The sequence below is a fragment of the Nitrospira sp. genome (genome assembly GCA_030692565.1).
Lineage (GTDB): Bacteria > Nitrospirota > Nitrospiria > Nitrospirales > Nitrospiraceae > Nitrospira_D.
Map to the genome: position 1 here is coordinate 1 of JAUYAO010000057.1, position 57,671 is coordinate 57,671.

Below are 57,671 nucleotides of genomic sequence, written 5' to 3' on the forward strand. Positions count from 1 at the left end.
CCCCCAAACCGATCACAATTCCACTCATTGGCACACGTATCGGCCACACCCTTCGGCGGCGGACCGAATCGCTGCTGGTCCTGCCGTGAATCTACGTCTTGTCACGCATGGTCAGCCATTACTCGGACAGGCTCCTAGCCGATGAATTTTTCATGGTTCCGCAAAAAGCCTGATCCGCTCCTTGAAAGGGCTGAAAATTTAATCAATGCAGCAAACATACTCGGAATTGGCTCCTACACAGATTTGAGCGCCAAGCTCCCGATCGTCAACAACATCGACACGGAACAATGGGATTGGGTCTTCACCATCGCGGGAGTCTTTGTTGCTGTTAATCGCCTTAACTCTAATGCTAACAGGATTGAAGCCTCTACGAAGGAAGAGATTCATGATGTCGTCACGCAAAAGCTAGCTGCTTGGAAGCCTGACGGACTCGGAGGTCTCCAAGATTGTCAGGCATTTTTCAAAAAGACCTATGAACAACTCTCCACACTGGATTCTTATAAGTCTGACCCAAGCCTCCTTATTTCGGACTCCCTTGGAATGTGGATGACATGGAATCTCATAAAACATGCTCCTGAATCTGAAGATGAACGGAAACTAGCCCGCATGACTGGAGCCTTCGCGTTTCACGCATTCGTTAACTGGTGGAAGATAAGTTAGGCGCTGCACTCCTCAGTCCGTTTTATCATCCGAACCTGCTACACTCTGCTACCGGAACAGGCAAGCCCATCCCCTGCCATCAGGAGAATGGGTCTACCGAATCGTGAGCTTTTCGTGGCGTTAGCTCTTCGTGGGTCTGGTCAGATTCGGCTGGCTTGGATCGAGCCTGTAATCTGCGGGTAATGCCTCACAAGACTAAATCGGTCCATAGGCTTCTAAATCTTTTCCAATCCCCTACTCCCTTGGGTGCAGTCTGCTCCATCTTCCCTGCGCGCATTGACCGAGCACAGCCACTAATTTCACATACCAATAGATCCCCTGTGCGCGGGCAGCGAGCAAGAAGACGGCGTCGACCGCTCCCTAATCCTACGCATTTTCCGACATCCCTCTCCTCCCCCAAGGGTGTGCCCCGGTTGGTTTTCCCTGCGCGCATTGAGCGACCGCCGGTTCATCGCGGGGGCTCAGCGAGCAAGAAAACCGACCGGGGCGCACCCACAAGCCTCTTTACTTGCAGCGGTTCCACGAATCGGGTAGGCTTCTTCGCATGGTGCTAGACCGAATCCATATCGATCCGCAGGTCTGTGGGGGCAAGGCAACGATCCGCGGTCTCCGCATGACGGTAGACTTTGTTCTACGGTTGTTGGGAGAGGGCTATACCGCAGCTGAGATCGTGACGGAATATCCTGAATTGGTCCTTGAGGATGTCTATCAGGCAGCGAAATATGGCGCATGGCTGGCTGGAGAACAGACATCCGCGGCCTCATGAGGCTGCTGGCCGATCTCCACATCGCCCCTCGTACCGTTCAATTCCTTCGCTCCCTCGGTCATGATGCCCTTCGCGTGACCGATCTTCTCCCCGCAACCGCCTCCGATGAATCTATTGTCGAACGGGCCGCGCAGGATCAACGAATCATCCTGACCCAGGACCTCGACATGACGGCGATCATCGCCCTGTCGCGACGCCAATATCCGTCACTCGTCACCCTTCGTCTGAGCTCCGCACGAGTCGAGTTCGTCAACTCCATCCTCCAACGGACCCTCCCGGTGCTGGAGCACGATCTGCTGCAGGGCGCACTCGTCACAATCGAAGACTCCCGCGTTCGTCTCCGGCGCCTCCCACTGGCCGTCCAAGACAATTCCATCTGACGCAAAGAATCAGCACGCAACTGATGCGCGGGCAGCGAGCAAGAAGACTGCGCCGACAACTCCCCTCCCAATCATTCTCCGATGCTACCCTCCCCCAAGGGTGTGCCCAGGCTGGCTTTCACTGCGCGCATTGAGCGACCGCCGTTTTATCGTGGGGGCTCAGCGAGCAAGAAAGCCACCTGGGCCACGCAGACGCAATCATCTCCCCCTCCTCTCTCAAGGGTATGCGTCGGCTGCCTTTCCCTGCGCGCATTGACCGAGCACCGCCAATAATTTCACATACAGGTTGCTCCCCGGTGCGCGGGCAGCGAGCAAGAAAGGCAGCCGACGCATACCCGCCCTCCTTGACTCTTTGAAATCCGATCCTCGACAATGCCCGCATGTCAGCACACATCATCCTTGAGCGGTTGGAATTCCGTGGCCGCTGCGGCGTCACAGCAGAAGAACGGGCGAAGCCTCAGCCGCTGGCCGTGGATGTGGAATTGGATGCGCCCCTCGATCCGGCCGGCCACTCAGACAATCTCGTCGACACCATTGACTATGCAAAGATTGCGCAACGCCTCGTGGAGATCGGCACAACGCAGGAGGCCTGCTTACTGGAAACCATGGCGGAGCGATTTCTCGCTATGCTGTTTGCAGACTTTCCCATTACGAAAGCAAATCTCTGGATCCGAAAACTCCATGCTCCCATCAGCCAGGTGACCCGCTCCGTCGGCATCAGGGTCGAACGCACCAGGCTCGCGCAACAACTGAGTTGCCTTGAACCGAAGCCAGCCCCGTTTCTGGTCGAACAGCTGCACCGTCTTCCCAAAGGCCGAGTCCTGGATGTGGCAGCAGGCGGAGGGCGACACTCGCTCTTTCTCGCTGCTCGCGGGTATCACGTCGATGCGATCGACCGCGACGAAGCCACCCTTACCCAGCTTGCTGCATCCGCTGCGGTAAAAGCACTCCCCCCGATCAAGACCAGGACGATCGACTTGGAGCAACCGGCGCCGTTCGACCCTGGATTCGGCCATGAGACGTATGATGTGGTCATCGTCTTTTTCTATCTCCATCGATCGCTCTTTCCGTTTCTCATCGATACGCTCAAACCCGGCGGCGTGTTGATCTATGAGACCTTTACGATCGATAACTATACGCATCACAAACATCCGCGCCGGTGGGAGTTCTGCCTGTCCCACAATGAACTGTTGCGCATGACGTCGACGCTTCAAACCCTGCATTACGACGAAGGGCCGCACGACGGTGTCGAAGGCCCTCGCTCGACCTATACCGCTCAGATGGTGGCCCAGAAGCCGCTGCGATCGGCTCACTCGACATGAGCCGCATCGATCTCCATCTGCACACCACTCATTCAGACGGCAGCCAGACACCCGCTGAAGTCGTCCGGCTTGCCCATGAGGCAGGCGTCTCCGCCCTGGCCATTACCGACCACGACATCACCACCGGCATTCCTGAGGCCATGGCGGCAGGACAGGCACTCGGCATTGAGATCATCCCCGGAATTGAAATCAGCTCGCGCCACGGTGCATCGGAACTGCATGTGCTGGGCTATTTCCTCAGATGGGAAGATGCCCAACTCAACGAGCGCCTGCTGACCCTTCGAGAGAGCCGTCACCGCCGCAATCCCAAGATCATCGAACTGCTGCAAGCCACGGGTATCGACATCACCTACGATGAAGTGCGGGCCGTCGCCGGGAGTGATTCGGTGGGCCGTCCGCATATCGCCCGCGTCCTCATGGACAAGAAGGTCGTGACGACCGCCAAAGAAGCGTTTGACCGGTTCCTGGCTGAAGGTAAGGCCGCCTATGTGCCGCGCGATCTCCCCGCCCCTGCCGATGCGATCCGCTGGATCAAGGATGCAGGCGGGCTGGCGGTCCTCGCACACCCCACCTGGGTCAAGACGACCGAAGGTACGCTGACCGACTTAGCCCGTCAGCTGAAAGAGCATGGGCTGGACGGAGTCGAAGTCCACTACAGCACTCACACACCTCGACAGACCCGCACGTATTTGAGTCTCGCCAAACAACTGGGCTTGTTGGTCACAGGCGGCAGCGACTTTCACGGGATGACCAAACCCGATATCGAGGTCGGAACCGGGAAGGGCTCGCTGCATGTTCCGGATCATCTGCTCCCGAAACTCAAGGACGCCGTCGCCCAGCTCTAACAGGGTGCTGAAAAAGTCCGCCAGCGGCGTTCTCGCTTCACGAAGAAGCTCAACGTACCAACCTGGTACGCCTCGCCTCTTCGCTCACTGCGGCCTTGCTGGACGGCCCTTTTGAGCATCCTGTGGTTGTTGAAGCCGCGATACCGAAGAAGCATCATTGCCACGTTTACTTATTCACCGAGTTTCTCTGCAACCTGCTAACCCGCTCTTCCTGTGCGATTCCCGCTATTCGTTGACTCTCCCGGCCTATCCGCTAGACTTTGGGCAGCTTCTCACTGAACCTATCCATGACACACGCATCTGGCTGGCTCATTCAGTTCGCGATCGTCTCATTCGTGGCCCTGTTTGCAGGACCGCTCCTGAGCAAGCTGCCGTTTGCCGAACACTTTCCGCTGACCCTCCTCGGTTTGACGGGTCCGCAAACAATTCGTCTCATCGCTGAGGGCACCGGCCTCCTCACACTCTGGCTCCTGGCCTTTCATGCCTTCCGCAATATGCCGGACAACGGGCGAGGATTCACCTTTGTCAGTCGCATCGTCCTTCCTCTGACCACGATCGTGGTCCTCATTGTCGGGGACAAGACCATGCAAGTGGTCGGACAATCGCTGATTGAAGACTTCGGCATCCAGCGATACAGCCTCGGCTATGCCGCCACTCTGGTCGTTGCCGGACTCTGGCTGACTGTGGCGTGGCTACTCAACATCGACGCCCTCCATCACTACTTCACCGCCCCTGCGCCGACACGCAGTCGGAAGAAGACGCCTCAGACCGTCGACGAGAGTCATGACGTGCAGGAACGCTCCGGTCCTTCCGAATCTTCTGACTCAGTATCCGCAGATTCGCCCAACAATGGATCTCCCCCCGCAATGCTTGGACGGTACAAAGTCCTGAAGGAACTCGGACGCGGAGCCATGGGGGTCGTGTATCTGGGCAAAGATCCCACGATTCAACGATTCGTGGCCATCAAGACCATGCGGTTGGACGAGATCGACGATGCGGAGAAGCTCCAGGAAGTGAAGACCCGGTTTTTCCGTGAAGCGGAATCGACCGGCCGGCTCACACACCCCAATATCGTCACGATTTACGATGCGGGCGAAGAACAGGATCTCGGCTACATCGCCATGGAGGTCTTGGAGGGCACGACGCTCAAACACTGGTCGCGCAAACCCAACCTGCTGCCCCTCGACAAACTGATTCCGATCATTGCCACCGTCGCCGACGCCCTGGACTACGCCCACCAGCAAGGCGTCGTGCACCGCGACATCAAGCCGGCCAATATCATGATCACCAAAGGCGCGACGGTGAAAGTCATGGATTTTGGCATCGCAAAGATGGCCTCGTCGTCGAAGACGCAAACCAACATTGTGCTCGGCACCCCTACCTACATGTCGCCGGAACAAATTGCCGGGAAAAAAGTCGACGGGCGATCCGACATCTTCTCGCTGGGAGTCGTCCTCTATGAAATGCTGAGCGGCCGTCCCCCATTCACTGCGGATAACTTATCCGCCTTGCTCTTTGCGATTGCCCATAATCCCCACCCCTCTATCAAGGTCATCCGTCCGGACATTCCTCCGGCTCTCCAACACGTGCTCAACCAAGCACTCGAAAAGGATCCGGCTATGCGATTCCGACGGGCGGCCGAGTTTGCCCAGGAACTGCGCGCTTGCCTGCAAGGCCAGACCGTCTAACTTGAGGAGCCCATGCCGCTGGCCGTCACCCATAGCGCCCTCTCCGATATCGGTCGCAGACGATCGCATAATGAAGATCGTTACTGCACCGACACCACCTTAGGGCTCTTCATCGTCTGCGACGGCATGGGCGGCAGCAAGGCCGGCGAGATTGCCAGCGGCCTCGCGGTCGAAACTATCCATCGCCATATCAATGAAGCGTCACAGAACCCTGCGTTCCCGTTGATCGGCCAATCCGACCCCACCATGTCGCTCTCGGGGAATCGCCTCCTCAGCGCGACTCGCGATGCCAATCGCGTCATTCATCGTGAGGGGCGCAGAAATCCGGACTGGGCCGGGATGGGAACGACCGTCGTCGCGGTGCTGCTTGCAGACCGGCTGATGTCGTTCGCCCATGTCGGTGACAGTCGCCTCTACCTGGTCCGCGCCCACGCCATCCAACCCCTGACAGCCGATCACTCATGGGTGGCCGAACAGGTGCGCTCCGGCCTGATGACTGAAGCCGAAGCCGAGCGATCGCCACAGCGCAACATCGTCACCCGCGCCGTGGGAGTGGCACCGGATGTCGACATTACCATCGGCGAGGCGGAGCTGCAGGTAGGTGACCGTCTCTTGCTCTGTTCGGATGGGCTGACAAAATACGTCGGGACAACGAGGCTCCTCAATGTCCTCACGCAAACCGATGACCTGAACGACGCAGCCCGGCAACTGGTCGCCCTCGCCAATGATGCCGGCGGAGACGATAATACGACGGTCATCACCGTGGCGGTCCATGAGGCCATGGAGCAGCCGATGTGGAATCGGCTCCGTCAACGACTGGCCATGTAGCGACACCTCACCAGCCGAGATGTCGCGTGACCCCGGTTCGAGTAGTCTGGGATCTGGAATAGATATCGTCGAGTGATCGAGACTGGCTAGTTCCTGAGGGTGAGTGCGCCTTTAGGTAACGTTGCGTAACATCCGTCCGACACGTCCTGAGCGTGATCCTGCAAGCACTGCAACATCTGCCCCTCTCCTGACGGCACCTCGCGACAGAAGCGTTTGACATCATCCGCACAGGCCACCGCATGGCCGGACCGTTCCTTCCACCGCACGAGCTGCTGGCGAATCATCGACTGACAAGGGGACGGAAGCTGCTTGGCCCGCTGCTCCATGCAACGTCGGCGATCCTCGCCTTGCAGGCTATCGGGACAGGCCTGCTGCAGTTCGGCCTCACATTTCATCTCCGCGATTTGCCTTGCGCGGGGATCTAATGCAACGACTGCCCCCCCCAGGCCCTGCTCGGGTTGAGGTATCTCCGCCCCATTGACGACGACTCGATGCGAGCCCGGTGCATCCGGCGCCGGCACCCCTGGAATGCTCAGGTCCAGCGCGGGCGTCGGAGGAGTGGCGTTCATCGATCGAGACGAAACGCCGGATGCATGGAGCTGATCTTTGGTGGGCATATTGGCCCAGACCAGTCCCCACACCAATCCCAACCCGACAATGGTCACAAGGATGGCCGTCAGACGGCTTGATGATGATGGCTTCGGCATGATGTAGGCCTAGGATAGGACAACATCTGAAGAAAAGCACCGAAAGGCGAGATTCTGAACAGTGCGCAAGAGAGAACTCTCTGGGAGAGACTAGTTCTCCGACGTCTCGACGATATGATTTTCGAACCTCGTACAGCCCTCTGCCAGCAATCGATTGGTCAGCATTTCGCCGGGCCATTCGATCGGCAAGTCGGCAGTGAACACCCAGACATCCGGAGACGTCCAGACCGGTCCATGCTCCTCCGGCAGTTCCGGATCGAACAGATCGGTCCACACGGGCATATAGACGCCGTTGCCGCATTGCGTATGCAGGTGTACGACCGTCCGCGACCGGACCAAGGGATCGAGATCCCGCCACACTGCCGCCGTTTCATCGGCCAGATGATGGATACGCACCGCATTCTGCGCATCGAACATCGCATAGGCCGCATAGACCGGGACCTCGATGGTATCCGGCGCCAGCGCCAATTCAGGGCACTGCTCGACCAGACCTTCAAGAATCGCCCGCCGATGCCGATCCTCCCAGGAATCAGGCAGCCCGGGATCGGACGCGCCGATAATTTCAAACAGCAAGAACGCGGTATTTTCCACCGGCGGGTACAGTCGTGCGGCGATCGCTTGCGTCCGCTCCGAGTCTGCCACCGAGGTCAAATGGTCGTGCAGCATCTGGAGATTGAGCGGCTCCAGCGTCGCGTCGGTCAGCAGTCTCGATTCCACCCGCACCACCGTGCCGGCCGACAAGCACAGATGCCGGTGGAGCAACTCCGCGGTGGCTATAGGATCAATTTTGAGCTTGAGCGGGGCCGTGAGGTTGGCTTGCAGGGGAAGCTCCAAGGCCGCCATCGTGGCGTAGACCGGTTTTTCTTCCGTCGATTCATCCAGCGCCAACGTACAACTGGCTTCCGCCAGCAGATCGAACAACCATTCGGCCATTTCTTCATCGAGCGCAGCCAGAACGGTCAGCAGGTCGGACTCGCGCCCCTGCTCTAGAAAGGCTTGCAACGTATCGATCGCCGCGTCGGTGTCGCCGTGATCATGGCGACGCGCATTGATCAAGTGGATGAGGTCGCGGGTGAGCGGATCGGGACGAGACCAAGCCAACATCAGACGCTCCTCAAATTGCCGGAAAAGGACTCTTGCTCACCGACATGGCACGATCTCCATGTTGCCAAAGAATCTACGCAGGAGCAAGGGCGAAGACAGTTCCTGCGACCGGACTTCCGGCACCAACGGCGGGATACAGCACTCATCATTCACCAATCACTTTCACCAGCACACGCTTTCTTCGCCGCCCGTCAAATTCACCGTAGAAGATCTGTTCCCAGGGGCCGAAATCAAGCCGCCCATCCGTCACCGCCACCACGACTTCACGCCCCATTAGCTGGCGCTTCACATGGGCATCGCCGTTGTCTTCGCCGGTCTCGTTATGCCGGTACACCGCGTCGTGCGGCGCCAGTCGTTCGAGCACGTCGTCGTAGTCTCGGAGCAGTCCCGGTTCGTCGTCGTTAATATAGACGCTGGCGGTGATGTGCATCGCGTTGACCAGCACCAGCCCTTCCTTCACTCCGCTCGCGTTGAGAACGGCTTCGACCTGAGGCGTGATGTTGAGATAGGCGCGGCGCGTCTTGGTCTCGAACCAGAGTTCCTCTCGATACGACTTCATCGGCCCAACCTATTCGTGCGTGTCTCGACGGGCATTCTGCCGAACGGTCCGCCCGAGATTCAAGTGGCAGGCGAGAATCAGCGACTCGATTCGCCCCGCACCCGAAACGGACTATAATGAAGATCATGACCGAGAGGCCACCACGCGCATTACCGCAGCCACTCTCCGCCAACGCCACCACCGTCTTGGCACAGCGGTACCTCGCAAGAAACCTGACGGGCACCGTGGCCGAAACACCGGCGCAGCTCTTTTGGCGCGTCGCGCACGATATCGCCCAAGCCGAACGCACCTACCCGCCTCCGACCAGACAGCCGCATCTCGCGCGGCGGTTCTTTGACCTGATGGCTCGCCTCGACTTCCTGCCGAATTCGCCGACCCTGATGAACGCGGGGCGTCCGCTGCAGCAACTGTCGGCCTGCTTCGTCCTTCCGGTTGAGGATACGCTCGCGTCGATTTTCGATGCCGTGAAGTATCAGGCCTTGATTCACCAATCGGGAGGGGGCACGGGGTTTTCCTTCAGCCGGCTTCGCCCGCGGGCTGACCGCGTCGCCACAACCAACGGAGTCGCCTCCGGTCCGGTCTCGTTCATGCAGGTTTTCAACCTCTCGACCGACGTCATTAAACAGGGCGGCACCCGGCGCGGTGCAAATATGGGCATTCTACGGGTCGATCACCCGGATATTCTTGAATTCATCGCCCTCAAGCAGAACCAGTCTGAGATGACCAATTTCAACCTGTCTGTCGGCATCACCGATCGATTCATGCAAGCCCTGACACGTCAGCAGGCGATTCCGCTCATCAATCCTCACACAGGCCAAACCATTCGCCGCGTGGCGGCGCAAGCCATTTTCGATCAACTGGTCCAGGCAGCCTGGCAATCCGGAGAGCCCGGCATCGTATTCTTGGATACGATCAATCGAGCGAATCCCACCCCTCACCTGGGTGCAATCGAAGCCACCAATCCCTGCGGAGAGCAGCCCCTCCTTCCTTACGAGTCCTGCACGCTCGGCTCCATCAACGTCGCCAACTTTGTGGTGACCCGCTCAGGAAAACCGGCGATCGACTACGATCGATTGCATCGCACCATTCCAACTACGGTGCGATTTCTTGACAACGTGCTCGATCGCTCCCATTTCCCCTTGCAGGCCATCAAGGACCAAACCGCGCTCACCAGAAAGATCGGCCTCGGCATCATGGGCTTTGCCGATCTGCTGATCCATCTCGGCATTCCGTATAACTCGGACGAAGCCTTGACGGTCGCAGAAGAACTGATGAGTGTCATCCAAACCCAGGCTCACGAAGCGTCGACTCAGCTGGCACGCGAGCGCGGGGTGTTCCCCGCCTATCGCGGCAGCCGCCTGCAAACACACCGACAACGTTGGCGCAATGCCACGGTCACAACCATCGCTCCCACCGGCACGATCAGCATCATTGCGGACTGCTCTGCCGGAATCGAGCCGCTCTATGGCATCCACCTCGTACGCACGGTGATGGACGGCATGGCACTCGCCAGCCTTCATCCTGCATTCGTACGACACGCCGAAACGCACGGCCTGGCGCTCCCGTCGCTCCAACGTGAGTTGGAACAGAGCGCCTCAATCCAACACCTCACCCAGCTGCCGGCGTCCCTGCGACAGCTCTTCATCACCGCCCACGACGTGTCGCCGTCGCATCACGTACGAATGCAAGCAGCCTTCCAACGCCATAGTGACAGCGGCGTCTCGAAAACGATCAACCTGCCCCCCTCGGCGACGCCTCAAGACGTCGCCGGGGCTTTCCAGCTCGCCCATCGCCTCGGCTGCAAAGGGCTCACCGTATTTCGTTCCGGGAGTCGACGCGATCAGGTCCTGTCCTGCTCACAGCAACAATCCTGCTGACGTCGCGACTCGATCCAGAAGCTCCGTCGCCTGGTAGAATTTCCCCACAAAATTGACTCCATCGGACCTTGGTGATAAGTACTTTCACAGAATATGATCGTTTGCCGATGATCGCTACAGGGAGGTGCCCGATGTTCGCAGTCGCTGGGGGTCCGTCGTTCGCAGGCAGTGCGCTCTCCAATCTGTTTTTTGCCCGCCAACCGGAGCCGGATTTGGAATTCACTGAAGAAGAATTGGAACAAACCACGAACACCCGTTCGTCCTCTCCCATGAAATCACCGAAGAAATCAGGTGGACGTCCCGTTCTCTGGGTTCTGCTCGTAGCCCTCATCGGTGGTGGCGCCTATGTGGCGATGGAACCGGAAATGGTGATGGACTGGGTCAATCAACTACTGGGCGAGACCCCGGCACCGCAGCCGCCGCAGATGGCGACGAGGCCGGCGCCGATCGCACAACCAGCGCCGGCATCGCCTGATGCGCCAGCGCCGATTCCGGCTGCTCCACAGGCCAACACGCCGATGACTGCGACTCCGCCGCCGGCATCGCCAATGACCTCGGCCCCTGCACCCGTCGGAGCACCGGTCGCACCCAGTGCAACACCGGCTCCGCCTGTGATGCCGACGAGCCCGGCAATGGCGACTCCCCCCGCACCCGCGTCACTGTCTCCGATGTTCGGAGAAGGTCAACGCGTCACGGTGGCGGTCGACCCTGCCCTCGCCGGCGGGATGATCGCGTTATCCCAAGATCCTGCCGGGACGAAGCCGGGCCCGGCCGTTCGTCCCGGGACCGGACTCACCATTCTTGACGGTGATCTCCAACAGAACGGATGGGTCTATTCCGTCCGTAGCGACGATGGCGTCAAGGGATGGATCGCGGAGAAGCGCCTCCGCTTGAAACCGTAATCTTCTGACTCGCATACTTCGGGTTCATCATCGGGTTCATCAGAGGGCGGCGATACAATCCTGTATCGCCGCCCTCTGTGCTATAATGCGCCCCGCTGTTTCTCCGACACATTCAACCGGGATTCAAACTCGACATGCAGACGCTGCGCGCCATCCTGTTCGATTTCGACGGTGTCATCGCGAATACAGAGCCGCTTCACTTTGCCGGACTCCGCCGCACGCTGGCCGACATCGACATTACCCTCACCGAATCGGATTACTACGCCAACTATTTGGGCTTCGACGATCGCGGCTGCTTCCTTGCGGCCCTGCAGGCCAATGAACGACCGATCACCCCCGCGATCCTCCACGACCTGATGACGAAAAAAGCTATCGCCTATCTCGCTTCGGTTCGTGATCATCTCGTCATTTTCCCCGGTGTGCGGGAGTTCGTCGAACAGGCCGCCGCCCGGTATCCCTTGGCGATCGCCTCCGGCGCCCTCCGTCCGGAAATCGAACTCATTCTCGAACAAGCCGGCCTCAGGAAGGCGTTCCTCCATATCACCAGCGCGGAAGATGTCAGCCACGGCAAGCCGGACCCCCAACCCTTTCAATATGCATTGGCCGGCTTGACTCACGTACGCCCGAATCTCGGATTGGATGCGGCGTCGTGCCTGGTCATCGAAGATTCGCTGCCCGGCATTCGATCGGCCAAATCCGCCGGGATGAAAGTGCTCGCTGTCGCCAATACCCACACCACGCAAGATCTGCATGAAGCCCATGCCATCACCCACAGCCTGGCCGAGACCAGCCTGGACGACCTGCAAACCCGCCTATGGCCAATCGCACAATGAGGATCAGACCGTAATGCGTATCTGCTCGTTGGTCCCCGGCGCCACAGAAGTCGTTGCTGCGCTCGATCTCACGGACCAGTTGGTGGCCGTGAGCCACGAGTGCGACTATCCGGAATCCATCCGCCACGTCCCGTCAGTCGTTGAGTCGGTGATCGATCAGCACAGCCTCTCCAGTGACGCCATTGATCGAGCCGTCAAACAACTTGTGAGTGCCGGTCAACGACTCTATCGTCTCAACGAGCAACGTCTTCGTGAGACTCGACCGGACGTGATCTTGACTCAGGATCTGTGTCATGTGTGTGCCGTCACACCCGATCAATTGACACAGGCCATAACCTCACTCCCCTCCGAGCCACGGCTCGTGACGCTGAATCCGACGTCAATGGAAGATATGCTGCTCGACGTTGTCCGCATCGCACAGGCGGTAGGAGCGGCTGACCGCGGGCAGGCACTGCTCCAATCTCTACGTGCGAGACTTGATCACGTGTCCACCACCAAACGGGCCATCCGCCCTCGCGTGGTCTGCCTGGAATGGCTCGACCCGCTCTATATCGCCGGCCACTGGGTGCCTGAAATGGTGGCGCTCGCAGGAGGAGCGGATATTTTGGGTCGCAAAGATCAGCCGTCCCGTGAAACCACGTGGAAGGAAGTCACGGACGCCAACCCGGACATCCTGCTCATCATGCCCTGCGGATACTCCGTTCAACGAACCGTGGATGAACTCGGCCGTCTTGAGAGCAGTCGGACGCCATGGTCCGCGCAGCTTGCCCGCTGGCCCGAAACCTATGTCCTCGATGCCAATGCCTATTTCAGCCGTCCCGGGCCGCGGCTCGTTGACGGCGTCGAGCTGCTCGCCTCGCTCTTTCACCCGATGCCATCCCATGATCTGAACCCGTTACAGGCCGTCCGCCTGACGACATCTTTGCTCACCGTGGAGTCCCGCGTATGACCGTCGATGAAGCCCAGGCCTATTGCACCGCCCTCACCAAAGCAAGCGGCAGCAATTTCTACTACTCATTTCTCTTTCTCCCCAAAGCACGCCGCAGCGCGATGTATACGGTCTATGCGTTCTGCAAAGCGGTCGATAGTGCGGTGGATGAACCGCCCGCCGGCAGTCAGCCGCAGGAAGAACTCGTCAAGTGGCGCGCGGAGCTGGACGCCGCCTATCACGGCACACCGACATGGCCGATCACCATCAGTTTGGCGCATCACGTGAAAGCACTCTCGATCCCCAAGGTCTATTTTGAGGAATTGATCAAGGGCGTGGAGATGGATTTGCACAACAACCGCTACGTCACCTTCAACGAGCTGTCGTCCTATTGCTACCGCGTCGCGTCCGTCGTGGGCCTCATCTGCCTGCACATCTTCGGTGCGACCTCGGCCCGGGCACAGGACTACGCCGTGGATCTCGGCATGGCCTTCCAGCTGACCAACATTCTGCGGGACGTGGGCACCGACGCGGCGCACAACCGCATCTACCTCCCGCTTGAAGACCTGAAAGCCTGCAAATATTCGGAAAAAGCGCTGCGGCAGCAAACCTACTCACCGGAGTTCCAGAAGTTGATGCAGCATGAAGCCGCCCGGGCCAGGCAGTACTATGACAAAGCCCGGGCGGCCCTGATGGCTCTCCCTCCCCACGAGCGCCGCGCCCTGACGGTGGCGGAGATCATGCGCGGGATCTACTCCAGAATTCTAAAGAAGATCGAAGACTCCGAGTACCAGGTATTCGGCCCGCGCATCCGTCTGACCACCAGTCATCGCCTGGCGATTGCCGCAGGAATCTGGCTTCGCTCCCGATTCTCGTGACCACTCCATCCGCAGAATCTGTTGTCATCCTCGGTACCTCGCTCGCAAGCCTGGTCGCGGCCTGCGAACTGGCCCGTCTGGGCTATCACCTGACGCTCATCGAACACCCCAGTTGGGCCGACGATCTCTCGGCGTCTGAGCATATGCTTGGCTGCCATCGAGAACTACAAACCTTGCTCAGGGCTCTCCCAGAATCGGAGCCCCCGGCACGAACCCCGGCCACCCCGCTTGAATTTTTCTTGCCTGACGGACGCATCGCCTCCTACAGGCCGACGACACTTCCCGGATCACTCCATTGGATCGCCGGACTCGTTCGGTTTCGCGGCCTGTCCTGGAGCGATCGCTGGCAGCTCCTCTCCTACCTCGAACGAATCTGGGAACAGGAGCTCGCTGCCCCGACCACCCTGGACCAGCGCACCGCCGACGCCTGGCTGGCATCGATCGGACAGAGCCCATCCGCACGTGACCACATCTGGTCGCCTCTCATTCGATTCCTCACGGGCAACGCACTGACCGATCTCTCGGCCGCCTCCTGTGCACGAGCCTTGACGCCCCCCTTTCTCACCGACGCGCGCGCATCCTCCTGCACCAAACTCAGCAGCGCGCAACGCCAAGGCCTGCATCGCCAATTAAAAACCGTCTTATCAACACTGGGCATACAAGTCCTGGCGCAAACGGACCTCCCCCACATTCAATTTGGACAGCATCGTATCGAGCATGTCCGCCTGGGCGATGGGCACAGCCTCCTAGCGACCTGGTACCTGTCCGGCATACCGCATCACGCGCTCCTGAAGCTGCTCCCGGATCGGCTGCTCACCCGGTATGGCTATTTCTCGCAACTGAGCGACTTGACGGACCTCTCCGCCATCTCCGTCCATCTGACAGGGTCAGCCCCGGCGGCCGGACCGCGCCTCGTGCTCTTGCCCGGACAGGGATTCCAATCTGTGTCAGTCTCCACGGGGGATCCCTCAACTGCCCTCTATGAATTGTCGGTGGTCGGCGATGTCCCGTTTATTGAACGGACAGAGGCCGATCTCATCGGCCTGGCCAAACAAGAACTCCAGCGCCTATTTCCTGCCCTCCAGGCAGTTCCGCTGCACTCGACCGCGCTCCATCGACACCCACGGGCTGCGCTGTCGCTCACATCCGGATCACCGATCCTCCGTCCGATCCAGCAAAGCCCCGTGCAGAACCTGCTGGTCGCCGGCTCCTGGACCGATACCGGCTGGCCCACCTCGAGCGAGAGCGCCATCGTCAGCGCACGTCGATGCGTCGCCGCCATCACCGGCTCCCGTCTTGACCCCATCTCCTTCACCTGATACGTATAAATTCATGCTCGCTCACACCACGGCCATGCTGGCCTTAGGAGTCACGCTGATCGGCCTCTCCGGCTGCGCCTCACATCCCTATGATCGTGGCGGCCATCCCTCCGGATATAACCGAGCCGACGTGGATCGGGATTATATGGAGTGTGAATACAAAGCCCGGCTGGCCAACGAACAACATTTCTACAGCCAGAGCTCTCCATTTCCCTTCGGCTCAGGCCCGCAGAGCCCCGCTGACCATGCGCGTGCGCTGCACGGTCTCTCGACGATCAACGCGATGCGCGATACCTGTCTGGCAGCCAAGGGTTATCGAGTGGAGTAGCGTGAGACCTGCGACTTATTTCGAGCCATGCTCCATAGGCTCTGCGCCCGTCCTGGCGCATTGACATCCCGCAGCGGCCTTCCTAAGATATCGCCTCCAACTGGTTCCGAGGCCATCATGACCGCCACCCCGCTCCAGGATCTCGCCAAGTCTCTCCACAACTGCCAGCGCTGCAAACTGGCCAAGCTGGGGCGCAGCCAGGTCGTCTTCGGCGTGGGAAACCCGCATGCCAGCATCATGTTCGTGGGGGAAGCCCCGGGGGCCAATGAGGATTTGAAGGGCGAGCCGTTTGTCGGCGCGGCGGGGAGAATTCTCAACGACCTCCTGCAGTCGGCCAATCTCTCACGCGATGATATTTACATTGCCAATGTCATCAAGTGCCGGCCGCCTGAAAACCGTGATCCCGAACTCGATGAAGTGGAAATCTGCAAGCCGTTCCTCCTGCAGCAAATTCAGCTGATTCGTCCGAAATTGGTCTGCACGTTGGGGAACTGGGCGACGCAAACGCTGCTGGAGCGGAAAGTCGGCATCACGAAGGTCAAGGCGCAGGCCTTCTACATGAAAGACTTTGTGCTGTTCCCGTTGCTCCACCCGGCGGCGGCACTGCATCAGGGTGGACTGCTCGACACGTTGAAAGCGGATTTCAAAAAGCTGAAGGAATTTCTCGACCGGAACACGAAACCGGCCGAGCCCACATCGCCCGCGTCACCGACAGCGCTGACTCTACAGATCGATCCGCCGCACCCGACACAAATGGATCTCTTCTAGAGCGTTCCCCATCAGCTCACAGGTTGGCACGGCGGATACACCGACTACGCTTTAGAGGATTGCCCCTCTGTCGTGGCGGCAGACTCGGCATGCTCCGCCTCATCTGCTTCTTCTTCGGCAGGTTGCTCTTCTTCCGGCACATCGAACCATTGCACCAGCATCTCATCCCACCAGCCCTCGGTCACCTCGTCGCCGGGATCGGTGCCCAGGAACGCGACGTCCTCTTTCTTCACATCGTGACCGACGAGCTGAGGCTGGAACTTCGCGCGATCGATCACTTCTTTCGTCGCATATCCGCCGATGATCCAGGCATCCGGATCAGCACGGCGCGACTTGTACGCCTTGAGTCCGATTTTTAAATACATGAACAGCTGTTGTTGGATCGGATCGGCGACACCGGACTGAGGCAAGCTCAAGGTCTTCTCGATCTTCTTCCGCCAATGCCGATCGTCATAGCGTGACGTGATCAGCTGCAACATTTGCTTTCCCAATTCAGCATCAAGCGCCATCTGTTGTCCCTTCACACAAACCGTCGTGATCTTGTCTGCGCTGTCTTCTGACTTACCGACCGTACATGGCCGTGAATGAGGCTTTTGCCAGAGCATTTTGCTTCAGATAATAGCCGACCATCGCCCCCGAAGCCTCCTGCTTCAGCGGAAGCTGATCCACTTTCAACGCGTAGAGCGTGAAGATATAGCGATGCGGCTTATCGCCCTGTGGCGGGCAGGGACCGCCATACCCGGGCTGGCCGAAATCCGTCATGCTTTGAATGCTCCCCTGCGGGGCGGATGGACTGTCAGCCTTGCCGGCTCCAGCAGGCAGCGAAGCCACGGTGGGGGCGATGTTGAAAATGACCCAATGCCACCAGCCGCTGCCGGTCGGGGCGTCAGGATCATAGACCGTCAAGGCAAAGCTCTTGGTGTCCTTCGGGGCATGCTCCCACTGCAGAAGCGGGGAGACATTCTGCCCCGTGCAGCCAAACCCGTTGAACACATGGTCATTGCCGATCGTACTGTGATCCTTGATCGTCGGACTCGTCAGCGAAAATTCTGCGGCCACGCCCGCGTTAGGAAATGCCAGTGCGGCCAGAATCATCATGCCCCATACCAGAAATTGCATGGTCAGCTCCCTCTTCATCATCCTAATTCCCCGCCACCATCAACTCGCCCAACTTCAGGCTCGGACTTGCAATCCGGCTACGAAACACCAGGTCGCTTCCCACCGTTTCAATGTCGGTGAACATCTGTTTCAAATTGCCGGCGATCGTAATCTCTTCGACGGGATACGCGAGCTCTCCGTTCTCGATCCAAAATCCGCAGGCCCCGCGGGAATAGTCCCCGGTCACCATGTTGATCCCAAATCCGATCAGCTCAGTCACGTACAGCCCCTCCTTAACCGACCCGATCATCTCCTGCAGTGTCTTCGTACCGGGAACCAGATAGAAATTCGTCGGTCCGACCGATGGACTCTCCCCCACACTCCGCGAGGCATTCCCGGTCGACGGCAGGCCCAACTTTTTGCCGGAATAGGAATCAAGCAGATAACTCTTCAGGACCCCCCGTTCGACGATCGTGTTCTTGCGTGTGGCCAACCCTTCGCCGTCAAATGGACGGGAGCCCAGCCCGCCTGCCATACGGCCATCATCGTAGATCGTGAGATGCTCCGACGCGATCCGATTGCCGAGTTGATCGAGGAGGAATGAGGCTCGTTTGTAGAGCGAATAGCCTGAAATTGCACTACAAAGATTACCGAGGAGACTTCCGGCGGCATCCTGATCGAAAATCACCGGCACCCGCTTCGTGGACACCTTGCGACCGCCAAGGCGGCGTAACGTCCGTCGCGCGGCTTCCTGGCCGATCGACTCGGGGGATGCCATCAGGCTGAACTTGCGCTGCACTTCATACCATGCATCCCGTTGCATCCCGCCGGTTGCGGCATCCGTGGCGATGGGAGAGACCGAAATAGAAAAGCTCGAGCTGCGGTACTCACCGACAAATCCATGGCTGTTGGCCAATACGACTCGGCCGGACGACGAGTCAAACTCGCCCCCCTCCGAATTCGTCATGCGCGGGTCCGCCGACAGGGCCGCAGACTCCGCCCGCTTCGCCAGATCGATCTGCCGATCGGTCCCAAGCTTGGTGCTGTCATAGAGGTCGAGATCCGGCCAGTCGGTCGCCATCTGCGACGCCTCGGGCAACCCCGACACCTCATCCGGCACCACCGCCTTTGCCAGCGTGCAGGTCTCATCGACCAGGCGATGCAATGAGTCGACAGAAAAGTCAGAGGTCGAGGTCGTTGCGGACCGCTTCCCGACAAACACCCGCAATCCCAACCGCTTCTCGCGAGCCTTGCTCAAGCGATCCACCACGCCGACACGCACCTGGACGGAAAAGGTTTCTCCGTCGGCAACCACGATGTCGGCCTCCATCGCGCCGCACTGTTTGGCCCGGGCGAGCACGTCCGCGGCCAATTGCGCATACCCGTTGGGCTGTTGCGGTAAGTTATTCATATTATCGCTGCGTCCCGCCGACGGTGATTTCATCAATCTTCAAGGTCGGCAATCCCACTCCGACCGGCACAGACTGGCCGTCCTTCCCGCAAGTCCCAATCCCATTATCCAACTTCAAGTCATGCCCGACCATCGAGACCTTCGTCAGGATTTCCGGACCGTTGCCGATCAGCGTCGCTCCTTTGACCGGCTTGGTAATTTTCCCGTCCTCAATCAAATAGGCTTCGCTCGCCGAGAACACAAACTTCCCGCTAGTGATGTCCACCTGCCCGCCGCCAAAGGATACGGCGTACAGCCCGCGCTTGACCGATTTCACAATATCGTCAGGATCCGATTCGCCGGCCAGCATGAATGTATTCGTCATCCGGGGGAGCACAATGCTTTGATAGCTTTCCCGCCGTCCATTACCGGTCAACGGAATGCCCATCAGCCGCGCGTTCAGTTTATCCGTGATGTAGCCGCGAAGAATCCCCTTCTCGATCAACACCGTGCGTCCGGTCGGCGTCCCTTCATCATCCATATTGAGCGAGCCGCGACGAAACGGGAGCGTGCCATCATCCACAATGGTGCAGACGTCGGAGGCCACACGCTTGCCGATCAAGTTGGAAAAAGCCGAGGTCTTCTTCCGATTGAAGTCTGATTCGAGTCCATGGCCGATCGCCTCATGCAGCAAAATGCCCGGCCATCCTCCTCCAAGCACCACCGGCATGACCCCTGCCGGCGCATCCACCGCAGAAAGATTCAGAATCGCCTCGCGAGCCGCTTCCCGGGCATATCCCAAATACCGACCCTCTTCCTGATAGAACTCAAATCCAACCCGCCCGCCCCCGCCGAAGGATCCCACCTGCCGATTGCCGTTTTCTTCGGCAATACAGGTGACTTGAAGTCGGGACAACGGCTGCACATCTCCGATCAACGTGCCATCCGATGTCGCCACGGCCACCACTTTATATTCCGTATTAAAGGAGGCCAGTACATTTTTGATACGCGGGTCGTAGCGCCGCGCCTCAGCGTCGATCGCATTGAGCAGCGCCACTCGATCCGCAGTCGCCACCTCGGCCTTCGCCCGTTCGACGGGATAGAGATCCCGCGTCGGCCGCCGCTGCGTCGGCACAGGCAGGCTGCGATCACCTTTGGGAGAATTTGCAATATAGCGAGCGGTATCGGCAGCGACTTCCAAATCTTTCTTCGTCAACTCGTCTGAGTAGGCAAATCCGGTTTTTTCTCCGGCTGTCGCCCGCACCCCGACGCCCTGGGAAATACTTTTCGACGCCCGTTTGACGATGCCCTCTTCCATGGAGACGGATTCCGACACCCGCGACTCGAAATAGAGATCGGCATAGTCCACGTCCCGGACATTGAGCCGGTCAAGGGCCTGGAATACTTCCAAGTCCGTCATGCCGAATTTTGCGAGCTGCCCGGAATCAGCCATCAATCACGCCCCTTTGTTTCTGTATGGGAACAAGCGCGGAGTATAGCCCATTCATTTCCGCAGCCGCAATGCAACGCATCTTAACTATTGACAGACCAAGGGCTTTTACTAAATAGCGTTTGACATTACCTACCCTCGTCAGTAAACTTTGGACACCTGCCATTGAGTCTTCACAGAAAGGACATCGATTCGTTTCCCATGTCACAAACACCGTCTTCATCCAACCTCGAAAGCCTTTCCGAGCAGGAATTGACGAGCAAATTAGAGCTGGAGCTCTTGCCCAAACACGTCGCCGTCATTATGGATGGCAACGGACGCTGGGCCGAGTTTCGCAGTCTGCCCCGCATTGCCGGTCATCGGGAGGGGATCAATTCCGTCCGCGAAATGATCACGCTGTCTCTCGAACTGGGCATTCAACACCTGACCATTTACGCATTCTCACAGGAGAATTGGAATCGACCGACACAAGAGATTTCCGCTCTAATGGGCCTCCTAGAGCATTACCTGTCCACCGAGCGAGCCAGCCTCATTGAGCAAGGCGTTCGCTTCCGCGCAATCGGACGACTCGATGCGCTTCCAGAGAGCGCCCGGCGGTGGGTCCGGACAACCGAACAGGAAACCGCGCATCTGAGCAAGCTGCATCTGACTGTGGCGCTCAGTTACGGTGGACGAACCGAGATCGTCGACGCCGTTCGCAGCATCGTGAAGGATGCACAGGCTGGATCGCTTCGGCCTGACCAGATTGACGAAACGCTGCTATCCCGCTATCTCTACACCCACCCGCTTCCTGACCCCGACCTGTTGATTCGCACCAGCGGCGAGACCCGCATCAGCAACTTCCTCCTCTGGCAACTGGCTTATACCGAGCTCTACTTCACCTCAACACCCTGGCCTGATTTTCGGCGACGTGAGTTTCTGCTTGCGTTGATCGAATATCAACGACGCGAGCGCCGTTTCGGCCGAGTCTTGAGCACCGTGTCCTCCTAACCGCACGTGGATAATCTCAGCCCAGTAGATGTGCATGGCAACCGGGGAACAGGACCGACTGCGCCAGCCTCCACGCCAGCTCGCCGCTTCGATGCCCGGCGTGTCTACACCGCACTGATCGGCATTCCGATCGTCTATGCCATCATTCGCTATTTGCCGCCATGGGGTTTGACCCTGTTAGTGGTCATAGGCGGAGCTATCGCTCTACTTGAGCTCACGCGCATGGGCTTCGGTGATCGTCGCAATCCGGCGCTGACCGGACTCGCGCTTGGACTCACGGCGCTCTTGATCGTTCGTCTCCACTGGGCGTTTTCGATAGAGGCCATCCTGCTATCGGGTCTCGCCGGCGCGCTGCTGGCGATGCTCTGGTCCTCAAATGTCATCACGTCCCGTTTCCACGATACAGCCGTCGCCCTATTCGGCCCCCTCTATATCGGACTCACACTCAGCACGCTTGTTTCAACACGCACCCTGCCATCCGGCGAATGGCTGATTGTGTTTATTGCCCTGGTGACCTGGGCCAGCGACATCGGCGCCTACTATGCAGGCACTCTTTGGGGACGCCATCCCCTGGCCCCGTCGATCAGCCCCAAGAAATCCATTGAAGGCCTGGCGGGTGGATTAGCCCTGGCCATGGCAGTCGCCCTCCTGACACAAATCTGGCTGGTCCCGCAGTTGACCATGGTTCACGCCGCGATGCTGGGCCTGCTGATGACCGGTACGGGCCTCGTAGGGGACCTCTGCGAATCGGCACTGAAACGCGCGGTGGGAGTGAAGGACTCCGGCGGCATTCTCCCCGGTCACGGCGGCATGCTCGACCGTTTAGATAGTCTCTTGTTCACCGCCCCCACCTTCTACTACTATGTGACATTAGTCTGCGGCCTTTCGCCGCTCCCTTAGCAGGAGACGTTATGAAGACCATCATCATCCTGGGCTCCACCGGTTCGATCGGCACGAATACCCTCGATATTGTTCAACGATTCCCCGATGAGTTTCGCGTTGCCGGACTCACCGCCGGCAACAATATCGATAAGCTGGAAGAACAGATTCGCACGTTCACCCCACGAGTGGTGGCCGTGTCACACGAAACCGCCGCAGCGACGTTACGGCAGCGCTGCGCGGGTCTGCCTGTCGAGATTCTGTCCGGCGAAGCAGGCATCGCTCAGGTCGCCTCCCTGCCGGAGGCCGAACTGGTGATCTCCGCCATTGTCGGAGCCGCCGGACTAGTGCCCACCCTCACCGCGATCCGCTCAGGAAAACATATCGCCTTGGCCAATAAGGAACCGATGGTCATGGCGGGCAAGCTGATGCAGGAGGAAGCCCACACACATGGCGTCAGGATCTTCCCGGTCGACAGCGAACACAGTGCGATCTTTCAGTCACTGGAAGGCCATCGCCTTGAAGACGTCCGTCGATTGATTCTCACGGCGTCCGGCGGAGCGCTCTGGACCGTGGCGAAAGAGGAGTTGCAACAGGTCACACCCGAGCGAGCGCTCAAGCACCCCAATTGGAAAATGGGCTCGAAGATTACCATCGACTCCGCCACACTGATGAATAAGGGCCTCGAAGTCGTCGAAGCCCGCTGGCTGTTCGACATCCCAGAATCCCGTATCGAAGTGATGGTGCATCGGGAAAGCATTATTCATTCGCTGGTCGAGTATGAAGACCGCTCCATGATCGCCCAATTGGGATTGCCGGACATGCGAACGCCGATCTCTTATGCGATGCGATACCCCGAACGGCTGCCGCTCGATCTGCCTTCGCTCGATTTGACGGAGATCGGCACGCTCAGTTTCTGCAAGCCGGACCATGACCGGTTTCCCTGCCTCAACCTGGGCTACGAGTCCCTCCGGACGGGGGGAACCATGCCGGCTACGATGAACGCAGCGAATGAGGTGGCCGTCGATGCCTTTTTGAACGGCGGCATCCGATTTACCGAGATCGCTGAAGTCATCCGCCAGACGATGGACGCCCATACGCCCAAAGCCGTGTCCTCTCTGGAGGACGCCCTGGAGGCCGATCGGTGGGCCAGAGAAAAAGCGGAATCTCTGGTCCATGCCCTCCCCCGTTGAAACATCGTTTTGAAAATCGGGCAATGAGTGTTAAGTTGATTCTGGCGTTACACATTCACCTCTAGATAATGAGTACACCCATGATGTTCGCATTCACCTGGTCTCCCGATACCCTCTGGATCCTGATGCAAAAAGCCTGGTGGTTCCTGGTCGTACTCGGCGTCCTCGTCGCATTCCACGAGCTCGGACACTTCTTGGCGGCCCGCTGGGTGGGCGTGAAAGTCCTCAAATTCTCTCTCGGGTTCGGCCCGAAAATTTTCGGGCGCCAGGTCGGCGAAACCGAATACCTCCTCTCGGCCATTCCCTTGGGTGGATACGTCAGACTGTTCGGCGAAGACGAAACGGAAGCGGCCACCCCGGAAGACCAGCGGCGATCATTCGCCCATCAGGGGTTATGGGGGAAAGTGTTGATCGTGGCAGCCGGCCCCGGTTTCAACTTCATTCTGGCCTATCTCATTTTTGCCGGATGGCTCTCGACGGGAGCGCCCTTGTTCGTTCCGACCTTCCGCGATCTCAGCCCGGACATTGAGGCGCTGGTGCCTGGCTCGCCTGCATCCGCAGCCGGCATGGAGATCGGCGACCATATTACCAAGGTGAACGGGAAAGAAATTTCCACGAGAACGGAGTTATTGGATGCGGTGGCTCACAGCAAAGGGGAAGCCCTTTCGCTGGAAATTAAACGCGGGGCACAAGTAAAACCGCTTTCCGTTATCCCGGTTCCCCTGCAAGGTCAGCCGACTCAGGCTGACGAGCCGATGTATACGATCGGGATTGAGGAGACTCCCCCTCTGGTTACCTCAGTCATGCACGGGTTACCGGCTGCCGTGGCAGGATTCCAGGCAGGAGATCGGGTCATCGGCATCGACGGCCAAACCATCTATACCTGGCTTCAGATGACGACGATTGTACGGGATAGCCCGAACAAATCGCTGCACGTTGATGTGCTACGTAATGGCCAACGCATCCCACTGGTCGTCACCCCAAGCGCTGAGAAAGCAACCGTCAACGGCCAATCCGTGGAGGTAGGCAAGATCGGCATCTCAGGACCTGGCCGGTCACTTATGCATGCGGACAATCCTCTCCAGGCCGTCTACCAAGGGCTCGATGCCACATGGGGATGGACCGAGCTTACCGCCATCGGGCTCTATAAGATGGTTGTCGGAGACATCTCGAGCAAGAACATCGGCGGCCCGTTGACGATCGCGAACATTTCAGGGGAAGCCGCCTCCCAGGGCGCCTCCAGCGTCATTTTCTTGATCGCCATTCTGAGCATCAATCTCGGCGTCCTGAATTTGCTTCCGATTCCGATTCTGGACGGAGGACACTTGCTCTTTTTCCTCATTGAAGGCATTCTGCGCAAACCGCTTGGCGACCGGCAGCGGGAAATTGCACAGCAAGCCGGGCTGGTCTTATTGGTTGGCGTGATGATCTTCGCCTTTTGGAATGACCTCGAACGTATCTTCCTCCGTTAACACCCTATGAAAACATCGCAACTCCTGATCCCCACGTTACGGGAAGCCCCCGGTGAGGCTGAAACAGTCAGTCACCGGCTCATGCTGCGCGCCGGCTTGATTCGAAAGGTCGCGTCCGGCATCTATACCTATCTCCCCCTCGGCCTGCGTGTCATCCGCAAGGTGGAACAGATTATTCGTGATGAAATGAATCGCGCCGGGGCGCAGGAACTTCTGATGCCCATGGCCTCGCCGGCAGAACTCTGGAAAGAAACCGGCCGGTGGGACTTCTACGGGAAAGAGCTGTTGCGTTTCAAAGACCGGCACGAACGGGATTTCTGCCTGGGCCCCACACATGAAGAAATCATCACAGACCTGTTTCGGCGGGAAGTAAAGTCCTACCGGCAGCTCCCGCTGAATTTCTACCAAATCCAGACCAAGTTTCGCGACGAGATCCGCCCGCGCTTCGGCCTGATGCGGGGCCGCGAGTTCTTGATGAAAGACGCCTACAGTTTCGACCGTGATGAGGCCGGAGCACGCGAAAACTATCAAAAGATGTACGACGCCTACCACCGGATCTTTACCCGATGCGGCCTCACATTTAGAGCCGTCGAGGCGGACACCGGGCTCATCGGAGGGAATTCCTCTCATGAGTTCATGGTCCTTGCGGCGACCGGCGAAGAGACGGTGGTCTATAGCGACAGCGGCACCTTCGCTGCCAATGTCGAACGCGCCGACGTCTTGCCTCCAGAGAGCGTGGACAGCACTGCCCCCCTTCCTCTCCGATCTGTCTCCACGCCGAATTGCCGCAGTATCGAAGAAGTGGCTGCATTTCTGAACATTCCGGCACACCGGCTTATCAAAACGCTCTTGTACTCGACCGGGAAAGAGACCGTAGCCGTACTGGTCCGCGGCGACCATGCAGTCAACGAGATCAAGCTCAAGAAAGCGCTGGGAGTCCCTGAAATCGAACCGGCAGGACCGGCAACAGTCGAAAAAGCCACCGGAGCACCGGTCGGATTTGCCGGACCCGTCGGCCTCAAGGGAATCAGAATATTTGCAGATCAGGCCATCCCCGCCCTCAAGAACGTGGTGGTCGGGGGCAATCAGCTCGACACCCACTATGTCGACGCTAATTGGGGCCGCGACTTTACGGCCGATCAGGTCCTCGATCTTCGGAACGCCCAGGCCGGCGATCCCTCACCAAAGAAAGACGGCACCCTCAAATCCACCAAAGGGATTGAGGTCGGCCATGTCTTCATGCTCGGCACTAAGTATAGCCAGACGATGAACGCAACATTTCTGGACGCGCAAGGGAAAGAATGCCTCGCCGTCATGGGTTGCTATGGGATCGGTGTCGGACGGTCCGCGGCAGCCTCTATTGAGCAGAACCACGACGAACGCGGAATTATCTGGCCCTACCCGATTGCTCCGTTCCATATCCACTTGATCCCCGTCAGCCAATCGGACAAGACAAATGAGATGACCATTCGTCTCTATGCCGAACTACAGGCAGCGGGATTCGAGGTCCTCTGGGATGATCGTGACGATCGGGCCGGAGTCAAATTCAATGATGCCGACCTCATTGGCGCCCCATTTCAAGTCGTCGTCGGAGACAAAGGCCTCACGGAAGGCGTCGTCGAGGTAAAAGTCCGGCGCACCGGCATCAAGACGCGCGTCACGCCCGCTGAGCTTGTCCAGCATCTCCATAGCGCTGTCCCTCACATCGATGCTGCCCCAGGCCCTCACTGATTCATACTTCGTCGACAGCGGGCCTGATTCGCACCTAACAAACTTGCCTTTTCCTTGCCTTCTCATTTGATTGGGCTACACTCACTCTCTAGAGAGACCGCCGCGTCATAACCGGCACTCGCAGCCATCAGATCGCTGCCACGCCTCGATTACATCGGATCACGAGCTGAGCGAAGAGGGAATCAGGAATGCAGGCCAAGCCGATGCCCAACAATCTCCAGGAGTTGCAACAAAAAGGCGAGTTCGCGGAACACGTCAAGAAGATCACCGCTCAAATTAACGCGGCCAGCGATCTCGACCAAATTCTTCTCGACCTGCATAAAGACATCCTGGGCCTGTTCGACGCCGAGGACCTCACCCTCTTTGCATTCGACTCAGAGAAGAAAGAAATCTTTTCCAAAGCCCTCCAAGTCGATGGCGTCCAAGAAGTCCGCATTCCCATCTCCGAACAAAGCCTTGCCGGTTTTTGCGCAAAATATCTCCGCCCGGTCAATATCGCCGATGCCTATAATATGGCCGAGCTCCAAGGCATCCACCCGGCCCTCCTTCATGACACATCTTACGACAAGAACACCGGGTTCAAGACCAAACAGGTCTTGACCTACCCGATTGTCGCCGACAACAAATACCTCATGGGCGTCCTCCAGCTGCTGAATAAAAAAAGCGGCAGCCGCTTTACCAGAAAAGATGAAGAGTCGGTCGCCGAGATCGCCAAGGCCCTCGGCATTGCCTTTTTCAACCTACGGAAGTCCACAAAGAAGAATCCCACAAAATTCGACCACCTCATCGGCAGCGGAAAGATTACGCAGAACGACCTGGAAAACGTCCTCGCTGAAGCGCGCAAAGGCACCAGCGATCTCGAAAGCATCCTGATCGAAAAATATAAAGTGCCGAAACTCGACATCGGCAAATCGTTCGCTCAATTCTACAAGTGCCCGTATATCGAGTTCAGCGAACGCACCCTGGTCGACATCGAACTCCTCAAGAATCTGAACGTCGACTACCTGAGAAAAAATCATTGGATGCCGCTGAAACGCGATCGCACGGCCATCGAGATTCTGACTGATGACCCCGGCGATCTCGACCGAGTTCAAGACATTAAGCGAACATTCCCCGGCTTAAACATCCGCTTTGCGGTCAGCTTACGGCGGGACATCGCACAGTTCCTGGCTTCCGCCACCGGCCAAAGCGATGCAGGAGGGAGCGGCGGAGGCCGAAAACTCGACGAAAACGTCTCAGACATTCTCGGCGAGCTCGTCACGGAAGCTCAAGCCGAAGCCATGGAAGATGCGTCGGCCGGGGGTGGCCTTGATGAAAACGACAGCGCCATCGTTCGTCTTGCCAACCAGATCATCGCTGACGCCTTCAGACAGAACGCCTCGGATATTCATATCGAGCCCTACGGGGAAAAACGCGAGACACTCGTCCGGTTCCGTGTCGACGGCGATTGCTTCGAATACATGAAAATCCCCCAGAGCTACCGGCGCGCGATCGTGTCCCGCTTGAAAATCATGGCCAGCTTGGACATCGCCGAACGGCGCAAGCCGCAGGACGGCAAAATTAAGTTCAAGCTCAGCGAGACCAAAGAGATTGAGCTCCGCGTCGCCACCATTCCGACATCCGGATATAACGAAGATGTCGTCATGCGTATCTTGGCCGCCAGTGAACCCTTGCCGCTCGACAAGATGGGGTTCTCGGACCGCAATCTCAAAGGCATTAAAGATATTTCTGAAAAACCCTACGGCATCATTCTCTGCGTCGGACCGACCGGATCAGGAAAAACCACCACGCTCCATTCCGTGCTGGGGAATATCAATACTCCGGACATTAAGATCTGGACCGCCGAAGACCCCGTCGAAATTACCCAATATGGCCTGCGCCAGGTCCAAGTTCAGCCCAAGATCGGCTTTACTTTTGCCACTGCGATGCGGGCCTTCCTCCGCGCCGACCCCGATGTGATCATGGTCGGAGAAATGCGCGATAAAGAGACCGCCGATACCGGCATCGAAGCCTCGCTCACCGGACACTTGGTGCTCAGCACCTTGCACACCAACAGCGCCGTGGAAACCGTGACCCGTCTCCTGGACATGGGCTGCGACCCCTTCAGCTTTGCCGATGCCATGCTCGGTGTGCTCGCCCAGCGGTTGGCTCGGCGCATCTGCAAAGATTGCAAAGAACAGTATGTGGGTTCGCCCGAAGAATACGAAGAGCTTCGGCAGGGCTATGGCGCCGAGCGCTGGGACAAACTGGGCATTAAGCAGGACAACACGTTCCGTCTTTCTCGCGGGAAAGGGTGCGAGGTCTGTAATCGCACGGGCTATAAAGGACGCGTGGCACTCCACGAACTCCTGCTTGGATCGGACAACATTAAGCGGATGGTCCAGCAGAAAGCCCGCACCGAGGACATGCTGCACTGTGCAATGGATGAAGGCATGACGACCCTCGTCCAGGACGGCATCCAAAAAGTATTGCTCGGTCAAACGTCCTACAAAGAAGTCAAAGCCGTCGCTATCAAGTAGGATGACGCCCCTCTCATGCGGAGCCGCTTGCGCACGCAAGCGGCTCCGCAACCCCCTCCCCCACTTTCTGCCTTCGACAAAATCAGGTACACTAGCGCCATGAATCCCCCTGCATCGATATTAAGGCTGCTCGTTTTGCCCATGGCTCTCTCCGCCTCGGGCTGTGAGACCGCCGATCACGTCCTGACAAGTGCCGAAAAGGTGCTCGGTAGCCAAACGGGAAAAACCGTCGTCAGCATTGCCGGAGGCAAAGACCCCAAACAAGTCCTCAAGGAACACACCGACGCATATCAGCGCGACCCTGAATCCGTCTTGCGCGATATACGAACCTTGCAGCGCGACTTCGAGACCATCATGGCCGCTTTGACCGGTCGGGTCCGCCAAACATGGGGGGAGAAAGAAATAAAGGTTCCGGAGCAGAAGAAATACGTCAAGTACACCCAGAACTATATGAGCCGAGCAGTCGTCGACTTTGATAGCGGGACGATCGTGATTGAAACACTGGACGACAAGGCTCCCAAAGACAGCCTGAAAAATGCCCTCGTCACCACACTCCTGACCCCCGATGATCCTCGATCCGTCGATCTCTTTTCCGACAAGGCTGTCACGCTCACCAGCGACAAGCCGCCTTACCTCCTAGGCCTGGTTGTGGACCAAGAGGGGCGAGCGATCAAGACTCCGGCGCAAGCGGAAGCCTTTGCGACGTTTACGGTCGAAAACCACGCAAAGCTGCGATCGATTGATCAGAACGGCGTAGCCAAACAGGCCCTCCTCGCAGAAATTAAGATGGTCGCCAACTTCTCGAACAGGCAGGCTGAAAAATACCGCAGCACGGTCATCCGGTATGCCGAACAGTTCAAGGTCAGTCCCAGCTTGATCTTTGCGGTGATTCGCACAGAAAGCAATTTCAACCCCTTTGCCGTCAGCTCCGCACCGGCCTTTGGGCTCATGCAGCTCGTGCCCAGCAGCGGGGGACGCGATGCCTACAAGAAAGCCAAGGGCAAAGACTCCATTCCCTCTCGAGACTACCTCTTCGACCCCGAGAACAATATCGAGCTGGGCAGTGCCTATCTCAATGTCCTGTCCTATAACCTGCTGGAGCGCATCGAGAACCAGGTGGCCAGAGAATATTGCGTGATTTCAGCCTATAACACCGGTCCGCGCAACGTGTTCAAATCATTTGCTCAGGATCAAACCGCTGCCATCAACCAAATCAATTCACTTCAACCTCCGGCCGTCTATGACCGGCTACGAGCGAATCTGCCCTATCAAGAAACCCGCGACTATCTCGCCAAAGTCGTCGGCTTTCGCAAGCAATTTATTGCCGTATCCGGAGAAGGCGTCAAGTAAGCAGCGCCTGTCCATACCCCTGCAAGCTCGGAGGGGCCCCACTCTCCATACGAATGTTACGGGTGACAATCCAAATCTAGCGAGGCTGCCGTTCAGATGTGCCTGCACCTGGGGACAGTGACGAAGCAGATGCTCCACGGCTAACACACTTGTCCAACCGTGTCGCTGCGACCGGTGAGAGTAAAGAGAACTCGACCCCGAAGACGGAATCCTTCACCCACCGAACCGTCGCCCGATCGATAAAGGTTGATACCCGCTGATGCGGCAATCGTAAACTGATCGCAATCTCATCACCCGGAGCCACCACTGCCTCACTCAACATTCTGGCACCTGCAACTGAGAGATCGCACACCACCCCAAGACCGCCACGATTGACCGTCGCCCATTTCTTCAGTCCGACCAAGGCATAGGAGCAGGGAAATGGAGCTGAAACTCGGAGACGTGGGTTGCGCCGCCGTGAGGAAATCTCATGTGTCGTGATCCGGGAATTCGCCAAGGCCGACCTCGCTTATCTGATCCCTCTTGAGAACACCGTCATATATCGTCGAAGCCGCCCATGGGAGGTACTCGACAACCGCTGAAAGGCCAGTCCGTATATCTGATCTTTCGCCCAGCGAACCGTGGCAATAGCAATCTCCGCAGGAGCCGCTTGCCGCGGCAACCGAACCAGCAACGACACCTGGTCGCCAGGCTTGATGGGGGCTTCCGTACTGACCCGCATTCCCCGCAATGAAAGGTCGTACACAACACCCGGACCATGAACAGACTTTCCAAACCAGCGCTGCTCATCACGCCAGGCAAGTTCGCAGGCAATGGGGGTAGGAATACGCACTCGAGGGTGCCGACGAAACTTGTTCAGCATCGAAGGGCGTGATGTGCTCGTCGGCATAACTGAAACCTCTCAATTGACTGTATCTCACCCTCTTCTCCCCTCAAATACTTTTTTTGAATCTCACCATCCTCCAAGATTCTGTCCTGCCCCTCACGCTGAGAATACCGTGCGACAGCAGACCTGAAGGCCGCATGAACCCGGCAGAAACTTCCGCCTGAGGGAACAATATGCTCTGCCCTTCGCAAGTCCATCGACAATTGCGCCAATCGGCGTGCATCTCCGACACACCGTAGTGGCACGAAAGTTGGACATGATGCCGCCCATGATCATCCAACATGCCATTCAACTGTTGACCCAGGACGTTGCCCCTCTGGGTGCTCTCTCCGCTCCTCTTGTCAGCTGGTATGGCTCTACAGGCCTGACGATATTCTTCCTTTGGCAAGTCGCCCGGCTGTATCAGCTATCGACACAGACCGCGCAACCGTTCGCGCGTGTGACACGCTGCTTAGATAAACTGGCCCAAGAACGCTTGCAACTCGACCAGGACGGATTGACGCTCAACCCTCCAGGAGCCTTGAAAAGCAGAACGCAAGAACCGCCGCCACACTTGGACCGACGGGACGGGAAGGATTTTCAGCTTATCGATACGACATTTCAGCGAGAGCCCTGGCTATCCCCTGCCTGGAAGCAATACCGGAAGACGCTCGTGACGGAACAGGTCGCCTGGTACATCGAACCCCGCATATTTAGCTCTCGTTCCGCCCAGGAACTCTTCTCGCTTGAAACCATCTTTCGAGGAAAGCTGAATCTCGCCTGGTATCAACAAGTGCCGTCCCTCCTGACAGGGATCGGCCTCCTACTCACATTTATTGCGCTCCTCGTAGGCCTTAGCAAGCTACACGCCGACGGTCACGGCATTGCCGGAATTCAAGGCCTCATCAACGGGCTCGCCGGAAAATTCCTGACCTCGATCGTCGGGCTTGTCTGCGCAACCGCCTTTACCCTGATAGAGAAGCCGCTCATGTTTCGCTTGTTCTCGGCCCACCAGCAATGCACTCACTTGATTGATGATCTGTTTCCGCGAAAAACACTGGAACAGATCCTCGAAGGAATGACGGGGACCCTGCGTCGACCCTCTTCGCTGGAACAGGGATCGAAATATGCTCCCCCCCTACCCTATCAGCCAGCAACTGACACACTCACCCAACCCTTGAAGGCAATGACGAAATCGGTGGATGCCCTGACGCAAGAAATTCGCGCGCACCTACAGGCCGGGAGCGCGCCGCCAGCCACCTATCCAATCGACTCCATCGCCAAAGCTTTCGCTCCGCTTATCCAACAGCTCGCGCTCGCATTGGCGCAACTGCCGCAACGATCTGAGCCTCCACCAGCCCAGCGTTTGTCTTTACCCCAAGGGGTCGATGATCTGGTGGATGATTTAACCTCCAGAATCACTCAGACGCCCCATTCCACAACGGGAGCGCCAGCTCGCCAGCCGCAAGGATGGCTGCAGCGACTCCGCACCTCGACACATCGACTCGCGCCTCTTTCAGGAATCACACAAAGTAGAACTATCAAATCCCGTGATCCACGATGAGATGTCCCCGGACTTCCTAAACCACTGAGAAGACATTCCCCATGTACCCGAATAACCCCGGCTCCCATTCGACAATTTCCCACACGACGACCAACGGGCTCATGGACTTGATGACGTCACTCGCCATTATTTTCGTCCTACTCCTTGCAGCCTCACTCGCACCACAAGCAGCCCAGGACGCTCCGACCCACACACCAACGCCTCCCCAAACTACCGTCGCCGACCCCGCGACGCCGCTCACGAGCAACGTTCAAACCTTGCTCTACGAGCACTTCGCGCAATTCGGACTCTCCGTGGACAACGACCCGCATGATCCACTGCTCATGAGGATCGTCATCCCCGAAGATCTGCTCAATTTCGACTCTGGGAAAAGCACCTTGACGCCGCAGGCTGATCGATTTCTCACCGACATGATGCCACGCTATGCCGTCCTCGTATGCGGGCCGCTTGAGTCCCATGTCGACTCAGTCGTGATTGAAGGACATACCGATGATCGCGGCGACGACGCGATGAACTTGCGATTGAGCCAAGAACGCTCCTTCCGCGTGATGACGAAGGGCCTCGAGGTCATCGACCGCACAGAGCCAACCGTCTCACCGTGCTTCCAACGGCTGACATCGGCGAGTGGCCGAGGCCGGCAAGACCTCATCGCTGATCCTGCGACCGGAGTGGATCGAGAGAAAAGCCGCCGCGTTATCTTCAAACTTCGTCTCCGGTCCGCTCCGATACCACACACTCTTCCACATACATCCTAGTCGGTCGAGATGCCGCTTTGACTGAGTCTCCGCATCGTGGTACGGTACATCACGATCTCCGAGAGGCAGCTACATCGCTCTCCTTCACGCCGTACCCTATCAAGATGTCGGTTTGCGTGAGTGAGTTAGGTGGCTCCACACAGAATCGGCTGCGTGTCTGTGCCCCGGCCGATACCAGCCCTATCTCACTGACGAGACGACCAAGGAGGACACTATCGCACGCGCAGGAAAAACAACGATGGCGAAACGCGACCGTGAGAAGTCGCTTCAAACGAAGCGGAAAGAAAAGGAAGAAAAGCGTGCGCAGCGGAAAGGTGAAAAAGACGACCGCACGTCAATTCCTGCAGGAGAAGATCCGGATTTGGAAGGATTGCAGTGGGGGCCGCAGCCGCCCCTGTATTAGCACGGGAGCATGCGCGGGCCGTACAGACGGCCCGCGCCGCGCCTTAGGCAGGACGGACAAACCGATCGTCGCCAAGTGCCCCCCGTAACCGCTGGGTCACAAGTCGACGGAACTCTACTTTCTGTTTCAGAATCAGCGCCAAGCCCTCCGCATCCACTAACACCAGCAGATCATCCTCAACGACCAGCGTTCTCGCTTGATCCCCGAGATTGACGCGATACTGCGTGCGGCCATCGGGATTCCGGCCGGTCCCCGTGACGAGTTCGGTAAGCCCATCAATGACACCCTCCTGATTGTCCGTCCGCAACCGCACCTTGGTTCCATCAGGAATTCTGACCCACGGTGCGCTGGGCTTGACCGGGAGGCTTTGCGTCTCAGGCATGACGTTCCCTTCCAATAGTAGATTGATCAACGAGCGATCCATTCGCACACTCTGGCTCTAATTCCCTGTGGCGCCTTGAATAGGCTGCGCCGGTCTGTGCGTTCCATGGCTCATCGGCCTGCGTTCGCGAAACCCTGCCGGACGCCCTTGAGCCGGCCGCGCTGGCCGCTGCGCAGGACGTCCCTGCCCGCGCGGATCCAACGATGGCCGTGCACTCCCCGCGGCGACCGGCACGGCATGTCCCAACAACTGCTCGATCGCCCGCAACTGCAAACCATCCTCCGACGTGACAAAGCTTGTGGCTCGTCCGGTCGTTTTCATGCGAGCCGTGCGGCCGATACGATGCACATAGTCTTCCGGGCAATTCGGCAAGTCAAAATTGATGACGTGCCCGATATTCGCCACATCAATCCCTCGCGCAGCAATATCCGTTGCCACCAGAATGCGGAACGTGCCGCGCTTAAATCCATCGAGGGCCGCACGGCGCTGGGAGAGACTCCGGTCACCATGGAGAACGGCCACTTTATGCCCCTCTTGCCCCAACACCCGGCCCAACTTGTCCGCTCGATGTTTTGTGCGTGTGAAGACCAAGACCGTTTCCTGCTCCTGTCCGAGGAGCGACACCAACAAGGAAGCCTTGCTGTCGTGGGTGGTGTGATGCAACGCCTGGGTCACGCCATCGGCCGTCGTGGCTGACGGACTTACCATGACACGCACAGCATTATGTACGCTGACCTGGACTAACCTGGTAAGGTCGGCCGGCAATGTGGCAGAGAACAACAACGTCTGCCGTTCGACCGGCAACGCATCGAGGATCTGGTTGATCTGCGGAGCAAATCCCATGTCCAACATGCGATCAGCCTCGTCCAACACCAAAATCTTGATCGGAGCCAGGTTGATCGTGCCGTTCCACATATGATCGAGCAATCGACCGGGAGTCGCCACCAGAATATCCGGCTGTTGCCGGAGCCCGCGAACCTGCGCCTGCATATCAGCGCCGCCCATAATCACCGTGGCGGAAATGCGACGGCCACGCCCGAGCTTATCGATCGTGGCAAGAATCTGTAACGCCAATTCTCTGGTAGGCGCTAAAATCAGCGCTTGCGGCTGCCCCTTCGGCAATGCCGCCAGTCGCTCAATCATCGGAATGGCAAACGCCGCGGTCTTGCCCGTGCCCGTCTGCGCACACCCGATCACATCTCGCCCGGCAAGCGCAGGCGGAATCGCTTGCATCTGAATCGGGGTTGGTGCCGTGTACCCGGCCTTAATAAGATCCTGCAACATCGCCTCAGACAAGCCGAGACCCTGAAAACTCTCGTGAACAAACGTATCCACTACACTATCCTTTCAGTTTGATCGCATTATGACGGGATCAGAGAACCGAGGGGAGAGAGCACCAGAACGATGCAGCTCCAAACTGGACCTGGTCGCGATGCGATCGCGAAGTCCGTTATGGTTTGAGCAGTGATTCGCCGGACTACTACGAGATCAATGTAGGCACACCATACAGCATGCCTCTTCAGGCGTCAACTTCTTGCACCCAACCGGCACCGATGCGCCCGCATGCCGACCCGATACCAGCGTTCGCCATCGCGGCCTATCTATGCTATCGTAAGTGATTATGAATGCGGGTTCTATCGAGAAACAGCCAATGACGACGGACATACAGGCACTGCGTCTGGCTCGCCGTTATCATGTCGGCTGGACCGTCGTCCTCTTCCTCTCCATCGTGGTGGGGGCACTCCTCGCAATCCCAACCTATGCCTACTTCTACGATTACTCCTGGCTAGATTGGACATTGTTCGGCATCCTCTACCTCATCAGCGGCCTTGGAATCACCGTAGGCTATCATCGCCTTATGTCGCACCGCAGCTTTGATTGCCCTAACTGGGTGAAAGGCGCGCTGCTTATCGCGGGCGCGTGGGCGCTGCAAAACAGTGCCATCAAATGGACGGCAGACCACCTTCGCCACCATGCCCAATGCGATCAGGAAGGCGACCCCTATAATGCGAAGCTAGGATTCTGGCATAGCCACTGCGGCTGGCTCTTTGCGGAGCGGAAGTATGATGACGTGCAGTATGCCTCCCGCGTCGCGCAAGATCCGGTAGCCATCTGGCAACATAAATACTACGCACTCATCGTGCTGAGCGGCCTGGCTCTGACATTTGTCATCGGATTCATGGCGAACGGGCTGGTCGGCGGCATCGGATGCTTTCTGCTCGCCGGCGTAGGAAGGACCTTCGCGGTCCTCAACTCCACTTTTTGCATCAATTCCATTTGCCACATCTGGGGCCGTCAACCCCATGGAACGAAGGATTCCAGCCGCGACAGCTGGTTTGTCTCCTTGATTACGTTCGGAGAGGGATACCACAACTACCATCACATGTATCCGAGCGACTACCGCAACGGACACAATTGGTACGACTTTGACCCGTCAAAATGGCTCATTTACGTGTTGTACCTGCTCGGACTTGCCAGCGGGCTCCGAACAGCATCGGCTGCGGAGAACAGCCCGTCACGGCAACCCTAATCTCCCTCGCAGACTCGGCTTCTGTCGTCTTTCCCTCGCCACGCAGTTTGACTCAGACCAGGCCGCGTGCTACAGTGACAATCCGTACGAGCTCCCTTTCCCGTTGCGCGCTTCACTCCCCTCACTCCCGTCTCCGCGCGATCGTTCCTGTAACCTGACCGCTCTTACGCCCCTATCTCCAGAGGGACAGTCTCACTGTCTCCCGAGGGGGGATCACCGACCCCAATCGCGGAACCAGCACCGTCGACGATGTAGGACCCTGAGAACAGTCCCGTAGCCCAGCACAAGGAGTACGCCATGAAAATCTCGACAGTGTGGAAAGGTCGCAAGACCGGCAAGAAGAAAAACCGGGCCGTGTTGAAACCGAAAATCCGGTGGCAACTCCTGGGACTCACCGATCCGAAGCTGACCGAGCAGTCCTCTTCCATCGAAACCATACGCCGGGAAGTGTCCTCACTGGCCAGCTCAGGATTCGGACCGGCCACACGTTCGCGGGTGACGGCGCAAGAAAGCAAATCACAGGGAAGAAACAACCGGCCGGCAGAGAGCCGACCCAGACGTCGCGGCGCGACCGAATAACCAGCGCATCGACAGGTCGAGAGGCAGAGAATCATGATTCCGATGCAGCATCTCATGCACTGGCTGACACAGAATCCCCTTGGAGCGGCCACACTGCTGTATATGGCAAGCGTGGCAGGAGTGCTCATCTATGCCTACTTTGAGCCGCGCGACCAGCATTAGCCTACTGAGCGTACCGTCTCAGTACTTCAAAAGAACTGCGCAGGGGGATCGTGGGAAAGCGTGTCGTATACGTCGGGGGACTGACCGAGTCTGTGTCGGATAACGGACTACGCGACCTGTTTAACAAATACGGTACGGTCGCCCGTGCCTATATTGTGCGTCACAAAAATACCGACATCTCAGCCGGCTACGGCTTTGTGGAAATGGCATCTGCCGAACAGGCGTTGAAGGTTGTCGTCGCCCTTGAGGGCGCACTCCTCGACGGTCAATGCCTCCGGCTCTACGTCACACCCCACGCGTCCCACGCCGCCTGACACTGAGCCGCACCACTAATCGGAGGACATATGGGCCGAACGAATCTTGACCTCCTTATGACGTTTCCAGACGGATCACACCTGGTCATCAGCACCCAATGCTCGCGGGATGGAGAATTTTCCTGCGCGCTCTATACCGCCAAGATCGGAGAAGATGATCACGCGGACTTTCAAGTCATCTCCAACCATCTGTCAGCGCCGACCTGTCAAAGCGCACAAGCGCACGCGTACGACTACGCTATCCGGCATTTTCCTCGCGCAGACGCGCTGAAGAAACCCCCCTATCTCATATGGGCCGGCCCCCCCTCAGCGGTTGTTCAATAATTTTTGAGTGTAGTGAATTGGAATGTAGCGGACATTAACCTAGGAGATTTGTCATGACACCAGCAGAACAGATTACGAAGATGACCGCCGCGATTAAACAAGCGATCAAGGTGATGGGAGATCGGTTCGGGTCGACTGAAACCGACGTGGCGAAGGCGATTGAAGATCTTAAGGCCTCAATGCAGTCCGACAGCACCAAGGCGACACCACTCTCCTGATCTCCGTCTCATTGCCCGTGATCTGAGCGGCACGTCACGCCGCCGTTCAGATCATGACGAAGCACTCTCACCACTCAAGGCCGATAGACTGGAATCTCACTCGCAGGGGCTACGCGGGCGCGCAGTTGGGATACTGCTATTTCAACAGGCGGTTCTTCTGACCCCCGGCCACCGTGTCATTGCCAGCGACGGGCTTGGATCCGCATGGCCCGTTGATTCCTAGCGAGCTCCTGCAACACTCCATTAACGCGAACGGTTCAGAAAATCGGATCGGCCTGGACCTGGCGTCGCTGCTTGCATCTGATTCATGTGCTGCTGCAACTCTCTCAGTGCCTGACCGATCTGCTTCACTGAACAATGACGCAGCGCATGGATATTCTTCCCCGTCCAGATCCGCATCCCCTTCCGGGATGGAGAATTCATTGTCAGGACAAACGTCTGCGATGTGTTTTTCATTTTGTCTCCCGTCACGCGTGCGGCCCGCCATCTTGCTTTCGAACCGGCCATCGATTGCGATATCATCCCAACAACCCTTTCAGACTGCTTGAAATACCATAAGTAGATCTTTCAACACCCAGGTTGTTTGCTCCACAATTCAAACGCCACGTCCCCACCCTCAACCTCCTCCTCTTCCAGTCCTCGCGGTCGATGACCCGGGAACTCGCGCCCGGGTCCGAACAGACGGAGGAGGAACCGCCCTATTGGCTTCGATTCCCGGGTCCGTCGCCTCACCGCAAAGGAGGCAGCGCCACCCCACCACCGCGTCGGCACAAAATGGTTCGTTCATCGACGTAATGATCATCAGGCCCTGACAACGTGGACATTTCATAGTACCCCCCATCAGATGACGGCATGGCAGAAAAGCGTGTACCGCATGCACAGCCACTTGCTCTCCAAAAATCGGACCGTCACCGAGCCGATCCGCAGCCCCTTCAGGGGCTGCAGAAGGACTTCCGATCCCAGTGGCCATGCGCTCAATACTGGGAAGCGCCTTGGCTCGTACTCCTTGTCCGCTCTGCGCCCTGGCAGCTCTGCTCAGCCAAGAGTCGCTGTCCGGCACTCGCGTCCTTTGGAATTCTCGCCAGACACGATTTCAGTGTGTCCTCCACTGAGCCCGATGCCAGGACATTCATCTCGCCCGTAGCGATCGGAGCGGCCGACTGCATCTCACGAGGATCTGCCGCTTGGCCCTCGCCGGTCGGCCCTATCGCACTCACCACCAGACATCCCGTCAAAACAAGTTGCTTCATGAACAACTGGATTTTCATGGTTTCTTCCTCCTCGGTCGGATTGTGTAGGGCCCTTGGTGGCGCTTCATGCCGGGCCCGCTCACTGAAGCGCAGATGACGATTGCCCCGGTCTCGTTTCCCTATCGTGAGCCTGGGTGCTCTGCCGCCGGACAGATGTCGACCGCACAACAACCGCGGAATTCGACGCACCCACGCCTACCCAATATGAAGGAATGAAACCAGACCGTCTTTCTAGAAGCGGTGGAGACCGGGGAATCAGACGCGCAGAAAAGAAAAATAGACGGGATGCGCGAGGGATGGGACAGTCGGCGTCACTCACACCGCCATACATTCACCCTACGAGCCGCATCGGCGAGAGTCAATGCACGGATAATGCGAAGGCCTCGCAACAAGGCGATTCCGTGAGCAGAATAATTATTCTTCCTGAGATTCCAATCCACGTCCAAGCTGAGATATCTTGGCGTTTTCGACAATGCCCCTCGTCACAGCTAGCGCCCTCGGGCACCGATAGCGCACGTGCACGGAACGTGGAAGAAGAAGCGCGTAGCCTGGAAAGGCAGAGTCGTTCGCTATGTCGGCAGAAGCGTGCTAAACTTATTTTGTACAGACTTCTGATAGCTTCCTATCTGTTTCGTCAGCGATCCTGCTCACTCCGTCCTTCGCAATCGATCCGGCAGTTGTCATTGTGCTTCCGTCCGGAACTCTGAGCATCACCCATTCATCGGCCGACTCGTGGACGCCACTAGTCCGCGTCCGCAAAGGAGACTCCTGTATGACACAGAAACCCACCTCGCAGGCTCAACCCCTCGCATCAGATTGGGTCCGCATCCCTGATGGCACCAGGGTTAAACACCGCCTCGAAGGGCACGAAGGAGTGATTGACGGGTTAACCGAAATGGTTTCCGGCGCGATGCGGAATCCGGACGGGAGAACCCAGTACCGGATGAATATTGGAACCTCGACCCGGCAACTCGTCACCCAAGACGACCTGAATATTCTCCTCGATCGTGAGAATCTGGTCATCATGGTCCGCCAAAAAGAGCCGTATCGACGCTCTGTCACTGAGCGATTACACAGCATCCTTAGCGCGGACCGATTCATCAAATCCGCGTAACACAGGGTTCGAAGGCAACGCATTATTGCCGAGCACTTACACAGAGGAGGCGTGATGGCTGAGACCTGCTACTCGCAAGGCAAGAAAATCCTCCTCATGCCCGAACAACAGCCCAATGGCACGTGGCGATGTCGCTTCGTGATTCCCGGACTCCTCGAGTCCACCATGGGCACCTCCGTCGACGCACCGCTGGGGAGATACAAGTCCGAATGGGATGCCAAGACCGCAGCCTTTTCGTTAGCCAAGAAAGCCATTGATAACTCGTGTGCAGCGCGTGAAAGCAGTCCGCCAGGGAGAAAAGCATGAGCACGACCATCAAAAAGCGCCATCGTGAACAGACCAGACAAGAGCGGCAACAGAACAAAGATGCACGCAGGGCTCAGCGCAAGACCGAGAAACCCGTATCGGCCCATTCGGACAGTCAGGAAGACCCCGACTTGGCCGGCATGGTCGCCGGCCCTCAAGACCCCGTCGTTGCGTTCACCGGCTAAGTACTTCTAGACCCCTTCGCAAGACAAGTGGCTATTTCAATAGAGGTGTGTTAGTCTCTCAATGTTCGACGCGGCGGGCCTCGCGTGGAATATAATGATCGAACGGCCCATCACCGATGTTGTTCTCACCGAGATTCTGATCGGAAGCCTGACCTAAGCCGCCTCACTGATAGCGTCTTCGGCCCTCTCCTTCCCCTCGGGAAGTTGTTCTCGCGTCCCAGACAATGTCACTTTCCGGAAGGAGGAACCCCCATGGGTTCAAAACTTTATGTCGGCGGGTTGCCTTATGCGGCAACTGAATCACAGCTCACCACCTTGTTCGCCGCGCACGGCACAGTCGAATCTGCGCGCGTGATCGCGGACAAGTTCACGGGACAATCACGGGGCTTCGGCTTCGTCGAGATGTCGACACCAGAAGAAGCCAAGGCAGCTATTACTGCATTGAACGGCTCACAGATGGATGGACGCCCGTTGACGGTCAACGAAGCTAAGCCCCAAGAACCGCGCACGGGCGGCGGTGGTGGCGGCGGCGGTCGTTTCGGCGGCGGCGGCGGCGGCGAGAAGCGCGGCCGGTTCTAGTTCAGTCGATGCAAGGAGGAGCGCGTCATTGCGCTCCTCCTTCTCCCTCGCTCCCACAAGGAGACTTCCTCATGCCCACTCCCCCAACATCAGCCACACACCCAGCCGTTCCGAACTATTTGACGACGGCGCTCTTTGGTATTGTCACGGCTGTCGCCATGGTCGGCGTGCCGGCGTTCGGCTATTTCTACGGATATAGCTGGGTCGACTGGACGTTGTTCGGAGTGCTCTATGTGGTCACAGGGTTGGGGATCACGGTGGGGTACCATCGACTGCTCTCGCACCGCAGCTTTGAATGCCCGAATTGGGTGAAAGCCGTACTCTTAGTGGCCGGAGGATGGGCGCTAGAAAACTCTGCCCTGAAGTGGGCGGCCGACCATATTCGCCATCATGCGGCCTGCGATCAGGACGCTGATCCCTACAATGCGACTAGAGGATTTTGGTACAGCCACTGCGGATGGTTGTTTTATAAAGACGCGAACGCGAACGACAAATACGCATCCCGATTACGCCAGGACTCGGTTGTCATGTGGCAACATCGCCACTATTGGATGATCGTGCTCTCCGGCCTCGGACTCACGTTTGCCGTGGGCTTTCTCTACAACGGCTGGATGGGCGGGCTGGGATGCTTTCTGCTCGCGGGCGTCGGTCGCGCCTTTGCTGTGCTCAACTCAACCTTTTGCATTAATTCAGTCTGTCACCTCTGGGGACGTCAGCCGCATAGCCAGGCAGATTCCAGCCGCGACAGCTGGTGGGTATCCTTGCTGACATTCGGCGAGGGATACCACAATTACCACCACACGCATCAAAACGATTACCGCAACGGCCCCCGGTGGTACAACTTCGACCCGTCGAAGTGGCTGATCTTCACACTGTCAAAACTGGGCCTGGCCTCATCGCTCAGGACCGCGGCCTCTTCCGCACGCTAGCCGTCACAACTGACGACGACTCTCCGCCCGTTCACGTTCCGGAAGCCGGCTTCCAACCGGCGAGCACGCATCGTTGCGCGATCAACGGGCGCACGCCGTGGAGATCTTCCGATACCCGCGTCATAACACGTTCGGCTAGTAGTTGATCATCAAAACATTCAAATACGTCGTCAAGGAATCCGCCTCGCAACAGCGGATGATGCAAGAGCTCCTGGCCTGGACCGGTCGCTACCTCCAGCGGATACTCCGCCACCTCAAGACGGTGGAGACCGGCTCTATCGAGCCATTCCCTCCCCTCCTCCGCTGACGGCCGCTCCGCGATATAGGCTTCGAGACGTCGGCGCTCTGTGAGCAGCCCTAGCCTCGCCATCTCCTGATCGACCCGACGCCATAAGGAATCGAAGGTGCCGAGCGATGGAAACGTCAGAACCATCTGGCCGCCTGGATTCAGGTGAGCTACCAACCCTTGGATGACGTCGAAGCGATGCGGGCGAAAGAACATCACGGACAGATTGCCGGTGATGCGATCATAGGCGGGAAGATCCGCCGGCAATGCACGGAGGTCGACACACTCAAATTGCAGCCAGGGAAGGTGGGAGCCCTGGATCGATCGCGCACGCGCCACTTGTCCGAGACTCACATCGATACTGAGCACCCGGCCACCGGGGCCAACCTGCTCGGCCACGTAGAACGCCGGAATACCATGGCCGCCCGCTACATCAAGAACCGTGGCGCCGGGACACAGATCGAGATGGCGCAACAACGACTCGGCAAACGGCGTGGACCAGTAATCGTGCAGAGGAAGATGCCAACGGGATGTCACAGTATATTCTCGATGAAATCTGGTGCAGGCGCAGGCTACCGGCCGAACCGCATCCTGTCAATGCAGCAGCCCTCGCGTCTGACGGCATTACCCGATGCGTTCGTTACTTCTACTTCCTGTTGGACTTAGAACTGGGCGAGGATTTCCGTTCTGCAGTGTTCGTCGCAATTTGCTCAGCGGATTCGTCGGCACCGTCATTGTCCGTTTCGGACTCAGTCGTTTCTCCTTCAGCGAGGAGATCCTCGATTTGCCCTTCCGTGCAGGTCAACTCTTGCGGGCTCGAGACTGAAGGCGCATGAGTTGCCGGCGAGTTCTTCTCCAGCGTCGGTTTCCGAAGATCGTCTTTCATCATTTCCCTGCTTCCAATCCTGCGCACATTCGATGCGGCTCGCCTAGCAAGACCGCTCATTCACCGGGTTCGGGATCTGCTACATGCGGTACAGCGGCACACCAGCGTCCTCGTGAAGACACTGGCATGCCCTACCGCTCAGCACCACGTACGATGGACTTCGCTCACCCGTTCGGTGCCGTCCACCAGGTTAATTTCCCATTTCACATCGTCCGGGATGGACACCACTTTGAGGTCAGCGCAATGACCGTTCGCTTCGGATGCCAGCTCCTCGACGACCCGCACGAGATGCTGATCATCCCGCGGAATCATCATCCCGCACTGATTTAAACTGGGTTCGCGCACGGCCGCTGCATTCGGCCAATACACCCCGGGATCGGACTCTCCCAAGGCCTCCGCCTGTCCCAATTCACGCAACCGTACAAATGCTTTATGGCTCACACAGAAGTTTTCGTAGCTCGTATTGATCACGATCTTTTTCATGATACTCACCCCCGCTTGATAGGACTCATACGACTGAGACAGCCACTCACTCTTGAGGCAACGAGACCTAGGAGCTTGCTGCCTTCGGTTCAGGATCCTTGTAACCGATATAGTTGCCAGTCCATGTTGAATAGCGGCGATTCGCCCAGGTGCTGACTTCTTCTTTCTGCACTTCCCCATACCGCTTCTGGAGCACCGTGCCGAACTTCGCCACATCGCCCGCGATCTCGACGAGATCTTCGTCTGTGATCTTGCCCCACGTTGTCTTGAGCGGTTTCTTCAGTTGTAGCCAAAATTGTCCGAACTGTTCCTGATTCATCGGGTCCCCCTTGGTATGTGGATAGTCAACCCCGGCATCTGCAGGAAACAGACGACGGGCGCAATGCGCGACCGCATTCGGTCAGTAGAGACGGAAGTACCGGCGTAAAAGCGGCGGAGACCGGAGAATCAGACGCGCAGAAACATTGCAGGGAAGGAGGCGCGAGAGATGGGACAGTCGACGAGGCTCGCTACGTCATCTACACCCTACAGGGCCTCAGGGGGAGAGTCAATGGCAGACCGGCGCTGAGAACCGGGTAACGCCGCGCAGTCAGCCGCACTCACACCCCGTCGCGATGAGCTCCTGCCAGACCGATTAGGCGTGAGGCTTTTCAGCCTGCAGCTTCTTATGAAGATATTTCCGGCTCAGCGTGGTGATGAGGAACGCGAGGCCGACGGCAACCGGGACAAACACGGCAGAGGCTACGTTCGGGTTATGCATCCACCCCAGTTCATGGAGGCCCTTGAAGATATATCCGGCAAGCCCGCTGAGATAGTACGCGATCACAATCACCGACAGCCCTTCAACGGTATGCTGAAGGATTGCCTGGCTCTTCGTCGTCTTGTCGACACTCATCAACAACGCCAGATTCTGAGATTCCAGCATCAAATCGACACGGGTTCGGATGATGGCAATCATCCCCTCAAACCCGCTACTCAACGTCTCGATCCGCTTTAACAACTGTTGATACCCGTCCGCCACGCCGGTCACACCGCTCAGGATGTAATCGGACAGCGGCCGATGCGGAGCATAGGGCCGCTCGACCATGGACGCGAGGGTGGCATGCACGATCTTGTCGTACGGCACCGCCGCCGACAATTCAAAATGGAGCTTCCCGGCCAGCCGATTGGTCTTCAACAGATCTTGCGTCAAACTGTTCAACCACCGCTGCAACGCCAGCGCGTCAGCATGGCTGATATGCCCGGTGATGATTTCCCGCTGCTTGAGATGGACTTGCTCGAACTTGTAGACCGAATCGATCGCGGCTGAAAACAGCGGTTTCTGCATAAGCAGCAAGTGATAGTACGTCTCGATCCTCACCACGGCGTCCACGATATTCTTGATGTGCGACACATCAATGCGTGTGGACCCGACACTCACCAGATACCGCTCCCGCCGATGTTCATCGGGCGTAAAACTGGTCACCACCGTCGTCTCGTCGTCGAAAATCCGGCTGCCATAGGCCACCGGGCCCGGCAGAATCTGATGTAATTCATCACGCGAGGGAATCGCCTCGGCGCTCAGCACAATATCCAACCGGCAGACCTCGGTCCCCAGCGGGGTAATCGAAAACCGATAGTCGGGAAAGGTCAACGGTCCGAACGTCAGCTGACTGCCTGGCGTTCCAGGCAAATGCCACAATTGATAGCTGTAATATTCTGTATGCGCCTGCCACACGACGATCAAGCGATCCCCGTTGGCCGCGACCTTCACCGCGTAGCCGAACGTCTCCCGCAACACCGTATGGTTCGGCGCCATCTGAAATGATTCAACCAGACGGCGAAACTCTTCCCGGCTCGCCGGGCGCTGCGTCGGAGGATCGGCCATCCGAAACGCCTTGTAGTGCACGTGGGCCGGCACCCGCAGCCACTCCGTCAACGGAATCTGCGGCCGCTCATGCAACTTGTGAATGAGGTCTTCGTGAGATGACTGGTCGATGTCCGGCTGTTCCATGCACCCTCCTTGGAGGTCGGCATTCTAACGCAATCCCTATCGCCTTCGCCAATCACGCGGTACGAACCATTCACGACCCACTACTCAAACATCCGGCACACTGTGGCACTCACGAAGCAAGAATCTCCCGATAGTAGGAATCGAGGAGTCCCTTGCGGGCAGGCTCAACCACGATAAGTTGCCGCTGATCAAAGGTGTTGGCACAATAGAGATATACCTGCCCTTCGGCCGATCCGAGTTCGACATGCAGTTGCCTACCATCGGGCTCCCGGCGAGTCTCTTCCTGGTGGACCAGGCGATCCGCAAGCGATTCCCACGCCCGCTGCGCTGACGGCCAATGATTTTCATACAGCGGCATGTCCGGATCTTGCGGATCACGTGAGACTGATCGACGCATCGGTCGATCGAACGGCAAGCCTTCGTCAGGTTCCGGCGCTTCGTTCCACGCATGAGGCAGTGCACGTCCCTTTTGCACCACATAGAACGGCCCGTCGTCGGCAACCTCCTCGACAAGGCGATACCGTATCGGTTCAGGATGCTCGACCAATTGCAGACCCCGTCGAGCCAGCGCCCGTTGAAAGGGCACCAGCCGGGCGAGTTGGCGGGTCTTCTCGAAGATAACCATGCATCCACCCGGACTGAGCACCTCGCTGAGCCGATCGAGCCGCACATCGATGCCGGTCCGCTGCTCAAACGCATCCTGCTGCCGTTCATCGTGCACCCGCTCGAAGGTGGTCCAGTCACGGCTCGGCATTCCCGGATCTTGCTCAGCCTGAACCAGCGCATGGGTTGCGGTGATCAGATCATACGATCCGCGAAGCGCTTCCACCTCCACATCACGGCATTCGAAGCGGACATTGCTCAGCCCCAATTCACTGGCTTTCGATTGCGCCACGGCAATCGACCTGGAGGAGCGATCGATCCCAACAAACTGCGTCGCCGGGCAATGCCTCGCATAGAGCGTGGTGAGAATCCCCACCCCGCATCCGTAATCCAGGACCGTGGCCGCCGCGCCGATTCGAGGCACCACACGGCGGCCGATCTCCATGAAGTATTCATAGCGCTGGCTGTAGAGGACGGGAAGAATATGAGCTTCCGCCGTCAGATCGTAGAAGGCGATTTCGCCCTGACGATCGCCGCTGCGCTTCCGCTCGACCTGCGCATTGAGCCGATTCAGATCCGCCGCAGACAGCGTCGCTCGCTGCCAGGCGAAGTAATCCGCATCGGACGAGAACGATCGAAGGCCCCAGTGGGCGAGGTGAGCATGAAGGGAGGCTTGCGGAGAATCGATCGGCATACCTGATCAGCAGAACGAAATCGGCAGGATGCTCAAAACGGCTGTCCAGCAAGGCCGAAGCCAGCGCAGAAGCGACGCGTACTCACAGCAGTACGTGGAGCCCTGCGCGCCGCGAGAACGCCGCAGGCGGGCTGTTTCAGCATCCTGCTAAGCGCGCTTCAGCATGATGGCATCTTCGTACGTATCCGGCACCGGATGCGGATAGCGCAACTGCCCACCGCCGAACGCCACATACTTCTCGTTCGTCAGCTGTTCGAGGCCGATCGGCCCTTTCGCCTGCACGCGAGACAGATTGAGACCGATGTCCGGCCCCATCCCATACCCGTCGCCGGAGTTGAGCCGCGTCGAGGCGTTGACCATCACAGCCGTCGCATCCACCTCTCGCGAAAACCGCATCGCGGAATTATAGTCGGACGTGGCAATCACGGCCGTCAGACAGGGTCCATGGTCGGCAATGTGCGCCAGCGCCTCATCGAGCCCCGCCACCATCTTGATCGCCAAGACCGGCGACTGGAACTGCCGGTCCCAGTCTTCGTCGGTGGCCGGAGTGACCGCTTCGTGTCCGGTCATCGCCATTTGTCCCATGAGCGCCACGGTTTTCGGACAGCCGATCACCTGAATCTTATATTCTTCAAGCAGACGGCGAATGAGCGCCGCCAAGAACGGCCGCGCCATCCCCTGCTGCACTAACAGGGTATCAATAGAGTTCGTGGAAGTCGCATGCTGAATCTTTGAATTGATGACGACGTTCTGCGCGATAGGGATATCCACGTCCGCATCGACGTAGGCATGGCTGATCCCGTAGTCGTAGCAGAGGATCGGCATCTTCGCCTGCTCATGCATGGCTTTGCGAAGGCCGGGCCCGCCGCGAGGCACGATCGCATCCACGCTCTTCCCGGCGCGCATGATTTCCAGCGCCACTTCCTTCTCGGGCCGGTCGACCAACAACCAGGCGCCTGAGGGAATCCCTGCGCGCTCCGCCTCTTCACGCATGCGCGATTCAATGGCCTGATGCGTCCGATTCCATTCGAACGCCGGACGAAAGACACACACGTTTCCGGACTTGAGACAGAGGGCCAGGGACTCCACGGTAATCAACGGTTTCATTTCTGAAATCACGCCGACCACCCCGATGGGCACGCGGACCCGGTTTACTTGCAACCCGTCAGGCCGCTCCCACCGCTTGGTCACCGCACCGACCGGATCGGGCAAATCCGCGATCAGACGAAGCCGGTCGGCCAACTCCTTCACATCATCCGGCATCATCCGCACGCGCGTGACCGCTTCTTTCACCCGCTCTCCCCGCAACCCTTCCCCAAGCAGCGTCTTGCCCACGGCATCGACATCCAGCACGTTCGCCGCAAAAATCTGTTCCTCATCCGCTTGCAACCGGTCCGCCATAGCACGCAGCGCGCGATCCTTCACGGGGCCCGAGAGCAACGCCAAGGGACGCTGCACATCGCGGCATGTTTTCAACAACTTATCGATGTACATCTTAACGGGAACTTCCGGCATGTGACCCCCCGTGATAAATGAACCGTCGCGCGAGCGTGCAACTATAACATGCGATTTTTTAGGGAGTAAAGACGACCGTTTACCGCGGTGCCGGTGTATGGACAGAATAAAGTTCTTACCACCCTGCCATATACAGGATCGGCAAAGAGGTTTCTCCGCCATTCCTCCTGATGGCGTTTTTCTCGTAGAAATATAAAACTGGTTCTCTTCAGGTAATAGTCAAGCACACCAGGAGGGCGAGTCATGTTTGACGAACAATCTCATGGTATCAAGATATCGCGCCAAACCCTGTACGGCCAAGTCTGGTCCACGCCCATGACCAAGCTAGCCAAGGAGTATGGAATTTCAGACGTGGCGTTGGCCAAGATCTGCAAGAAACTGAACGTTCCCTACCCAGGTCGCGGCTACTGGCGGAGAAAGGAGACCGGCAAAGCCGTCAAGCGGCCTCCCCTCCCACCCAACTCAGATCCAGCAAAACAGGCTGTGACGATTCATCCTACTATTCGACCTGCCTCTCTAGAACCGGCTTCAGAAGAAACCACTCAACGGATCACGGCTGAGCAGACTCCCGAACAAAAGATCGAGGTACCTGATCGTCTCGGCAAAACGCATCGACTGCTGAGTGGACAGCTAACCCAGTGGCGATCGGCCTCGGTTGATGAGTATGGTGCAATCCGGTCAGGTAGTTTGAGGCAGCTCAATATTCGGGTAAGCCCACAACACCTCTCTCGGGCGGTACGCATCATGAACGCCCTCTTCCTCGCGTTGGAGGCTCGCGGTCATCAAGTCGGCATTCAGGCCGGGTATAAGAAAACACTGGGCGTTCGTATCGACGGACAGCCCGTTGAGTTTGGGCTCGAAGAGAAATTTCAACGAAGTGAACGTTCAGAAGAGAAGAATCGAAAACAGGATCCTTGGGGATACCGTCGGTATGAGTACGTCTCCACCGGGACGCTGATGTTGAAGATCACCGAATGGGGAGCCGATGGACTGCAGAAGACCTGGAGCGATGGCAAAACCACCAAACTTGAAAACTACCTGAACGACTTTGTCGTGGGACTATTGAGGGTTGCGGAAGCGGTCAAGGCTCGTAGGCGGAAGCAGGAGCAAGAGGAACAGCTTCGACGAGAAGCCGAACGCCGACGTCAGGAAGAAGCGATCAAGCGGCAAGAAGAGTTGGCCAGACTGCAGGCCTTGGAGCAGGAAGCCGCGAATTGGGCAAAGGCCCAGCAACTAAGAACCTACCTGTCAGCCCTCAAGGACATGCTAACCATCAAACATGGCGAGATTCAGCCAGGAAGCCGTGCAGATCAATGGCTTACCTGGGCGCATCAACATGCGGATCGGCTAGATCCACTGGTAAACAGCTGAATTTACACTTACTTCCCCTCCCAAGTTGGGATGCATTCTTAGAAGGAAACGGGTATTCTGCGGCGGCAAATCCTTTAGCAGCCAGGGTCTTGGTATATGGCAGAACTGGACAAGAAAGCTCTCACCGAACGAGATATCTGCACCAAGTTTATTACGCCCGCACTAGTCGGTTCAGATACTGCCAAGTGGAATGTGATGACCCAGCTTCGCGAGGAGTATTACTTCACCAAGGGCCGGGTTATTGTTCGCGGGAAGACGGTGAAACGAGGTGAGGCGAAGAAAGCGGACTATCTACTCTTCTATAAGCCAAACATTCCCATCGCCATCATCGAAGCCAAGGACAATAACCACTCAGTAGGCGCTGGGATGCAGCAGGCATTGGAATATGCCGAGACTCTCGATGTCCCGTTTGCCTACAGCTCTAACGGTGATGCCTTTCTAGAGCACGATCGTACGTCTACATCCGAGACGGTGGAGAGGGAAATCCCCCTCAGTGACTTTCCATCGCCCGAAGAGCTCTGGGCACGTTTTTGCCAATCCAAAACCTATACTGCCAAGCAAGCACATGCGACTACACAGGATTATTTTGATGATGGCTCGGGGAAATTGCCTCGCTATTATCAGCTCATCGCTATCAATCGAACCGTCGATGCAATTACCCGTGGTGAGAACCGCATTCTGCTTGTCATGGCTACCGGCACAGGGAAGACCTACACGGCGTTCCAGATCATCTGGCGCTTGTGGAAGTCAGGAGCGAAAAAGCGCATCCTCTTCCTCGTCGATCGCAACATCCTCGCCGACCAAACCAAGACCAACGATTTCAAACCGTTCGGTCAAGCGATGACCAAGATCACCAAGCGCACGGTTGATAAAGCATTCGAGATTTACCTCTCGCTGTACCAGGCCGTCACGGGCACCGAGGAAGAACAGAATATTTACAAGCAGTTCTCCCCGGATTTCTTTGATCTTGTCGTCGTGGACGAGTGCCACCGAGGCAGCGCGGCCGAAGATGCCAACTGGCGCAAGGTGCTGGAGTATTTCTCTTCGGCTACTCAGATCGGCATGACGGCCACACCCAAGGAGACGAAGGATGTCTCCAACATCGAATACTTCGGCGACCCGCTCTACACCTACTCACTCCGGCAGGGTATCTCCGATGGCTTTCTCGCGCCATACAAGGTGGTCCGTATTGGCATTGATAAAGACTTGGAAGGGTGGCGGCCAGAAAGGGGTAAAACGGACAAGTATGGTCAGGTGATCGAAGATCGCGAATACAATGTCACCGACTACGACCGCAATCTCATCCTTGAAAAGCGGACGGAACTGGTCGCCGCGAAGATCACCGAGTTCTTAACGGCGACCGATCGCTTCGCCAAAACGATCGTCTTTTGCGAAAACATCCCCCATGCTGAGCGGATGCGTCAGGCGCTGGTCAACGCCAATCCAGACCTGGCTGCGGCCAATAGCAAGTATGTGATGAGGATCACCGGCGACAATGAAGAAGGAAAGGCCCAGCTCGATAATTTCATCGACCCTGAATCCACGTTTCCAGTCATCGCCACGACCTCGCAGTTGATGTCCACCGGCGTAGATGCTCAAACCTGCCATCTCATCGTGCTGGATAAGACCATCAATTCGATGACGGAGTTCAAGCAAATCATCGGTCGTGGGACGCGCATCAATGAAGACTACAATAAGCTCTTTTTCACCATCATGGATTTCAAACGAGCCACGGCGCTCTTTGCGGATCCAGACTTCGATGGCGAGCCCGTTCAGATCTATGAACCTCGCCAGAATGAGTCACCAGTTCCTCCTGATGAGATGGAGGGGCGGGATGAAGTGCACCCTGATGACTATGCTGATCTTGGTTCGGAGGGTGATGAAGAGCCGCCTGCGGTCCATGAACGTCCGGCGAAGTACTACGTGAACGATGTAGAGGTGACCGTTGCGACGGAGCGGGTTCAATATCTTGATGAACATGGCCAACTCATTACGGAGTCGCTCAAAGACTACACGCGCAAGACCGTACGGAAATCCTACACGTCGCTCGACGCCTTCCTGAACGCCTGGAAGGATGCCGACCGCAAGCAGGCCATCGTTGAAGAGCTTTCAAGCCGTGGCGTGTTTCTGGATGAACTCGCTGAGCAGGTCGGTCGAGACTACGATGCCTTTGACCTCATCTGCCATGTCGCCTTCGACCAGCCACCGCTCACACGCCGCGAGAGAGCCGACAAGGTCAAGAAGCGGCATGTCTTTGCCAAGTATGGCGCAAGCACGAGGGCTGTGCTCGAAGCCTTGCTTGAGAAGTATGCCGATGGCGGCATTAAGAGTGTGGAGTCTCTTGAAATCCTCAAAGTCGATCCACTGACGCACTTCGGAACGCCCATCGAAATCATCAATCTATTCGGGGGAAAGAATCACTACATAGCCGCCATCCGAGAACTCGAAACGGCCCTCTACCAGAAAGCTGCCTAGCCTATGCCTAACGTTTCGAACATCGTGAAAACCATCCAAGACATCATGCGCAAGGACGCCGGGACTTATGGCGACGCGCAACGACTCGAACAGCTCGGCTGGATGTTCTTCCTCAAGATATTTGACGATAGCGAGAGGCAGAGGGAGCTTTTCGACGACGCCTACAAATCTCCGCTTCCAAAACATCTCCGCTGGCGGACGTGGGCTACCGACGCTGAAGGGATCACAGGCGAGGCCCTCCTGGATTTTGTCGATAATACGCTGCTGCCAAAGCTTGAGAATCTTTCGGGCGGTGCTGACAAGATTGCGGGACTGATCCGCATGACGTTCAAAGACGTCAATAACTACATGAAGAACGGCACGTTGATGCGCCAGGTCATCAACAAGATCAACGACATCGATTTCAATGCGTCCGATGACCGCCATATGTTCGGCGATATCTACGAGAAGCTCCTCAAGGATCTACAGTCTGCCGGTAACGCAGGTGAGTTTTATACCCCACGGGCCGTGACGCAATTTATCGTTGAGCAGGTGAACCCCAGCCTGAAGAAGCGCGAAACTATCCTTGACCCGGCCTGTGGCACGGGAGGCTTCTTGGTCTGTGCCATTGAGCATTTGCGTAAACAGGCCAAGACCGAAGCCGATGAAGCCTTCATTCAGGAGTGTTTTTCTGGCATCGAAAAGAAACACCTGCCGCACGTCTTGTGCATGACAAACTTGCTGCTGCACGGCATTGATGTGCCTTCCAACGTGCGGCATGACAACACGCTGGCGCGCCCGCTGCGCGACTGGTCGCCCAAAGAGCGAGTGGACGTCATCGTCACGAACCCGCCGTTCGGTGGCATGGAGGAGGACGGCATCGAATCGAACTTTCCCTCAGAGTTCCGCACCCGCGAGACCGCCGATCTCTTCCTCGTGCTCCTCATGAAGATCCTCAAGCCCGGCGGCCGCGCCGGACTCGTGCTGCCTGACGGCACGCTGTTCGGCGAAGGCGTCAAAACACGCATCAAGGAAGCGCTGCTCAACGAGTGTAACCTGCATACCATCGTTCGGTTGCCCAACGGCGTCTTCAATCCCTACACCGGCATCCGTACGAATCTATTATTCTTCACCAAGGGCCGGCCTACGACAGAGGTCTGGTACTACGAGCATCCATATCCACCTGGCGCCAAGAGCTACAACAAGGGTAAACCTATCCGCATCGAGGAATTCGAAGGCGAGCGCGCCTGGTGGGGCATCGAGGCAGACGGCTTCAAAGCCCGCGTGGAGAACCAGCAGGCCTGGCGCGTCTCCATCGACACCATCAAGGCCGGCAACTTCAACCTGGACCTGAAAAACCCGCACAACCCCGACACCGGCCCCGGCGACGTGGACCACCTGCTGCCCGAGTACGAACAACTCCTCGCCCAAATCGCCGAGACACGCGCACAGTTGAAGGCTCAGCTCATGGCGGCGCTGACCCGATGAAAAAGAAGCCCGTCGTCGCTACACGAACCGCCGTGGCCAAGACTACGCCCGACAGCCTCGCTCCGCTCATGACGGAGGTGCGCAAGCTCATCCAGTCCGCCCGCCGAGGAGTTGCTTCCGTCGTCGATACGTTTCAGGTGATGACCAACTTCGAGATCGGTCGCCGCATCGTCGAGCATGAGCAGAAGGGTGAAAAGCGGGCCGCGTATGGGGCCGAACTGTTGAAGGAGCTTTCGGCGCGGCTGACGGAGGAGTTTGGGCGGGGGTTTTCTGTGGTGAACTTGTCGAATATGCGGAGATTTTTCCTCCTCTGGCAGAAGCGGATTCAGATTCTTCAGTCACCGGCTGGAAAATTGAGACTGCCCTCCTCAAAAGGCCGGTCGGCAACCGACCCATCGGCAATTATTCAGGCAGTGACTGAAAAATCGAACTCGCCCCCATTTGTCTTGAGTTGGACACATTACGTCGAGCTGCTCGACATCAACGACCCGGACGAACGGAGCTTTTACGAAATCGAGTCGGCCAACTCAGGCTGGAGCGTCCGCGAACTCAAACGCCAGAAAGCCGCCAGCCTCTATGAACGGCTCGCCCTCAGCCGCGACAAAGCCGGCATCAAGCGCCTCGCCCGCGAAGGGCAGATCGTCACGAAACCGGAAGACCTCTTCAAGGAACCCCTCGTGCTCGAATTCCTCGGTCTGGAAGAGCGCGCCCGCTACTCCGAGTCCGATCTCGAATCCGCCCTCATCACCCATCTCGAACAGTTCCTCCTCGAACTCGGCAAAGGCTTTCTCTTCGAGGCGCGGCAGAAGCGGTTCACCTTCGATGGCGACCACTACTTTCTCGACCTCGTGTTCTACAACCGCCTCCTGCGCTGCTACGTCGTCATTGATCTGAAGCTCGACAAGCTCACCCACCAGGATCTCGGCCAAATGCAGATGTATGTGAACCACTACGACCGCCAGGTGAAACTGCCGGAGGAAAACCCCACCGTCGGCCTGCTCCTGTGTAAGGAGAAGAAAGACGCCGTGGTAAAACTCACTCTGCCCAAAGGCGCCAACATCCACGCCAGGGAATACCAGCTCTACCTTCCCTCGAAGGAACTGCTCAAAGCCAAGCTCCTCGAATGGACCCGTGCTGAAGAAGCCAAGACATGAAGCTGGAAACCTTCTTCGAGAAGTTCGACCAGTTCGCCGACGCGCCCGATGCGGTGGCGAAGATGCGGAGCTTGATTCTGCGATTAGCGATGCAGGGAAAGCTTTCCGAACCTCACAAAGCCGACGATCCAGTTAGCGAATTGTTGCGCGATGTAGAGAAGGACAAAACGCGGCTTGGCCTCGAAAGCTCTGCCAAAGCTACAAACGGAACCTCTAGTATCTTGGGCGATGAACCGGAGGATGTGGTTCCCGCGAGATGGACTTGGGTGCGTTTCGGTAATATTGCACGCCACAACGCTGGGAAGACACTTGATAAGGGCCGTAATCGTGGGGATCTCCGAGACTACATCACGACTTCGAATCTTTATTGGGGATTCTTCCAACTCAATGCGGTCAGGCAAATGCCGATCCTGGACGATGAGCTTGAACGCTGCACGGCGATCAAAGGAGACCTCCTCATCTGCGAAGGAGGCGAGGCCGGACGAGCCGCAGTGTGGCCGCACGATCGCGACATTTCCTTTCAAAACCATGTCCACCGAGCGCGATTCTTCGCAGGGATCAATCCTTACTTTGTTCAGCGCTATTTAGAGAAGCTCAACGCTACCGGCGAGATCGAGAAATATCGGAAGGGCGTAGGCATCTCAAACATGTCGGGCAAGGCGTTGGCGAGCATACCGATTCCCCTCCCGCCCCTCGCCGAGCAGAAACGGATTGTGGCGAAGGTGGATGAGCTAATGGCGTTGTGTGATCGGCTGGAGGGGCAGCAGCAGGAACGGGAGACGCGGCACGCCGTGCTCGTCCGCGCAGCGCTGGCCCGCTTTGCCGACGCGCCCACCCCGGCCAACCTCGACCTGTTCTCCCACAAGTCCTACAGCATCCCCCCAGCGGACCTCCGCAAAACCATTCTTACTCTCGCCGTCCAAGGCAAACTCGTCCCTCAAGACCCTAACGACGAACCGGCGGAGTGTGCGCTTCGTATATGTGGTGTTGATATGAAGCGATGGGATGTCACGAAAGAGGAGGAGCGACAGGATGTCCCGAGTTCATGGACTTGGATTAGGTTCGCAGGAGTTGGCGAACAGCGGCTTGGGAAGATGCTCGATGCACAAAAGAACCGTGGGGAGTTGAAGCCCTATCTCAGAAACACTAACGTGCAGTGGATGCGGTTCGGACTCGACGATGTGAAGGAAATGCGCGTTGAAGAACGGGAAGAAGAGGAACTTCGGCTAAAGCATGGCGACTTATTGATTTGTGAAGGTGGAGAGCCAGGTCGGTGCGCCATCTGGCGCGACGAAGTTCCTGAAATGTATTTCCAGAAAGCCCTGCATCGCATTCGTCCATGCAATGCAGTCCTTTCTGAGCTCTTGGCGCTGAATCTTCAGATTGACTGCCAAAACGGGGTGCTCGCAAACTACTTCACGGGTGCAACAATCAAGCACCTCACAGGGCGCTCCCTGAGCTCGTATCCAATCCCTATTCCACCCCTTGCCGAGCAACGCCGCATTGTCGCCAAAGTGGATC

The 57,671-nt window shown here is 57.7% G+C and carries 58 protein-coding genes (1 of these 58 running past the window's edge); 40 read left to right on the forward strand and 18 right to left on the reverse strand.

The features are described from left to right. Positions 1-141: 141 nt before the first annotated feature. The 7 genes from Q8N04_15705 (at position 142) to Q8N04_15735 (ending at position 6,489) form a co-directional block, all read left to right on the forward strand. The gene (locus Q8N04_15705) at positions 142-660 is read left to right on the forward strand and encodes a hypothetical protein (protein MDP3092119.1); all 519 of its coding nucleotides are present in this window, start codon (positions 142-144) and stop codon (positions 658-660) included. A 544-nt stretch (positions 661-1,204) separates the two neighbouring features. Further along, positions 1,205-1,426 (forward strand): DUF433 domain-containing protein, encoded by a 222-nt coding sequence (locus tag Q8N04_15710; GenBank protein MDP3092120.1) that lies wholly within the window; start codon positions 1,205-1,207, stop codon positions 1,424-1,426. Further along, entirely contained in the window at positions 1,390-1,806 is a 417-nt protein-coding gene (locus Q8N04_15715) for a DUF5615 family PIN-like protein (GenBank protein ID MDP3092121.1), read from the forward strand. The genes Q8N04_15710 and Q8N04_15715 overlap by 37 nt, the downstream gene beginning before the upstream one ends. Positions 1,807-2,186: 380 nt before the next feature. Beyond that, entirely contained in the window at positions 2,187-3,128 is a 942-nt protein-coding gene (gene folB, locus Q8N04_15720) for a dihydroneopterin aldolase (protein ID MDP3092122.1), read from the forward strand. Next, a complete protein-coding gene (locus tag Q8N04_15725) occupies positions 3,125-3,973 on the forward strand; it encodes a PHP domain-containing protein (protein MDP3092123.1) in 849 nt (282 codons plus the stop codon). Before folB ends, Q8N04_15725 begins: the two co-directional genes overlap by 4 nt. 287 nt (positions 3,974-4,260) lie before the next feature. Then, entirely contained in the window at positions 4,261-5,661 is a 1,401-nt protein-coding gene (locus Q8N04_15730) for a serine/threonine-protein kinase (protein ID MDP3092124.1), read from the forward strand. A gap of 12 nt (positions 5,662-5,673) precedes the next feature. Then, a complete protein-coding gene (locus Q8N04_15735) occupies positions 5,674-6,489 on the forward strand; it encodes a Stp1/IreP family PP2C-type Ser/Thr phosphatase (protein MDP3092125.1) in 816 nt (271 codons plus the stop codon). A gap of 86 nt (positions 6,490-6,575) precedes the next feature. On the opposite strand, the gene Q8N04_15740 is transcribed toward Q8N04_15735, so the two are convergent. The 3 genes from Q8N04_15740 to Q8N04_15750 all read right to left on the reverse strand — a co-directional run bounded on the left by Q8N04_15740 (position 6,576) and on the right by Q8N04_15750 (position 8,859). After that, positions 6,576-7,196, reverse strand: coding sequence for a cysteine rich repeat-containing protein (locus Q8N04_15740; GenBank protein ID MDP3092126.1), 621 nt, complete (start codon positions 7,194-7,196; stop codon positions 6,576-6,578). A 90-nt stretch (positions 7,197-7,286) separates the two neighbouring features. Then, positions 7,287-8,300, reverse strand: coding sequence for a hypothetical protein (locus Q8N04_15745; GenBank protein ID MDP3092127.1), 1,014 nt, complete (start codon positions 8,298-8,300; stop codon positions 7,287-7,289). Positions 8,301-8,445: 145 nt separating this feature from the next. Continuing rightward, positions 8,446-8,859 (reverse strand): secondary thiamine-phosphate synthase enzyme YjbQ, encoded by a 414-nt coding sequence (locus tag Q8N04_15750; protein MDP3092128.1) that lies wholly within the window; start codon positions 8,857-8,859, stop codon positions 8,446-8,448. Positions 8,860-8,975: 116 nt separating this feature from the next. Between Q8N04_15750 and Q8N04_15755 the strand changes: the two genes are divergently transcribed. The 8 genes from Q8N04_15755 to Q8N04_15790 all read left to right on the forward strand — a co-directional run bounded on the left by Q8N04_15755 (position 8,976) and on the right by Q8N04_15790 (position 16,692). After that, positions 8,976-10,736 carry an adenosylcobalamin-dependent ribonucleoside-diphosphate reductase gene (locus Q8N04_15755; protein ID MDP3092129.1) on the forward strand — a complete coding sequence of 587 codons (1,761 nt, stop codon included), beginning with the start codon at positions 8,976-8,978 and terminating at the stop codon, positions 10,734-10,736. A 131-nt stretch (positions 10,737-10,867) separates the two neighbouring features. After that, a complete protein-coding gene (locus tag Q8N04_15760) occupies positions 10,868-11,638 on the forward strand; it encodes a hypothetical protein (GenBank protein MDP3092130.1) in 771 nt (256 codons plus the stop codon). A gap of 134 nt (positions 11,639-11,772) precedes the next feature. Further along, positions 11,773-12,471, forward strand: coding sequence for an HAD family phosphatase (locus Q8N04_15765; protein MDP3092131.1), 699 nt, complete (start codon positions 11,773-11,775; stop codon positions 12,469-12,471). Positions 12,472-12,484: 13 nt separating this feature from the next. Further along, positions 12,485-13,420: a cobalamin-binding protein gene (locus Q8N04_15770; protein ID MDP3092132.1), complete on the forward strand. Its 936-nt coding sequence runs from the start codon at positions 12,485-12,487 to the stop codon at positions 13,418-13,420. Continuing rightward, the gene (hpnD, locus tag Q8N04_15775) at positions 13,417-14,277 is read left to right on the forward strand and encodes a presqualene diphosphate synthase HpnD (GenBank protein MDP3092133.1); all 861 of its coding nucleotides are present in this window, start codon (positions 13,417-13,419) and stop codon (positions 14,275-14,277) included. Before Q8N04_15770 ends, hpnD begins: the two co-directional genes overlap by 4 nt. Beyond that, complete coding sequence (locus Q8N04_15780; GenBank protein ID MDP3092134.1) at positions 14,274-15,596, forward strand: FAD-dependent oxidoreductase; 1,323 nt, start codon at positions 14,274-14,276, stop codon at positions 15,594-15,596. Before hpnD ends, Q8N04_15780 begins: the two co-directional genes overlap by 4 nt. Before the next feature lie 13 nt (positions 15,597-15,609). Continuing rightward, complete coding sequence (locus Q8N04_15785; GenBank protein ID MDP3092135.1) at positions 15,610-15,924, forward strand: hypothetical protein; 315 nt, start codon at positions 15,610-15,612, stop codon at positions 15,922-15,924. Between the two features lie 117 nt (positions 15,925-16,041). Beyond that, positions 16,042-16,692, forward strand: a complete 651-nt coding sequence (locus Q8N04_15790; protein ID MDP3092136.1) for a uracil-DNA glycosylase — start codon at positions 16,042-16,044, stop codon at positions 16,690-16,692. 44 nt (positions 16,693-16,736) lie between these two features. Here Q8N04_15790 and Q8N04_15795 read toward each other — a convergent pair whose 3' ends face one another. From Q8N04_15795 to tldD, 4 genes are read right to left on the reverse strand one after another with little or no spacing between them, the layout of a single operon-like run. Then, the gene (locus Q8N04_15795; GenBank protein ID MDP3092137.1) at positions 16,737-17,201 is read right to left on the reverse strand and encodes a hypothetical protein; all 465 of its coding nucleotides are present in this window, start codon (positions 17,199-17,201) and stop codon (positions 16,737-16,739) included. A 52-nt stretch (positions 17,202-17,253) separates the two neighbouring features. Further along, positions 17,254-17,811 (reverse strand): YbhB/YbcL family Raf kinase inhibitor-like protein, encoded by a 558-nt coding sequence (locus Q8N04_15800; GenBank protein MDP3092138.1) that lies wholly within the window; start codon positions 17,809-17,811, stop codon positions 17,254-17,256. A gap of 22 nt (positions 17,812-17,833) precedes the next feature. Further along, positions 17,834-19,201, reverse strand: coding sequence for a metallopeptidase TldD-related protein (locus Q8N04_15805; GenBank protein ID MDP3092139.1), 1,368 nt, complete (start codon positions 19,199-19,201; stop codon positions 17,834-17,836). A gap of 1 nt (position 19,202) precedes the next feature. Beyond that, positions 19,203-20,633, reverse strand: a complete 1,431-nt coding sequence (tldD, locus tag Q8N04_15810; protein ID MDP3092140.1) for a metalloprotease TldD — start codon at positions 20,631-20,633, stop codon at positions 19,203-19,205. Between the two features lie 198 nt (positions 20,634-20,831). Between tldD and Q8N04_15815 the strand changes: the two genes are divergently transcribed. The 7 genes from Q8N04_15815 (at position 20,832) to Q8N04_15845 (ending at position 30,764) form a co-directional block, all read left to right on the forward strand. Continuing rightward, positions 20,832-21,620 (forward strand): isoprenyl transferase, encoded by a 789-nt coding sequence (locus tag Q8N04_15815; GenBank protein ID MDP3092141.1) that lies wholly within the window; start codon positions 20,832-20,834, stop codon positions 21,618-21,620. A 6-nt stretch (positions 21,621-21,626) separates the two neighbouring features. Next, positions 21,627-22,520, forward strand: a complete 894-nt coding sequence (locus tag Q8N04_15820) for a phosphatidate cytidylyltransferase (protein MDP3092142.1) — start codon at positions 21,627-21,629, stop codon at positions 22,518-22,520. A gap of 11 nt (positions 22,521-22,531) precedes the next feature. After that, positions 22,532-23,692: a 1-deoxy-D-xylulose-5-phosphate reductoisomerase gene (locus Q8N04_15825; protein ID MDP3092143.1), complete on the forward strand. Its 1,161-nt coding sequence runs from the start codon at positions 22,532-22,534 to the stop codon at positions 23,690-23,692. An 80-nt stretch (positions 23,693-23,772) separates the two neighbouring features. After that, positions 23,773-25,164, forward strand: coding sequence for an RIP metalloprotease RseP (gene rseP / locus Q8N04_15830; protein MDP3092144.1), 1,392 nt, complete (start codon positions 23,773-23,775; stop codon positions 25,162-25,164). A gap of 6 nt (positions 25,165-25,170) precedes the next feature. Next, on the forward strand, positions 25,171-26,895 hold the full coding sequence (locus Q8N04_15835; GenBank protein MDP3092145.1) for a proline--tRNA ligase: 1,725 nt from the start codon (positions 25,171-25,173) through the stop codon (positions 26,893-26,895). A 188-nt stretch (positions 26,896-27,083) separates the two neighbouring features. Next, positions 27,084-29,414 (forward strand): GspE/PulE family protein, encoded by a 2,331-nt coding sequence (locus Q8N04_15840; GenBank protein MDP3092146.1) that lies wholly within the window; start codon positions 27,084-27,086, stop codon positions 29,412-29,414. Positions 29,415-29,555: 141 nt separating this feature from the next. Continuing rightward, positions 29,556-30,764, forward strand: coding sequence for a murein transglycosylase domain-containing protein (locus tag Q8N04_15845; GenBank protein MDP3092147.1), 1,209 nt, complete (start codon positions 29,556-29,558; stop codon positions 30,762-30,764). Positions 30,765-31,272: 508 nt separating this feature from the next. Here Q8N04_15845 and Q8N04_15850 read toward each other — a convergent pair. Continuing rightward, positions 31,273-31,653 (reverse strand): PilZ domain-containing protein, encoded by a 381-nt coding sequence (locus tag Q8N04_15850; GenBank protein ID MDP3092148.1) that lies wholly within the window; start codon positions 31,651-31,653, stop codon positions 31,273-31,275. Positions 31,654-32,302: 649 nt separating this feature from the next. Here Q8N04_15850 and Q8N04_15855 point away from each other — a divergent pair. The 3 genes from Q8N04_15855 (at position 32,303) to Q8N04_15865 (ending at position 34,351) form a co-directional block, all read left to right on the forward strand. Beyond that, positions 32,303-33,193, forward strand: coding sequence for a hypothetical protein (locus tag Q8N04_15855; protein MDP3092149.1), 891 nt, complete (start codon positions 32,303-32,305; stop codon positions 33,191-33,193). Between the two features lie 41 nt (positions 33,194-33,234). Beyond that, entirely contained in the window at positions 33,235-33,948 is a 714-nt protein-coding gene (locus tag Q8N04_15860; GenBank protein MDP3092150.1) for an OmpA family protein, read from the forward strand. A gap of 238 nt (positions 33,949-34,186) precedes the next feature. After that, on the forward strand, positions 34,187-34,351 hold the full coding sequence (locus Q8N04_15865) for a hypothetical protein (protein MDP3092151.1): 165 nt from the start codon (positions 34,187-34,189) through the stop codon (positions 34,349-34,351). A 43-nt stretch (positions 34,352-34,394) separates the two neighbouring features. Here Q8N04_15865 and Q8N04_15870 read toward each other — a convergent pair whose 3' ends face one another. Beyond that, positions 34,395-34,733: a hypothetical protein gene (locus tag Q8N04_15870; protein MDP3092152.1), complete on the reverse strand. Its 339-nt coding sequence runs from the start codon at positions 34,731-34,733 to the stop codon at positions 34,395-34,397. Positions 34,734-34,790: 57 nt separating this feature from the next. Beyond that, positions 34,791-36,068: a DEAD/DEAH box helicase gene (locus Q8N04_15875; protein ID MDP3092153.1), complete on the reverse strand. Its 1,278-nt coding sequence runs from the start codon at positions 36,066-36,068 to the stop codon at positions 34,791-34,793. A gap of 316 nt (positions 36,069-36,384) precedes the next feature. Here Q8N04_15875 and Q8N04_15880 point away from each other — a divergent pair, with 316 nt between their 5' ends. The 5 genes from Q8N04_15880 to Q8N04_15900 all read left to right on the forward strand — a co-directional run bounded on the left by Q8N04_15880 (position 36,385) and on the right by Q8N04_15900 (position 38,860). After that, complete coding sequence (locus Q8N04_15880; protein MDP3092154.1) at positions 36,385-37,263, forward strand: acyl-CoA desaturase; 879 nt, start codon at positions 36,385-36,387, stop codon at positions 37,261-37,263. A gap of 297 nt (positions 37,264-37,560) precedes the next feature. After that, positions 37,561-37,842 (forward strand): hypothetical protein, encoded by a 282-nt coding sequence (locus tag Q8N04_15885; protein ID MDP3092155.1) that lies wholly within the window; start codon positions 37,561-37,563, stop codon positions 37,840-37,842. A 33-nt stretch (positions 37,843-37,875) separates the two neighbouring features. Next, on the forward strand, positions 37,876-38,004 hold the full coding sequence (locus tag Q8N04_15890) for a hypothetical protein (protein MDP3092156.1): 129 nt from the start codon (positions 37,876-37,878) through the stop codon (positions 38,002-38,004). Between the two features lie 50 nt (positions 38,005-38,054). Then, complete coding sequence (locus Q8N04_15895; GenBank protein MDP3092157.1) at positions 38,055-38,318, forward strand: RNA-binding protein; 264 nt, start codon at positions 38,055-38,057, stop codon at positions 38,316-38,318. A gap of 377 nt (positions 38,319-38,695) precedes the next feature. After that, on the forward strand, positions 38,696-38,860 hold the full coding sequence (locus Q8N04_15900; GenBank protein ID MDP3092158.1) for a hypothetical protein: 165 nt from the start codon (positions 38,696-38,698) through the stop codon (positions 38,858-38,860). A gap of 243 nt (positions 38,861-39,103) precedes the next feature. Here the strand turns inward: Q8N04_15900 and Q8N04_15905 are convergent, their stop codons facing one another. Next, positions 39,104-39,316, reverse strand: a complete 213-nt coding sequence (locus tag Q8N04_15905; protein ID MDP3092159.1) for a hypothetical protein — start codon at positions 39,314-39,316, stop codon at positions 39,104-39,106. A 518-nt stretch (positions 39,317-39,834) separates the two neighbouring features. Continuing rightward, on the reverse strand, positions 39,835-40,128 hold the full coding sequence (locus Q8N04_15910) for a hypothetical protein (protein MDP3092160.1): 294 nt from the start codon (positions 40,126-40,128) through the stop codon (positions 39,835-39,837). Between the two features lie 754 nt (positions 40,129-40,882). Here Q8N04_15910 and Q8N04_15915 point away from each other — a divergent pair. From Q8N04_15915 to Q8N04_15935, 5 genes are all read left to right on the forward strand, one after another. After that, complete coding sequence (locus Q8N04_15915; protein ID MDP3092161.1) at positions 40,883-41,224, forward strand: hypothetical protein; 342 nt, start codon at positions 40,883-40,885, stop codon at positions 41,222-41,224. Positions 41,225-41,278: 54 nt separating this feature from the next. Continuing rightward, positions 41,279-41,530: a hypothetical protein gene (locus tag Q8N04_15920; GenBank protein ID MDP3092162.1), complete on the forward strand. Its 252-nt coding sequence runs from the start codon at positions 41,279-41,281 to the stop codon at positions 41,528-41,530. Next, positions 41,527-41,715 (forward strand): hypothetical protein, encoded by a 189-nt coding sequence (locus tag Q8N04_15925; protein MDP3092163.1) that lies wholly within the window; start codon positions 41,527-41,529, stop codon positions 41,713-41,715. Before Q8N04_15920 ends, Q8N04_15925 begins: the two co-directional genes overlap by 4 nt. A gap of 252 nt (positions 41,716-41,967) precedes the next feature. Then, positions 41,968-42,294, forward strand: a complete 327-nt coding sequence (locus Q8N04_15930) for an RNA-binding protein (protein ID MDP3092164.1) — start codon at positions 41,968-41,970, stop codon at positions 42,292-42,294. Between the two features lie 71 nt (positions 42,295-42,365). After that, positions 42,366-43,223, forward strand: coding sequence for a fatty acid desaturase (locus Q8N04_15935; GenBank protein MDP3092165.1), 858 nt, complete (start codon positions 42,366-42,368; stop codon positions 43,221-43,223). A 31-nt stretch (positions 43,224-43,254) separates the two neighbouring features. Here the strand turns inward: Q8N04_15935 and Q8N04_15940 are convergent, their stop codons facing one another. From Q8N04_15940 to Q8N04_15965, 6 genes are all read right to left on the reverse strand, one after another. Next, the gene (locus Q8N04_15940; protein MDP3092166.1) at positions 43,255-44,046 is read right to left on the reverse strand and encodes a class I SAM-dependent methyltransferase; all 792 of its coding nucleotides are present in this window, start codon (positions 44,044-44,046) and stop codon (positions 43,255-43,257) included. Between the two features lie 487 nt (positions 44,047-44,533). Then, entirely contained in the window at positions 44,534-44,878 is a 345-nt protein-coding gene (locus Q8N04_15945; GenBank protein MDP3092167.1) for a hypothetical protein, read from the reverse strand. Between the two features lie 67 nt (positions 44,879-44,945). Beyond that, positions 44,946-45,197 (reverse strand): hypothetical protein, encoded by a 252-nt coding sequence (locus Q8N04_15950; GenBank protein MDP3092168.1) that lies wholly within the window; start codon positions 45,195-45,197, stop codon positions 44,946-44,948. A gap of 315 nt (positions 45,198-45,512) precedes the next feature. Continuing rightward, on the reverse strand, positions 45,513-46,871 hold the full coding sequence (locus Q8N04_15955) for a DUF3422 family protein (protein MDP3092169.1): 1,359 nt from the start codon (positions 46,869-46,871) through the stop codon (positions 45,513-45,515). 109 nt (positions 46,872-46,980) lie between these two features. Further along, on the reverse strand, positions 46,981-48,168 hold the full coding sequence (locus Q8N04_15960; GenBank protein ID MDP3092170.1) for a methyltransferase domain-containing protein: 1,188 nt from the start codon (positions 48,166-48,168) through the stop codon (positions 46,981-46,983). A 147-nt stretch (positions 48,169-48,315) separates the two neighbouring features. Then, positions 48,316-49,683 (reverse strand): glutamate-5-semialdehyde dehydrogenase, encoded by a 1,368-nt coding sequence (locus Q8N04_15965; GenBank protein ID MDP3092171.1) that lies wholly within the window; start codon positions 49,681-49,683, stop codon positions 48,316-48,318. Positions 49,684-49,926: 243 nt separating this feature from the next. Between Q8N04_15965 and Q8N04_15970 the strand changes: the two genes are divergently transcribed. The 5 genes from Q8N04_15970 to Q8N04_15990 form a co-directional block, all read left to right on the forward strand. Continuing rightward, entirely contained in the window at positions 49,927-51,054 is a 1,128-nt protein-coding gene (locus Q8N04_15970; GenBank protein ID MDP3092172.1) for a hypothetical protein, read from the forward strand. Positions 51,055-51,150: 96 nt separating this feature from the next. Continuing rightward, complete coding sequence (locus Q8N04_15975; protein MDP3092173.1) at positions 51,151-53,529, forward strand: DEAD/DEAH box helicase family protein; 2,379 nt, start codon at positions 51,151-51,153, stop codon at positions 53,527-53,529. A gap of 3 nt (positions 53,530-53,532) precedes the next feature. Continuing rightward, a complete protein-coding gene (locus Q8N04_15980; protein MDP3092174.1) occupies positions 53,533-54,996 on the forward strand; it encodes a class I SAM-dependent DNA methyltransferase in 1,464 nt (487 codons plus the stop codon). Beyond that, positions 54,993-56,150 carry a PDDEXK nuclease domain-containing protein gene (locus Q8N04_15985; GenBank protein MDP3092175.1) on the forward strand — a complete coding sequence of 386 codons (1,158 nt, stop codon included), beginning with the start codon at positions 54,993-54,995 and terminating at the stop codon, positions 56,148-56,150. Before Q8N04_15980 ends, Q8N04_15985 begins: the two co-directional genes overlap by 4 nt. Next, positions 56,147-57,671: the 5' portion of a restriction endonuclease subunit S gene (locus tag Q8N04_15990; protein ID MDP3092176.1), read on the forward strand. It continues 104 nt past the right edge of the window; 1,525 of the gene's 1,629 nt are visible here — the first part of the coding sequence; the start codon lies at positions 56,147-56,149; its stop codon lies off the right edge, out of view. Before Q8N04_15985 ends, Q8N04_15990 begins: the two co-directional genes overlap by 4 nt.

Excerpts from the sequence above, each read along its gene's own strand:
- Q8N04_15705 (MDP3092119.1), top strand. The coding sequence starts at position 142 with ATGAATTTTTCATGGTTCCGCAAAAAGCCTGATCCGCTCCTTGAAAGG.
- Q8N04_15710 (MDP3092120.1), top strand. The coding sequence starts at position 1,205 with ATGGTGCTAGACCGAATCCATATCGATCCGCAGGTCTGTGGGGGCAAG.
- Q8N04_15715 (MDP3092121.1), top strand. The coding sequence starts at position 1,390 with ATGGCTGGCTGGAGAACAGACATCCGCGGCCTCATGAGGCTGCTGGCC.
- folB (MDP3092122.1), top strand. The coding sequence starts at position 2,187 with ATGTCAGCACACATCATCCTTGAGCGGTTGGAATTCCGTGGCCGCTGC.
- Q8N04_15725 (MDP3092123.1), top strand. The coding sequence starts at position 3,125 with ATGAGCCGCATCGATCTCCATCTGCACACCACTCATTCAGACGGCAGC.
- Q8N04_15730 (MDP3092124.1), top strand. The coding sequence starts at position 4,261 with ATGACACACGCATCTGGCTGGCTCATTCAGTTCGCGATCGTCTCATTC.
- Q8N04_15735 (MDP3092125.1), top strand. The coding sequence starts at position 5,674 with ATGCCGCTGGCCGTCACCCATAGCGCCCTCTCCGATATCGGTCGCAGA.
- Q8N04_15740 (MDP3092126.1), bottom strand. The coding sequence starts at position 7,196 with ATGCCGAAGCCATCATCATCAAGCCGTCTGACGGCCATCCTTGTGACC.
- Q8N04_15745 (MDP3092127.1), bottom strand. The coding sequence starts at position 8,300 with ATGTTGGCTTGGTCTCGTCCCGATCCGCTCACCCGCGACCTCATCCAC.
- Q8N04_15750 (MDP3092128.1), bottom strand. The coding sequence starts at position 8,859 with ATGAAGTCGTATCGAGAGGAACTCTGGTTCGAGACCAAGACGCGCCGC.
- Q8N04_15755 (MDP3092129.1), top strand. The coding sequence starts at position 8,976 with ATGAAGATCATGACCGAGAGGCCACCACGCGCATTACCGCAGCCACTC.
- Q8N04_15760 (MDP3092130.1), top strand. The coding sequence starts at position 10,868 with ATGTTCGCAGTCGCTGGGGGTCCGTCGTTCGCAGGCAGTGCGCTCTCC.
- Q8N04_15765 (MDP3092131.1), top strand. The coding sequence starts at position 11,773 with ATGCAGACGCTGCGCGCCATCCTGTTCGATTTCGACGGTGTCATCGCG.
- Q8N04_15770 (MDP3092132.1), top strand. The coding sequence starts at position 12,485 with ATGCGTATCTGCTCGTTGGTCCCCGGCGCCACAGAAGTCGTTGCTGCG.
- hpnD (MDP3092133.1), top strand. The coding sequence starts at position 13,417 with ATGACCGTCGATGAAGCCCAGGCCTATTGCACCGCCCTCACCAAAGCA.
- Q8N04_15785 (MDP3092135.1), top strand. The coding sequence starts at position 15,610 with ATGCTCGCTCACACCACGGCCATGCTGGCCTTAGGAGTCACGCTGATC.
- Q8N04_15790 (MDP3092136.1), top strand. The coding sequence starts at position 16,042 with ATGACCGCCACCCCGCTCCAGGATCTCGCCAAGTCTCTCCACAACTGC.
- Q8N04_15795 (MDP3092137.1), bottom strand. The coding sequence starts at position 17,201 with ATGGCGCTTGATGCTGAATTGGGAAAGCAAATGTTGCAGCTGATCACG.
- Q8N04_15800 (MDP3092138.1), bottom strand. The coding sequence starts at position 17,811 with ATGCAATTTCTGGTATGGGGCATGATGATTCTGGCCGCACTGGCATTT.
- Q8N04_15805 (MDP3092139.1), bottom strand. The coding sequence starts at position 19,201 with ATGAATAACTTACCGCAACAGCCCAACGGGTATGCGCAATTGGCCGCG.
- tldD (MDP3092140.1), bottom strand. The coding sequence starts at position 20,633 with ATGGCTGATTCCGGGCAGCTCGCAAAATTCGGCATGACGGACTTGGAA.
- Q8N04_15815 (MDP3092141.1), top strand. The coding sequence starts at position 20,832 with ATGTCACAAACACCGTCTTCATCCAACCTCGAAAGCCTTTCCGAGCAG.
- Q8N04_15825 (MDP3092143.1), top strand. The coding sequence starts at position 22,532 with ATGAAGACCATCATCATCCTGGGCTCCACCGGTTCGATCGGCACGAAT.
- rseP (MDP3092144.1), top strand. The coding sequence starts at position 23,773 with ATGATGTTCGCATTCACCTGGTCTCCCGATACCCTCTGGATCCTGATG.
- Q8N04_15835 (MDP3092145.1), top strand. The coding sequence starts at position 25,171 with ATGAAAACATCGCAACTCCTGATCCCCACGTTACGGGAAGCCCCCGGT.
- Q8N04_15840 (MDP3092146.1), top strand. The coding sequence starts at position 27,084 with ATGCAGGCCAAGCCGATGCCCAACAATCTCCAGGAGTTGCAACAAAAA.
- Q8N04_15845 (MDP3092147.1), top strand. The coding sequence starts at position 29,556 with ATGGCTCTCTCCGCCTCGGGCTGTGAGACCGCCGATCACGTCCTGACA.
- Q8N04_15850 (MDP3092148.1), bottom strand. The coding sequence starts at position 31,653 with ATGCCGACGAGCACATCACGCCCTTCGATGCTGAACAAGTTTCGTCGG.
- Q8N04_15860 (MDP3092150.1), top strand. The coding sequence starts at position 33,235 with ATGTACCCGAATAACCCCGGCTCCCATTCGACAATTTCCCACACGACG.
- Q8N04_15865 (MDP3092151.1), top strand. The coding sequence starts at position 34,187 with ATGGCGAAACGCGACCGTGAGAAGTCGCTTCAAACGAAGCGGAAAGAA.
- Q8N04_15870 (MDP3092152.1), bottom strand. The coding sequence starts at position 34,733 with ATGCCTGAGACGCAAAGCCTCCCGGTCAAGCCCAGCGCACCGTGGGTC.
- Q8N04_15880 (MDP3092154.1), top strand. The coding sequence starts at position 36,385 with ATGACGACGGACATACAGGCACTGCGTCTGGCTCGCCGTTATCATGTC.
- Q8N04_15885 (MDP3092155.1), top strand. The coding sequence starts at position 37,561 with ATGAAAATCTCGACAGTGTGGAAAGGTCGCAAGACCGGCAAGAAGAAA.
- Q8N04_15890 (MDP3092156.1), top strand. The coding sequence starts at position 37,876 with ATGATTCCGATGCAGCATCTCATGCACTGGCTGACACAGAATCCCCTT.
- Q8N04_15900 (MDP3092158.1), top strand. The coding sequence starts at position 38,696 with ATGACACCAGCAGAACAGATTACGAAGATGACCGCCGCGATTAAACAA.
- Q8N04_15905 (MDP3092159.1), bottom strand. The coding sequence starts at position 39,316 with ATGAAAAACACATCGCAGACGTTTGTCCTGACAATGAATTCTCCATCC.
- Q8N04_15910 (MDP3092160.1), bottom strand. The coding sequence starts at position 40,128 with ATGAAAATCCAGTTGTTCATGAAGCAACTTGTTTTGACGGGATGTCTG.
- Q8N04_15915 (MDP3092161.1), top strand. The coding sequence starts at position 40,883 with ATGACACAGAAACCCACCTCGCAGGCTCAACCCCTCGCATCAGATTGG.
- Q8N04_15920 (MDP3092162.1), top strand. The coding sequence starts at position 41,279 with ATGGCTGAGACCTGCTACTCGCAAGGCAAGAAAATCCTCCTCATGCCC.
- Q8N04_15925 (MDP3092163.1), top strand. The coding sequence starts at position 41,527 with ATGAGCACGACCATCAAAAAGCGCCATCGTGAACAGACCAGACAAGAG.
- Q8N04_15930 (MDP3092164.1), top strand. The coding sequence starts at position 41,968 with ATGGGTTCAAAACTTTATGTCGGCGGGTTGCCTTATGCGGCAACTGAA.
- Q8N04_15935 (MDP3092165.1), top strand. The coding sequence starts at position 42,366 with ATGCCCACTCCCCCAACATCAGCCACACACCCAGCCGTTCCGAACTAT.
- Q8N04_15945 (MDP3092167.1), bottom strand. The coding sequence starts at position 44,878 with ATGAAAAAGATCGTGATCAATACGAGCTACGAAAACTTCTGTGTGAGC.
- Q8N04_15950 (MDP3092168.1), bottom strand. The coding sequence starts at position 45,197 with ATGAATCAGGAACAGTTCGGACAATTTTGGCTACAACTGAAGAAACCG.
- Q8N04_15955 (MDP3092169.1), bottom strand. The coding sequence starts at position 46,871 with ATGGAACAGCCGGACATCGACCAGTCATCTCACGAAGACCTCATTCAC.
- Q8N04_15960 (MDP3092170.1), bottom strand. The coding sequence starts at position 48,168 with ATGCCGATCGATTCTCCGCAAGCCTCCCTTCATGCTCACCTCGCCCAC.
- Q8N04_15965 (MDP3092171.1), bottom strand. The coding sequence starts at position 49,683 with ATGCCGGAAGTTCCCGTTAAGATGTACATCGATAAGTTGTTGAAAACA.
- Q8N04_15970 (MDP3092172.1), top strand. The coding sequence starts at position 49,927 with ATGTTTGACGAACAATCTCATGGTATCAAGATATCGCGCCAAACCCTG.
- Q8N04_15975 (MDP3092173.1), top strand. The coding sequence starts at position 51,151 with ATGGCAGAACTGGACAAGAAAGCTCTCACCGAACGAGATATCTGCACC.
- Q8N04_15980 (MDP3092174.1), top strand. The coding sequence starts at position 53,533 with ATGCCTAACGTTTCGAACATCGTGAAAACCATCCAAGACATCATGCGC.
- Q8N04_15985 (MDP3092175.1), top strand. The coding sequence starts at position 54,993 with ATGAAAAAGAAGCCCGTCGTCGCTACACGAACCGCCGTGGCCAAGACT.